The sequence below is a fragment of the Amycolatopsis sp. La24 genome (assembly GCF_029087445.1).
GTDB classification, from domain to species: domain Bacteria; phylum Actinomycetota; class Actinomycetes; order Mycobacteriales; family Pseudonocardiaceae; genus Amycolatopsis; species Amycolatopsis nivea.
The window spans coordinates 1-55,412 of record NZ_JARACH010000048.1 but is presented as its reverse complement, the minus strand read 5'-3'; the positions used below and the strand labels follow the sequence as shown (position 1 = coordinate 55,412).

General features: G+C 70.3%; 62 protein-coding genes (1 of these 62 running past the window's edge). 45 read left to right on the top strand and 17 right to left on the bottom strand.

The features are described 5' to 3' along the window. The 8 genes from PUT80_RS33510 to PUT80_RS33475 form a co-directional block, all read right to left on the bottom strand. A protein-coding gene (locus PUT80_RS33510) for a serine protease (RefSeq protein WP_101436315.1) crosses the window boundary here: on the bottom strand, positions 1-431 show its 5' end (the start). 457 nt of this gene lie to the left of the window's left edge; 431 of the gene's 888 nt are visible here — the first part of the coding sequence; its start codon is at positions 429-431; its stop codon lies beyond the left edge, outside the window. A 135-nt stretch (positions 432-566) separates the two neighbouring features. Further along, complete coding sequence (locus PUT80_RS33505; RefSeq protein WP_101436314.1) at positions 567-1,136, bottom strand: hypothetical protein; 570 nt, start codon at positions 1,134-1,136, stop codon at positions 567-569. A 562-nt stretch (positions 1,137-1,698) separates the two neighbouring features. Beyond that, positions 1,699-2,709, bottom strand: coding sequence for an SAM-dependent methyltransferase (locus PUT80_RS33500; RefSeq protein WP_101436313.1), 1,011 nt, complete (start codon positions 2,707-2,709; stop codon positions 1,699-1,701). Then, positions 2,706-3,356, bottom strand: coding sequence for an HAD family hydrolase (locus PUT80_RS33495; protein WP_101436312.1), 651 nt, complete (start codon positions 3,354-3,356; stop codon positions 2,706-2,708). The genes PUT80_RS33500 and PUT80_RS33495 overlap by 4 nt, the downstream gene beginning before the upstream one ends. Continuing rightward, positions 3,350-3,916, bottom strand: a complete 567-nt coding sequence (locus PUT80_RS33490; protein WP_275294526.1) for a hypothetical protein — start codon at positions 3,914-3,916, stop codon at positions 3,350-3,352. Before PUT80_RS33490 ends, PUT80_RS33495 begins: the two co-directional genes overlap by 7 nt. Positions 3,917-3,957: 41 nt before the next feature. Beyond that, positions 3,958-4,206 carry a hypothetical protein gene (locus tag PUT80_RS33485; protein WP_101436310.1) on the bottom strand — a complete coding sequence of 83 codons (249 nt, stop codon included), beginning with the start codon at positions 4,204-4,206 and terminating at the stop codon, positions 3,958-3,960. Positions 4,207-4,264: 58 nt separating this feature from the next. Further along, positions 4,265-5,278: a hypothetical protein gene (locus PUT80_RS33480; protein ID WP_143271391.1), complete on the bottom strand. Its 1,014-nt coding sequence runs from the start codon at positions 5,276-5,278 to the stop codon at positions 4,265-4,267. Between the two features lie 1,488 nt (positions 5,279-6,766). Beyond that, on the bottom strand, positions 6,767-7,966 hold the full coding sequence (locus tag PUT80_RS33475) for a helix-turn-helix transcriptional regulator (protein ID WP_101436308.1): 1,200 nt from the start codon (positions 7,964-7,966) through the stop codon (positions 6,767-6,769). A gap of 89 nt (positions 7,967-8,055) precedes the next feature. Between PUT80_RS33475 and PUT80_RS33470 the strand changes: the two genes are divergently transcribed. Continuing rightward, complete coding sequence (locus PUT80_RS33470; protein ID WP_101436307.1) at positions 8,056-8,757, top strand: haloacid dehalogenase-like hydrolase; 702 nt, start codon at positions 8,056-8,058, stop codon at positions 8,755-8,757. A gap of 63 nt (positions 8,758-8,820) precedes the next feature. On the opposite strand, the gene PUT80_RS33465 is transcribed toward PUT80_RS33470, so the two are convergent. Both PUT80_RS33465 and PUT80_RS33460 read right to left on the bottom strand, forming a co-directional pair. After that, positions 8,821-9,051 carry a DUF397 domain-containing protein gene (locus PUT80_RS33465; protein ID WP_043835490.1) on the bottom strand — a complete coding sequence of 77 codons (231 nt, stop codon included), beginning with the start codon at positions 9,049-9,051 and terminating at the stop codon, positions 8,821-8,823. Positions 9,052-9,085: 34 nt separating this feature from the next. After that, positions 9,086-9,940, bottom strand: coding sequence for a helix-turn-helix transcriptional regulator (locus PUT80_RS33460; protein ID WP_244194628.1), 855 nt, complete (start codon positions 9,938-9,940; stop codon positions 9,086-9,088). Between the two features lie 505 nt (positions 9,941-10,445). Here PUT80_RS33460 and PUT80_RS46345 point away from each other — a divergent pair. The 7 genes from PUT80_RS46345 (at position 10,446) to PUT80_RS33425 (ending at position 17,721) form a co-directional block, all read left to right on the top strand. Next, on the top strand, positions 10,446-10,898 hold the full coding sequence (locus tag PUT80_RS46345) for a hypothetical protein (protein ID WP_308431755.1): 453 nt from the start codon (positions 10,446-10,448) through the stop codon (positions 10,896-10,898). Positions 10,899-12,185: 1,287 nt separating this feature from the next. Then, on the top strand, positions 12,186-12,674 hold the full coding sequence (locus PUT80_RS33450) for a hypothetical protein (RefSeq protein WP_275294525.1): 489 nt from the start codon (positions 12,186-12,188) through the stop codon (positions 12,672-12,674). Then, complete coding sequence (locus PUT80_RS33445) at positions 12,671-12,961, top strand: hypothetical protein (RefSeq protein WP_143271389.1); 291 nt, start codon at positions 12,671-12,673, stop codon at positions 12,959-12,961. Before PUT80_RS33450 ends, PUT80_RS33445 begins: the two co-directional genes overlap by 4 nt. Next, positions 12,958-13,524, top strand: coding sequence for a DUF6624 domain-containing protein (locus PUT80_RS33440; protein ID WP_101436302.1), 567 nt, complete (start codon positions 12,958-12,960; stop codon positions 13,522-13,524). Before PUT80_RS33445 ends, PUT80_RS33440 begins: the two co-directional genes overlap by 4 nt. Continuing rightward, positions 13,521-13,763, top strand: a complete 243-nt coding sequence (locus PUT80_RS33435) for a hypothetical protein (protein WP_101436301.1) — start codon at positions 13,521-13,523, stop codon at positions 13,761-13,763. The genes PUT80_RS33440 and PUT80_RS33435 overlap by 4 nt, the downstream gene beginning before the upstream one ends. 475 nt (positions 13,764-14,238) lie before the next feature. Then, a complete protein-coding gene (locus tag PUT80_RS33430; protein WP_101436300.1) occupies positions 14,239-16,542 on the top strand; it encodes a tetratricopeptide repeat protein in 2,304 nt (767 codons plus the stop codon). A gap of 771 nt (positions 16,543-17,313) precedes the next feature. After that, complete coding sequence (locus PUT80_RS33425; protein ID WP_101436299.1) at positions 17,314-17,721, top strand: hypothetical protein; 408 nt, start codon at positions 17,314-17,316, stop codon at positions 17,719-17,721. A 44-nt stretch (positions 17,722-17,765) separates the two neighbouring features. Here PUT80_RS33425 and PUT80_RS33420 read toward each other — a convergent pair whose 3' ends face one another. Then, positions 17,766-18,416, bottom strand: a complete 651-nt coding sequence (locus PUT80_RS33420; protein ID WP_101436298.1) for a prepilin peptidase — start codon at positions 18,414-18,416, stop codon at positions 17,766-17,768. 219 nt (positions 18,417-18,635) lie between these two features. Between PUT80_RS33420 and PUT80_RS33415 the strand changes: the two genes are divergently transcribed. The 12 genes from PUT80_RS33415 to PUT80_RS33360 all read left to right on the top strand — a co-directional run bounded on the left by PUT80_RS33415 (position 18,636) and on the right by PUT80_RS33360 (position 27,343). Continuing rightward, complete coding sequence (locus tag PUT80_RS33415) at positions 18,636-19,205, top strand: hypothetical protein (RefSeq protein WP_101436297.1); 570 nt, start codon at positions 18,636-18,638, stop codon at positions 19,203-19,205. Continuing rightward, a complete protein-coding gene (locus tag PUT80_RS33410) occupies positions 19,199-20,218 on the top strand; it encodes a hypothetical protein (protein ID WP_167441928.1) in 1,020 nt (339 codons plus the stop codon). The genes PUT80_RS33415 and PUT80_RS33410 overlap by 7 nt, the downstream gene beginning before the upstream one ends. A gap of 127 nt (positions 20,219-20,345) precedes the next feature. Next, positions 20,346-21,065, top strand: coding sequence for an SAF domain-containing protein (locus tag PUT80_RS33405; protein WP_229857923.1), 720 nt, complete (start codon positions 20,346-20,348; stop codon positions 21,063-21,065). Continuing rightward, positions 21,065-21,997: a carbon monoxide dehydrogenase maturation protein gene (locus PUT80_RS33400; protein WP_101436296.1), complete on the top strand. Its 933-nt coding sequence runs from the start codon at positions 21,065-21,067 to the stop codon at positions 21,995-21,997. Before PUT80_RS33405 ends, PUT80_RS33400 begins: the two co-directional genes overlap by 1 nt. After that, the gene (locus tag PUT80_RS33395) at positions 21,994-23,373 is read left to right on the top strand and encodes an ATPase, T2SS/T4P/T4SS family (protein WP_101436295.1); all 1,380 of its coding nucleotides are present in this window, start codon (positions 21,994-21,996) and stop codon (positions 23,371-23,373) included. Before PUT80_RS33400 ends, PUT80_RS33395 begins: the two co-directional genes overlap by 4 nt. After that, positions 23,370-23,501, top strand: a complete 132-nt coding sequence (locus tag PUT80_RS33390) for a hypothetical protein (RefSeq protein ID WP_275294524.1) — start codon at positions 23,370-23,372, stop codon at positions 23,499-23,501. Before PUT80_RS33395 ends, PUT80_RS33390 begins: the two co-directional genes overlap by 4 nt. Before the next feature lie 2 nt (positions 23,502-23,503). After that, positions 23,504-24,253 carry a type II secretion system F family protein gene (locus PUT80_RS33385; protein WP_275294523.1) on the top strand — a complete coding sequence of 250 codons (750 nt, stop codon included), beginning with the start codon at positions 23,504-23,506 and terminating at the stop codon, positions 24,251-24,253. Then, positions 24,250-25,143, top strand: a complete 894-nt coding sequence (locus PUT80_RS33380) for a type II secretion system F family protein (protein WP_101436294.1) — start codon at positions 24,250-24,252, stop codon at positions 25,141-25,143. Before PUT80_RS33385 ends, PUT80_RS33380 begins: the two co-directional genes overlap by 4 nt. Before the next feature lie 65 nt (positions 25,144-25,208). Further along, positions 25,209-25,403: a hypothetical protein gene (locus tag PUT80_RS33375; protein WP_101436293.1), complete on the top strand. Its 195-nt coding sequence runs from the start codon at positions 25,209-25,211 to the stop codon at positions 25,401-25,403. 2 nt (positions 25,404-25,405) lie between these two features. Then, the gene (locus PUT80_RS33370) at positions 25,406-25,846 is read left to right on the top strand and encodes a TadE/TadG family type IV pilus assembly protein (protein ID WP_101436292.1); all 441 of its coding nucleotides are present in this window, start codon (positions 25,406-25,408) and stop codon (positions 25,844-25,846) included. Positions 25,847-25,895: 49 nt separating this feature from the next. Continuing rightward, the gene (locus PUT80_RS33365; RefSeq protein WP_183126913.1) at positions 25,896-26,876 is read left to right on the top strand and encodes a hypothetical protein; all 981 of its coding nucleotides are present in this window, start codon (positions 25,896-25,898) and stop codon (positions 26,874-26,876) included. After that, positions 26,873-27,343: a TadE/TadG family type IV pilus assembly protein gene (locus PUT80_RS33360; protein WP_101436291.1), complete on the top strand. Its 471-nt coding sequence runs from the start codon at positions 26,873-26,875 to the stop codon at positions 27,341-27,343. The genes PUT80_RS33365 and PUT80_RS33360 overlap by 4 nt, the downstream gene beginning before the upstream one ends. Before the next feature lie 8 nt (positions 27,344-27,351). Here the strand turns inward: PUT80_RS33360 and PUT80_RS33355 are convergent, their stop codons facing one another. Continuing rightward, complete coding sequence (locus PUT80_RS33355) at positions 27,352-27,882, bottom strand: hypothetical protein (RefSeq protein ID WP_143271387.1); 531 nt, start codon at positions 27,880-27,882, stop codon at positions 27,352-27,354. A gap of 75 nt (positions 27,883-27,957) precedes the next feature. Here PUT80_RS33355 and PUT80_RS33350 point away from each other — a divergent pair, with 75 nt between their 5' ends. The 22 genes from PUT80_RS33350 (at position 27,958) to PUT80_RS33245 (ending at position 45,820) form a co-directional block, all read left to right on the top strand. Next, positions 27,958-28,347: a hypothetical protein gene (locus tag PUT80_RS33350; protein WP_101436289.1), complete on the top strand. Its 390-nt coding sequence runs from the start codon at positions 27,958-27,960 to the stop codon at positions 28,345-28,347. Positions 28,348-28,380: 33 nt separating this feature from the next. Further along, positions 28,381-28,815 carry a hypothetical protein gene (locus PUT80_RS33345; protein ID WP_101436288.1) on the top strand — a complete coding sequence of 145 codons (435 nt, stop codon included), beginning with the start codon at positions 28,381-28,383 and terminating at the stop codon, positions 28,813-28,815. After that, the gene (locus PUT80_RS33340) at positions 28,815-31,835 is read left to right on the top strand and encodes a BTAD domain-containing putative transcriptional regulator (RefSeq protein ID WP_101436287.1); all 3,021 of its coding nucleotides are present in this window, start codon (positions 28,815-28,817) and stop codon (positions 31,833-31,835) included. The genes PUT80_RS33345 and PUT80_RS33340 overlap by 1 nt, the downstream gene beginning before the upstream one ends. Positions 31,836-32,774: 939 nt before the next feature. Next, positions 32,775-32,939, top strand: a complete 165-nt coding sequence (locus tag PUT80_RS33335) for a hypothetical protein (protein WP_167441927.1) — start codon at positions 32,775-32,777, stop codon at positions 32,937-32,939. 43 nt (positions 32,940-32,982) lie between these two features. After that, positions 32,983-33,306 carry a hypothetical protein gene (locus tag PUT80_RS33330; RefSeq protein WP_275294522.1) on the top strand — a complete coding sequence of 108 codons (324 nt, stop codon included), beginning with the start codon at positions 32,983-32,985 and terminating at the stop codon, positions 33,304-33,306. Positions 33,307-33,600: 294 nt separating this feature from the next. Further along, positions 33,601-34,764 (top strand): AAA family ATPase, encoded by a 1,164-nt coding sequence (locus PUT80_RS33325; RefSeq protein ID WP_101436285.1) that lies wholly within the window; start codon positions 33,601-33,603, stop codon positions 34,762-34,764. Between the two features lie 47 nt (positions 34,765-34,811). Further along, positions 34,812-36,578: a VWA domain-containing protein gene (locus PUT80_RS33320; protein ID WP_101436284.1), complete on the top strand. Its 1,767-nt coding sequence runs from the start codon at positions 34,812-34,814 to the stop codon at positions 36,576-36,578. An 81-nt stretch (positions 36,579-36,659) separates the two neighbouring features. Then, positions 36,660-36,977, top strand: a complete 318-nt coding sequence (locus tag PUT80_RS33315) for a hypothetical protein (protein WP_101436283.1) — start codon at positions 36,660-36,662, stop codon at positions 36,975-36,977. A 56-nt stretch (positions 36,978-37,033) separates the two neighbouring features. After that, positions 37,034-37,273 carry a hypothetical protein gene (locus tag PUT80_RS33310; protein WP_101436282.1) on the top strand — a complete coding sequence of 80 codons (240 nt, stop codon included), beginning with the start codon at positions 37,034-37,036 and terminating at the stop codon, positions 37,271-37,273. A gap of 46 nt (positions 37,274-37,319) precedes the next feature. Next, the gene (locus PUT80_RS33305; RefSeq protein ID WP_101436281.1) at positions 37,320-38,123 is read left to right on the top strand and encodes a hypothetical protein; all 804 of its coding nucleotides are present in this window, start codon (positions 37,320-37,322) and stop codon (positions 38,121-38,123) included. A 42-nt stretch (positions 38,124-38,165) separates the two neighbouring features. Then, positions 38,166-38,678, top strand: a complete 513-nt coding sequence (locus PUT80_RS33300; RefSeq protein WP_101436280.1) for a hypothetical protein — start codon at positions 38,166-38,168, stop codon at positions 38,676-38,678. 42 nt (positions 38,679-38,720) lie between these two features. Beyond that, the gene (locus PUT80_RS33295; protein WP_101436279.1) at positions 38,721-38,966 is read left to right on the top strand and encodes a hypothetical protein; all 246 of its coding nucleotides are present in this window, start codon (positions 38,721-38,723) and stop codon (positions 38,964-38,966) included. A gap of 11 nt (positions 38,967-38,977) precedes the next feature. After that, positions 38,978-39,694 carry a hypothetical protein gene (locus tag PUT80_RS33290; RefSeq protein ID WP_101436278.1) on the top strand — a complete coding sequence of 239 codons (717 nt, stop codon included), beginning with the start codon at positions 38,978-38,980 and terminating at the stop codon, positions 39,692-39,694. Continuing rightward, on the top strand, positions 39,691-40,158 hold the full coding sequence (locus PUT80_RS33285) for a hypothetical protein (protein WP_101436277.1): 468 nt from the start codon (positions 39,691-39,693) through the stop codon (positions 40,156-40,158). Before PUT80_RS33290 ends, PUT80_RS33285 begins: the two co-directional genes overlap by 4 nt. Positions 40,159-40,197: 39 nt before the next feature. Further along, positions 40,198-40,785, top strand: coding sequence for a hypothetical protein (locus PUT80_RS33280; RefSeq protein ID WP_186383562.1), 588 nt, complete (start codon positions 40,198-40,200; stop codon positions 40,783-40,785). Positions 40,786-40,945: 160 nt separating this feature from the next. Further along, a complete protein-coding gene (locus tag PUT80_RS33275; RefSeq protein ID WP_101436276.1) occupies positions 40,946-41,434 on the top strand; it encodes a hypothetical protein in 489 nt (162 codons plus the stop codon). After that, positions 41,431-42,246 (top strand): hypothetical protein, encoded by an 816-nt coding sequence (locus PUT80_RS33270; protein ID WP_101436275.1) that lies wholly within the window; start codon positions 41,431-41,433, stop codon positions 42,244-42,246. Before PUT80_RS33275 ends, PUT80_RS33270 begins: the two co-directional genes overlap by 4 nt. 37 nt (positions 42,247-42,283) lie before the next feature. After that, on the top strand, positions 42,284-42,643 hold the full coding sequence (locus PUT80_RS33265; protein ID WP_101436274.1) for a hypothetical protein: 360 nt from the start codon (positions 42,284-42,286) through the stop codon (positions 42,641-42,643). Continuing rightward, entirely contained in the window at positions 42,640-42,981 is a 342-nt protein-coding gene (locus tag PUT80_RS33260) for a hypothetical protein (RefSeq protein WP_101436273.1), read from the top strand. The genes PUT80_RS33265 and PUT80_RS33260 overlap by 4 nt, the downstream gene beginning before the upstream one ends. Further along, a complete protein-coding gene (locus PUT80_RS33255; protein WP_101436272.1) occupies positions 42,978-43,814 on the top strand; it encodes a hypothetical protein in 837 nt (278 codons plus the stop codon). Before PUT80_RS33260 ends, PUT80_RS33255 begins: the two co-directional genes overlap by 4 nt. Next, positions 43,811-44,506, top strand: coding sequence for a hypothetical protein (locus PUT80_RS33250; protein WP_101436271.1), 696 nt, complete (start codon positions 43,811-43,813; stop codon positions 44,504-44,506). The genes PUT80_RS33255 and PUT80_RS33250 overlap by 4 nt, the downstream gene beginning before the upstream one ends. A 51-nt stretch (positions 44,507-44,557) precedes the next feature. After that, a complete protein-coding gene (locus PUT80_RS33245; protein ID WP_101436270.1) occupies positions 44,558-45,820 on the top strand; it encodes a DUF2075 domain-containing protein in 1,263 nt (420 codons plus the stop codon). 291 nt (positions 45,821-46,111) lie between these two features. Here PUT80_RS33245 and PUT80_RS33240 read toward each other — a convergent pair whose 3' ends face one another. Then, complete coding sequence (locus PUT80_RS33240) at positions 46,112-47,059, bottom strand: hypothetical protein (RefSeq protein WP_101436269.1); 948 nt, start codon at positions 47,057-47,059, stop codon at positions 46,112-46,114. A gap of 306 nt (positions 47,060-47,365) precedes the next feature. On the opposite strand from PUT80_RS33240, the gene PUT80_RS33235 reads away from it, so the two are divergent. From PUT80_RS33235 to PUT80_RS33225, 3 genes are all read left to right on the top strand, one after another. Next, complete coding sequence (locus PUT80_RS33235; protein WP_101436268.1) at positions 47,366-47,950, top strand: hypothetical protein; 585 nt, start codon at positions 47,366-47,368, stop codon at positions 47,948-47,950. Between the two features lie 122 nt (positions 47,951-48,072). Continuing rightward, a complete protein-coding gene (locus PUT80_RS33230) occupies positions 48,073-49,188 on the top strand; it encodes a hypothetical protein (RefSeq protein WP_233921961.1) in 1,116 nt (371 codons plus the stop codon). Positions 49,189-49,215: 27 nt separating this feature from the next. After that, positions 49,216-50,070 carry a hypothetical protein gene (locus PUT80_RS33225; RefSeq protein WP_101436266.1) on the top strand — a complete coding sequence of 285 codons (855 nt, stop codon included), beginning with the start codon at positions 49,216-49,218 and terminating at the stop codon, positions 50,068-50,070. 77 nt (positions 50,071-50,147) lie between these two features. On the opposite strand, the gene PUT80_RS33220 is transcribed toward PUT80_RS33225, so the two are convergent. The 4 genes from PUT80_RS33220 to PUT80_RS33205 form a co-directional block, all read right to left on the bottom strand. Beyond that, positions 50,148-51,128, bottom strand: coding sequence for a C40 family peptidase (locus PUT80_RS33220; protein ID WP_101436265.1), 981 nt, complete (start codon positions 51,126-51,128; stop codon positions 50,148-50,150). A gap of 84 nt (positions 51,129-51,212) precedes the next feature. Next, positions 51,213-52,313 (bottom strand): replication-relaxation family protein, encoded by a 1,101-nt coding sequence (locus PUT80_RS33215; protein ID WP_101440870.1) that lies wholly within the window; start codon positions 52,311-52,313, stop codon positions 51,213-51,215. Between the two features lie 133 nt (positions 52,314-52,446). After that, positions 52,447-55,044, bottom strand: a complete 2,598-nt coding sequence (locus tag PUT80_RS33210) for a DUF87 domain-containing protein (RefSeq protein ID WP_101436264.1) — start codon at positions 55,042-55,044, stop codon at positions 52,447-52,449. Positions 55,045-55,108: 64 nt separating this feature from the next. After that, on the bottom strand, positions 55,109-55,384 hold the full coding sequence (locus tag PUT80_RS33205) for a hypothetical protein (RefSeq protein ID WP_143271385.1): 276 nt from the start codon (positions 55,382-55,384) through the stop codon (positions 55,109-55,111). Between the last annotated feature and the right edge of the window lie 28 nt (positions 55,385-55,412).

Genomic DNA, 55,412 nt, shown 5'->3' with positions numbered 1-55,412 from the left:
GCCCAGTTCCAGCCGGGGTGGACCACGATCTTGGTCACCGTCGCGGTTTCCCCGCCGGAGAGCCGATCGAGACTGCCGACCCGGACGTGAAACGCCTTGTCCGCGGTCGGGATCGGCGCCGCGTCGGCTGCGAATCGCCGGGCCGTGGACCCGTTGGCCGCACCTGTTGGCGGGTCGGTGACGCAGTGTGCGGCGGTGACCACCCAGCCTCGGAACACCAAGGCCGCGCCGCAGGTGTGGTAGTCGATGTACTTGGCGCCGTGCGCGGGCGCGTCGTACTGCAGCGAGGTGATACCGGCAGGAGCGCTCGTGGCCGGGTGCCCGCCGACGATCATCGGTTCGACCGGAGGCGGGGTGTCGGCGACCGCTGTGGTCACCGGGGCGGTCAGCGCGGCGGCGATGCTCACCGTGACGGCTGCTGTGAACGACATGATCTTTCTGTTCACGAAGGTTGTCTTCCCATCTGAAAGAAAAGCGACAATTTGTCCACAATGGATTCGTTGCGGTCCGGGCAGATCGGTGGCCCGCGGCCTGGATGGCTGAACGGCATCGGCGGCTGACCCCGGCTATTCGACGACGTCTTCGCGTTCGGTCACGGCGTGCAGGGCGGGTTTGTCGTGTCCCGGCGCGCCGGTTCGGCAGGGCTCGCTGGGATTGTCGTTGCTGCCGCACGAGCCGAAGATCAGGCAACGGGAGATCTCGTTGGGGTGGAGCGTGCGCGCATGGTGTTCCAGTCGGACGAGCACGGCGGGAAAGACACCGGTGTGCAGGCCGATGCTGAGCGGTGTGCTGCGGTGACGAGCGCAGCCGATGATGGTGCCGCACGAGGTGAAGCGGGCGATCCAGTGCTCACCGTCGCGGTAGAGGTCGCATTCGAGTTCGTTCAAGCCGACATCGGCCGCGGGGTACCGGCGGTTGTCGTCGTCGAGCGCGTCACCGAAACTCGCGGGGTAGTAGAAGTTGGCGACGATGTCTGAGTCGCGATCGAGAATTGTCCAGCCGCGATAGGTAAACCAGGCGATCAGCGGGTCGACGGTTCCGTCGTCGGCGGGCGGGCGCCCGTGGCGGCCGGTCCCGACGAACGGGTCGAGTACGTCCCGGACACGGGTCAGCAGGGTGCCGAATAGGTGGAGCATTCCGGTGGTGGCCTTCCTTGGGGTGTCAGTGGGCGGTGTTGTGCGTGGCCCGCAAAGGGGCGATGGCCTTCGCGACTTCGGGCAGAGCGTCTGCGCTGTCGGCCGTACGGCAGCGGACGCGGTTCGTCGGGGAATGAAGCCGCGAGCCTCGACCGTCGTGGTGGCGCGGTTAGTGCGGTTCGGGCGGACGTGTCCTGGCTTCAGTGGTGTCGGCGTCGTTCGGTGGCGTGGGGCGCGAAGCGTGTCGTAGGTAGGGCCGGGGCCCGGTTCGTGGCCGTGCGGGTGGTGTGCGGACTGGGGGAAGCCGCAGCGTCGGCTGCTCGCGTTCCGGACGGGTAGCCCGGAGGTCGCGGTCGTGTACCGGCCAGGCCGGGGGTGGTGGCTGTTTCTGCTCGGCTTCGACGCGGGCGGCTATTGCCGCGACCGAGTCCGGGCGCTCGTTCCAGCGCCGTCGCCGACGGCGAGCGCGGGCTCGCACGGCGAGCACGGCGCCAGCCACCAGCAGCGCGGCCGAAAGGCCGACGAGGAGGATCGGGCTCATCGTCAGACCGGTCGTTGTGGATCATGGCGCGCCCGTCCGGCTGACGTCGGCGCGGCGTTCGGGAACACGTCCGACCGCGGCGAGGGTGTAGGGCGCGCGGGGGTGGCGGGTCTCCTCCGGCTCGGGCCAGCGCCGGGTCGTGGTGATGCCCGGGTCGAGCAGATCGAGATCAGTAAACAGCCGGGCGAACTCATCGACGCTGCAAGGCTGCGGGTGCGGCGGCACACAGCGTTGGTGTGCTCGGCACCAGCGGGCCGTGACCGCCCGCAAGGCCACGAGATCGCCGGGGTTCGCGGGCGCGAGCAACGGCTCGTCCGTCAGGTGCGTGATCGCGACAAGACTGCCCGGATGCAGACGTTGTGCTAGGCGTCGCGGCACGGAGCGGCCGTCGATTCCGGGTTCGGCGAAGTGCAAGAGGTCGACTGCCAGTACGCACACGCGTTGGGTGAGATCGAGCAATCCCTTCGTGGACAGGTGGGTGAGCATCGTGCCGACAGCGAAGAGGTTTCCCCGCACCATGTTCGATCGGTGCCGAGCGCGGGGGTCGTCCTCGAAGTCGCCCCGACCGTGGGCAAGGACGAGCGGGTCGTGGTCGACGAGCACGATCGTGGGATCCTGCTCAGCGTCCGCGCCGATCACCGCCGCGTGTGCCGCGCTGGTGTGCACGTGTCCTGACCCCAGTTCCACGAACTGGGTGATGCCTTCGTCCAGCGCGTACTCGATCACCCGGGACGTAAAGGCGCGCCGCATCCGCAGCGCCGTTTTCGCGTACGGGGCGATGCGTTTCATTTCCTCGGCGACTTTGTGATCGAGCAGCCATGCCCGGTCGCCGTTGGCGACGATCGCGTTCTCCACCCGCGAGATATGCGGATAACACAGGCATAAGCGCGGCAGTTCGCCCCAGTGGCGCTGTTGGCGAATCCGGTTGTGTGGCCAGGTAAAGGTCGCCCCGCATCCGCCGTGCGGATGAGAACACAACCCATTCCAGTAGCGCCCGCGTTCCTCGGGCATCGGCGAGATCGTCACGCTCATGCAGGTGCTCCTGCCAGTTTCGCGAGGTGTTCGGCGGCGCCGGCGAGATCGGGTACCACGGCGACACGCGGGTCGCGGTGAACGTCGTCCGGGATGTCGACGTCGCGGGTGTTGACGAGCACGGCGGCCCGGCACCCGGCGGCGAGCGCTCCCCGGATGTCTTCGGGCACGCGGTCCCCGAGGTGCACGATGTCGCTGACCGGCACCTGGTGCTCGGTGGCGATCGTGGTCCAGGACCGGGGCTGGGGTTTGCGTGCACGCAGCTGGTAGCTGGTGTACACCCCGGCGAGGTGCTGCCCGCACTGGTCAAGAAGGTCGCCCATCCTGGCGGGCCCGGCGATGCAGGAGACGTTCGACAGCGCCACCACCGGTGCCAGGGCCGCGAGGCGTTCCAGGGCGGCCAGCGTGCCGGGGTAGGCGGTGAACCCGCCGGTCGGCCAGATCTGCGGCCAGTCGGAGGTGTTGATGAGCAACCGCTCGCGCACCAGTTCGGCGACCTCGTCGGTGAGTTCGGGCACGACGTGCAGGATGTTGCGGTCGATCTCGGCCGCGTTGTCCGGCGCCAGCGCGATGTCCCGCAGCACGTCCGCCGTGCCGGGCCGATCGAACGAGCCGAGGGTGTCGCCCACGTCGGTGGTGATCAGCACGCGGTACCTCGCACTCGACGGCGCGCGGGAACGGCGAGGTGGGCCATCACCGCCGCCGCGATGACACCCAGAAGTTTGTGGAGCCCTTGGTCGAGGTCGGAGAGCGCCGTGCCCGGCCCGGACGTGTCCGGTTCGGTATCGGGCTTGCGCATCACGGTGGCGACCGCGATGAAGGTGTCCTTGTGGTTGACCCGCTTCGCCAGCCACAACAGGAAACGACGACGGTCGATGATCCAGTGCGTCCCGAAGTTGATCACCGCACCGGCCAGCTGGGCACGCCACGGCAGACGCAGGCCGAGGATGCGCGCGACGGCCTCGGTGACGATCAGTTGCCCGGCGGCGTAGGTCAACACGTGAGCTGTGGCCGCGCGGCGCCCGACGACGCAGGCCGGCACCGGGGTCTCATTCTCACGCGAGACCTCGGCTGCGGATTTGCCGTCGCTGGGGTATACCAGCTCGTCGCCGTGTAGTCCTTTGAGGACAGCGTCTTTCGGACGCTGGAGCCAGCGGTCAGCCCATAGATGCGACCCGTGGAACGCGCTGGCGAGTGCCCCGAACAACGCGATTCGTTCCACAGCGCGGTCTGGGAAGTTGGCCGTGGTCATTCGCCGTGCTCTTCGGTGCTGCGGCCGTCGTCGGAGCGCTTGTAGAACAGCTCGAGGTAGACGTCCGCGTCGGATTCGCGATCGGCGCGGCGGGGCTGGTCGAGGTCGATGCCCCAGACCTGGACTTCGGCCTGTGCTGGGTCGGCCAGCCACTCGGCTGCGGCGGCGAACACCTCGGCGCAGTCTCGGCCGCTGACCGTCGTGCAGTCCACGGCGTCGTCCGGTGCGAATTGTCGGCGTGGCATACGAACCTTTCTCTTCGAGATACTTCGCGGGAACGTGACCGGCGAGCGTTGACTGTGCTCAGCCGGTGCCGGGAAGCGACGAGGCGATGTGCTCACCGCCGAAGTCCTCAGCGGTCTGGTCGGCCACGACCGGTGTTCCGGTGGCCAGCAAGAACTGGCGTGCCGCCGCGACCACTGAATAACGGGCGGGCGCGGTGTAGCCACCGGCGCTGGCGCCGAAGCGCAGCCACGGCCCGAGCCGCGCCAGGTACGTCAGCCACAACCGTTCGGCGATCGCGGGAATATCGGCTCGCAGCGCCCGGGCGGCATGCCAGGAGTTCAGCAGCGGCTCGGGCCAGCCCGCGGCAACGCCCGGTCGCGAAGCCACTACCTGGGCCGCCCGCGAGCACTGCGTCAGCATCTCCGGCGGCGGAAGGTGTCCCTGGACCAACCCGAGATCGGCCACCCACGGCACTACCGGCGCCGGGTCGCGCTCCGAGGGGCCGACCGACGCCATCCGCAACGCGATCGGCAGCAGTGCGGACGCTTCGCCACGATCCACCGGATCCCGGTTCATCGACCGGGCGAACGCCTCGGAGTGCGGAATGCGTGGCAAGGTCTGCCCGACATCCAGACCGGCCTCGCGAACGGCTGCCAACAGGCCCAGGCCGTGCCCGTGCTCCCAGCCCATGCGCATCAAACCCCAGGACGGTGAGAGCGCGTGGGGTACGGCGTCGCCGGAGAGCACCAGCGTGCGGACCTGCGGGTCCACCAGCGTCAAGCCCAGCGCTGGCGCGCATAAGGGCCGCAGCACGTGAATGGCGAGCAATCGCTGCCACCACGGCGCGGCCAACGGGGTGCACACCGCTCCCGGTCGGTCCTGCTCGCGCAGTCGGCGCAACGCCGACGCGAGCCGTGACTCCGCAGCTGGCGCTTCAAGATCCGCAGGCACGTCTGGATCTGCCAGCACCACCTCCTCTGCGCCGACCTGCGCGGCGTGGCGCAGGCCGCGCCCCACCGCCGCGCCCCAGCTCGCGCCCGGCAAGGTCAGCACCACGTGCGTCGCGCGCAAACCGCTGGAGGCGAACCTCATTTGGGTCGACGGGTCCTTCCGGTCGCTGGTATCAACCAGCACCGTGCACACCGGCCGACCGCGCGCTCCGGCTAGCACCGCATCCTCGACGTGGCGCGCGACCATGCCGATGGTCGCCGTGTGTGCGTGAGCAGGGAGCACGATCACCGCCGGCATCGACCTGCCCTCGTCCGAGTCGGTGCGGGGTGGGGCGGCGAAACCACGAGCAGGAGGGGGAATCGTCGAATTGCTCTGTGGTTCCGCCGCCCCAGTCCTCGCAGCAACGCCCGGAACCCCTGGGGGAAGGGCCTTAGCGGGCTGCGGCGAGGACATCGGGGGCACGGTCTTACTCGCCACCATCGGCGTGCACTCCCAGCTGGCGACGACTTGAGTGAGTGCCCCGTGGGGGCTTCCTGCCGACGTCCGGAGTTGTGGCGTCGGCGCGGATGCCCAAGCGGCGTTCGGCCTCCTCCGCGATCACGCGCAGCGGTCGATCCCGCTCGCGCAGCACTACCGGTGCCAGGTGTGGCGTCATGAGCAGTCGCGCCTTGTCCGCAGTGCCAGGTGTGGTTTTCACTGGCGATGAAAGGAAAAGATCTCGATGTGTCACCAATGGTCGCATCTGCCGCGCCTCACTGCTGTGCATTTTGACAGCTAGACGATCGTCGGTCATGGAATTCATCCCCCAAAAGAATGGCCGGTAAGCTACGGCGGATTCAATGACGAAACGGCGCGCCGGGTGTCCACAATTGCGGGGCGCTCGCGATTACTAAGCGGGGTGTCGCACGCGCATCGGCAGCTGGCAAGTCCAGCAAATCCGCGACGCACGAGAACAAGTCGCCGTCGCGCTCCCACGTCACTCCGCCACCTGCGCGCGGATTTCCAACTATCCGCCGTGCCAAGCAATCCTCCGGGCTGCGCATGCGAATCGTGTCCACCACATCGGAGTCCGGGTGCGCATACGATCCAGCAAGCTCAACCAGCTCACCGGCGTGATCGGTCACCGACATGAAATGCCACCCGCGCCTTGTCAACTCACCCAGTGACTGCTCAACTTGCGCCGCCTCGGCGTAAGAATCAGGTGTTGGCACGCCCACCATCTCCCAATGAGCTGCGGCGCGAAAATGCCCGCCCCCCGCCCATGTCGCGACAATTCGCCCGCAGTGAGCGAAAACGACCCACGAAACATTCGAGACGAGGCGACCGACGGGCATGACTGCCCGCCGATGCCCGCGAATCTCGGCATTCGCGAAAACGAATCGTCATAGTCACCCCTTTCGCGCGTCGTTGCTGAGCGTGAGACGGGCGAGACTATGAGCGAACGCAGCGGGCGAAGTGCCACCAAAGTGCCACAATCGATCATCAGAGCATTGTTCGGCCAGAAGCCGATCCCTGCCTACCCGTCCCTCCTGCGTAGGTCCAGTGTCCAAGCGCCAGAAGCACGGTACTGCGGTTACCGGCGGGTAACCCGAACTGTCAGTTCGGGTGCCTTGAGCGACGTGCTTGGTGTCAGAACGGAAGGCCAATTTGGCCGGCGAGGCGGGAGGCTTCGGCCGATACCGATCGTTGGCCGCGCTCGATCGTCGTGCGCAGCAACTTGTGCGCCGTTGGCCGGAACTGCATGTCTTCCGCAGCTTCCGACGCGGCCGTTTCCAGCAGTCGGAGGCTTCGGGCGTAGTCCCGGCGTTGCTGGTAGCCCTTGGCCTGGTCGAGCAGGAACGCGACCCGCCGTTCGATCGAGGGTGAGTGTTGGGGTTCGATGCGTTCCGCGAGACGCAGCCCTTCGGCAGCCTCGCCTGACTCGAGTTCGATGCTGACGGCGTACATGGCCACGTTCGTCGGGCCGAAGGCCGTCCAGCAGGTGTTGCGCTCGCCTGTCTTCTCGGCGAGCGGGCTGGCCAGCCGGAGCCGGTCGCGAGCGCCCCAGGCGTCTCCGTTGCGCACAGCGGCGATAGCCGCGATGAGTAGCAGAGCCCCGGACACGGCCAAGGCATCGAGGTTACCGTTCGCGCGGAACGGGCGGAGCTCGTCGACGGCATGCATGGCGACTGCTTCGGCTCCCTCGGTTTGCCCGTCGGCCAACAAGACCTGGGTCAGGTTCCAGCGAACCCCGGCCAAGCGGACCGGGTCGTCGGCCTCTTCCGCAGCCCGGACTGCGCGATCGGCGACCAGCAATGACAGGTCACCGCGGCCAACTCGCTTGGTGACGGTGCGGACCAAGCAGTAGAGATCCGCTGCCGACCTGTGCGCGGCGCGGCTTCCCGCCGCGTCGGCGCCGCGAAGAGCTGCTTCTGTCTCGCCGATGAGGGTGGGCAGTTGGGCGGTCAGCGCGGTGTAGCGGTGCGGCGATGTTTGCCAGGTTCTCCACGCGTCGAGTACCGCACGGCGCACTTCGTCATTCCCGCGGAAACCCGGTACGGGTGTTGCCGGGCTTACAAGGGCGCGATAGAGGGCGTCCGCAGCGGCGCTGTCAGTGTGCTGCCGAGGTGGCGGCGGCACCACGCCGAGCAGCTCGCCGAGATCGACGTGGAGGACGGTTGCCAGCTCGGCCAGCACGGCGAGCGTTGGGACTTTCTGGCCACGCTCGATTTGGTAGAGGTAGTCCGGTGTGATGCCAGCCAGCCCGGCGACGACCGCCTTGGTTCGGCGAGCAGTGGTCCGGTAGAACCGGATCCGCTCGCCCACCACATGCGCCAGATGATCGCTCATTGCGAAGTTCCCGACCGCCCTCCAGGGTCGCGACCAGGGTAAACGATACTGTCCCGGGCTCGGCCGGTTGGTGGTGAAAGACTTTCTGCATGAGCGCGCCTGAACCGCCCCGAACGCTGGTGCTGTGGGATGTCGACCACACGCTAATCGAGACCCGCGGTGTGGGACGTGCGGTGTACGACCGTGCATTCCGCGTTGCGACGGGCAAACCGCTGGCCAGGCTCGCGGCGATCGCGGGCCGGACCGAGCTCGGCATCATGACCGAGTCCCTGCGCATCAACGGTGTTGACCCCACCAGCGAAGCCGTTGAGCGGCTCACGGCAGCCCTTGTGGCGGGCTACAACGAGATGGCCGACGAACTCGCCACGACCGGTCGAGCGCTGCCTGGTGCTCGGCAGACGCTCGCCGCGCTGGCGACCGATCCCCGCGCCCACCAAGGTGTGCTGACCGGCAATCTCCGGGAGGTTGCCCGGATCAAACTCGAGGTCTTCGGGCTGGCGCGATACCTCGACCTGGAAACCAGTGCTTTCGGTGACGATGACGCCAGCCGCCCACGTCTCGTGCAGATCGCCCAACGCCGCGCCTTCGAACGCCTCGGTGTGCCGTTCGACAACAGCCGCACCGTGCTGATCGGCGACACGCCCCACGACATCCAGGCAGCGCTGACCGCCGGTGTACGCGCGATCGCGGTAGCGACCGGCAAGAGCACCGAAGACGAACTACGCGCGGCCGGCGCGGTCGAGGTCGTTCCGGCACTGACCCCAGACATGATCGAGCGGCTGGTGGCCTGAACACGCCCGGCGCAACGCCGCCGACACGCCTTGCGGAACACCCGGTCGAAGGATCGCGGCCCCTCAGCGATGCTGGAAGAACCCGGACTCGACCGCGCCCACGAAGGCGTTCCACTCGTCATTGTCGAACACGAGTACCGCACCGTCCGGGTTCTGGCTGTCGCGCATGCCGACCGCGTTGCTGGTGAAGGAAAGTTCGACGCATTGGTTGCCGTTGGGATTACTCAGGGGCGACTTGACCCACTCGCGGAAGTCCGTGTCGAGGTGCGCCTTGTTGCCGTTCTGGATATCCATGGCTGGGGAGATGCCTTCCGGTGGTCTTGCGCGGCTACAAGCTGGCAGCGAAGTCGAGCAGGAAGCGCCGCGCCCGCTCCTGCCCGATGGCCGCGGCTTTCTGCTGGTCGAACAGGTCGAGGTAGCGGGCGGTCTTCTTAGCTCCTTCGACGTACTCGCCGCCGTCATGCTTCTCAAGGTAGACGATGCTGACCTGCGGATCCGCCTCATATTGGAACACGGTGTAGTCGTGACTCTGCCCCATGTAGTAACCGATGTCGAACGGGACGATCTGCAGCTCGACGTTGGGCCGGTCGATCACCTCGACCAGGTGCGTGATCTGGGGTTTCATCGCCTCGGGGCCGATGGGTGTCCGCCGTAGCGCCGCCTCGTCGATGATGAACCAGAACTTCTGGCTGGTGTTGTCGAGCACCCGCTGCCGCCCGAGCCGGTTCGCGGTGTCGCGATCGATGTCGTCCTGGGTGGGCGAGGGGCGCCACGCGCGGAACTGCGCGCGCATGTACTCCTCGGTCTGAAGGAGGCCGGGGATCACCATGGCCTGATGTGACAAGAGTTCGTTGCAGCTGGGTTCCATGTCCACCAGCAGCCGCATCTGCTGCTTGAACCGGGTACTGAACGCGCCGCGCTTGGTGCGCCGGTTGCTCTCCGCCTGCAACGCCCGCGCATAGGCCGTGTCGTTGTCATCGGCGCCGTAGAGGTCGAGCAGCGCGTCGAGCTCCATCGCCTTGATGCCGCTGCCGCCCTCGATGTGGGCGATCTTGGACTGCCCGCAGCGCAATCGTTGCGCGGCCTGCTCTTGGGTGACCTCTGCTCGGAGACGCTGCCGTTCCAGTTCGGCGCCGAGCACGATCTTCATGACCGCGGGCGGCAGCTGCTGATGCTGAGTCACGCCATCTCCTTACCGGATCACACTCGCGGCCACCGAGGATGCCCGCCACGTCACCCAATTGGCGGACTATCTAACTTTCATATTCAAATTATAGTCGATGGGTGTCCCGGCAAACACCCAGGACAGAGGGAGCTTCCAGTGGCGACTATTAAAGTTAGCATCGCCGCCGAGGTGGCTATGTCCACCCCCGCACAGTTGAGCCTTGCTGACACTTCAGTGGGGCCGCCGATCGCCGGGATGGTCGTAGGGGCGCTCCTTCTCGTGGGCTGCGTGGCTGGAGCCGGTGCCGGGTGGTGGTATGCCGCCGAGCGGCGGCGCGTGCGCCGCTGCCGAGCGGAGCAACCACCGCTCCCGAACCCCGAGGCGCCGACGCCGACCGGGCTCCATCCTCCCGCCTCCCGGGATGTCGAGACCGTCGCCCAGCCACGCAGCCCCTTCCACCTCCGCACCCGCCGGAAACACGCCGTATGACGACACAAGCCGAGCAACCCCGAAAGGAGGCGCCATGAAACGACGAACGCGCGCAGTACCCCTGCTCACCCTGCTTGCGAGGTTGGGATGGCAGCGGGACCGGCAGGCATGGACGGTGCCGTGCCGGGACGAGCACGGCCGCCGCCGGCATGTCCGGGTGTCGGTCGACGAACGCGGCCCCCAGATCACGTTCGACCAGCCCGGCGCTGCGGTGTTCGATCCGCTGGCCAGCGGACGGCTGCGCGCGGCGCTGCGTGAGGCGATCGAAGTCCACGCGCGGCTTAGCGAGCCAGGCCGGGAGCGGGTGCCCGCACCTCGAAGTCATCCCGGAGCTGCGCCCACGCCGCATCGCGAGGTTCCAGATGGGCGGCACTCGGCGATGACTGCAGGTCGGGTTCGGGTCGTTCTCGGTGAAGACGATGAGGGCGAGCCCAGCGGTCGTCACGCGCTCACGTCGACACCCGTGGCCATATCCGAGGCTGCGTGATGGTCGGAGCCCGTGAAGTACTGGATCGGCGGCCTCACCGGGGATCGTCGCATGGCGCAGGGGGCCGTGCGGTGACCGTAGGGCAGGCCGTCGATGTCGTCGACGTACCGGTAGAGCTGGCGCGGCCCGTGGTGGCCGAACTGACGGCGGGCTGCCTTCGGGGCCCGGTCCTGCGGCGCGGGCCCGGACGGTGGGCAGTACTGACCGCACCGCATCGGCGGGGCGATTTCGCGTTGCCGGAATCGTTAGTGCGAGCCAACGTGCGGCTGCTGCCGGAAGGTTTCACAGCTCTCACTGCCGACGAAGATCTGCGGAGGAGCAAGGAAAGGACCAGGAGACGGCGACTGGGTGGTGCCACCCAGGCAGAACCAACTTCTGCCACCATGCAGCGCGGTCGTCGCGTTGCTGGCACGGGTCGCGCGGGGAAAGGCGCCCTCGTGAGCCGGCACGCCCTCGACGAAGCTCGCGTGCCCGAGCTTCTGCCCAACCTGGGCCCGTCAACCGAGTTCGGCGCCGAGCCCGCTCACTCACCGCCAGACGATGAGGTGTGCGAACGCGCCGTGTTGTTCGAGCAGGTGCTCGAAAGTCTCTATCGGTGGGACACCGACGGGCCACGCCGCACGCAGGCGGAGTTCCATGACTGGTTCACCCCCATGGTGGCGAGCGGTGGACCTTCGCCCGCGGACGAGGCGTCCGCCCCAGCGTCGGAGGCGGGTGATGCTCGGTGTTGAGCACGCATCCGTATCCAGCGGGCGAACTGACGGAGATGCGTTGCGCCGCGACCGACTACGCCGCGCACGGCTGGCTCATCTGCCCTGGTGCCCGGGTTCCGCACCCCAGGCCGGACACCTCCGACGGCCGACCTTCACCCGAGGAAGCCGACCTGGTGTGCCGGGGCGAGCCCCTCTCTAAGGACGAGGCGTTCGACGCGTGGACGGATCGGCCGTGGCCCATTCTCCTGCGCCCGGGCGCAGTGGGAGCGATCGATCTCGGTCCTGGCGATGGCCGGACCGAAGCGATCCTGCGGGACGCTGGGTGTCTCGGGCCGATCTTGGTTGGGCCGGGCCCGCGCTGGCACCTGATCGTCGAACACGCCCCCGACCAAGGGACTCGAGCGATTCAGCCTCCGCGATCGGTGCGAGAGGGATGCCTGCTGCTGCCGCCGAGCCGGGTGCCGTCGTGGATCTCGCGCTGGCGAATCAGCCCGGAGGAGACCGGCTGGTCCTTGCCCGACCACAGCAGCGCGCGGGCCGCGCTGAACGCCGGAACACGAAGGGACTGATGGGCATGTCTGTTGCATGCAGTGCACCCCCGGCATCGGCCGGGGACACCGCAGCGCGGTGGTGCGAGTACTACTGGGCCACGTGCGGGCTTCCTGCCCAGCTCTTGGACGGCAACCGAATCGCCCTGCGCCTCGGTGGGCTGCTCGGCGCAGTCACGATGCCCGCCACGCTGGGCCGGAAGGTCGCGCCCAGCCTGCATGTGCGGGCCATGCCCGCCCCGGCGCTGGTGCACCCCGGTGGAGAACGGTGGACGTTCCTGAGCGGCCCGGGCAGCGCGACGCTGGAGCACATGGCCGCGCTGGTGCCGATGGGCGTCAGCGTGGTCGGGGACGACGCCCTGGTGGTACTGCCGTCGCCGGAGACCGAAGCGCTGGATCTGTGGCGCTGGGTCGATTGGCCCACCCGGGCCGATCTGCCCGCGCAGGCCGCGCTGCTGGCCACCACCCGCGCACTGGCCGCTCCGGTGCCGACCGCTCGATCGGAGACGCCATGACGCCCGCAACCTCGTTCGATGCCGCCGAACCGACAACCGGGATGAGCTGCCGTATGGATGGCGCCGGGGTCGACGTCGCGTCCTGGTGGGCGCTGCGCCGGGCCGCGCGCGGAGCGCTGCGTCGCCACGACGGCGAGTTGTTCACCGACGGGGGCCGGGCGGTGCCGGAGTGGATCGCGCAGGCATGTGCCGAACTGCTCGCGTCCGGCCATCTCGCCGCCGATGCCGATCGGCCGCTCACGCTGACCGCGTCCGGATCGGCGGCGCTGGCAGGCGGACAGCCGTGAACAGGGCGAGCGTCGATCCGGAGCTGGCCGCGCTGCGTGGCGAGCTGATCGAGCGTGCAGCCGCCGATCAGCGCGCCCGCGCCGAGCTCGACCCAGCGGCTCCCACACCGGAGCAGTGGGAGACCGTTCACCTCGTCGACGAGGACAACGTGCGCTGGTTCGCGCCCATCGTGGCGGTGCACGGCTGGCCCGGCCGCCGCACCGTCGGTGTCGACGGCGCGCACGCCGCCTGGGTGCTCGCCCAGCACGCGCCCGCGCCGTACCGGGCCTGCTGGCTGCCGAAGCTGCGCGCCGCGGTCGCCAATCGCGACGCCGCACCCCGCGACCTGGCGTTTCTCTCCGATCGGGTCGCGACCGACCAGCAGCGTGCGCAGCGCTACGGCACCCAGTGGCTGCGGCTCGGCACCGAGGCGGCCGGCCGGCTCTACCCGCTGCACCGTCCGGCCGAGGTCAACCTCGCGCGCGCCGATGTCGGGCTCGCCCCGATCCCCGACGCCGAGATCGCGACCGCCTACCTCAGCTACGACGAGGTCGCCGCCGCAACCAGTGGAGGTTCTCGATGACCACCGTGCAATGGGGCGTCAGCCCATACCATCCCGGACGCGCGCACACCGCCCTGCCCGACACCGACGTCTCCGTGTGCACCCGGCACCTGCACGACGGCCAGCTCGTGCTCGGCTCCTTGAGCCCGCGCCGCCCTGCGAACCTGCGGATCTGCCCGGAATGCGCCGTGGAGACCGTGGCGCTGCTGTTTCCGATCCCGACTCCCTACCCGCGTACTTCCGTCGCGCAAGCGTCATAACACTCAGTAACCCATAAGTAGGACTACTCTGATGCGCTGAGTAGTGTCCCGTGTCACGATTAGCCCGAAAGGTGTAATCGGTTACCCGGTAGTTGCATCCGGCGGGAAGATCAAGGTATCCAGGAAAGATCGGGTGATCTCCCGCCGTCGGGGAGAGGTCTTGCAGTTCGGGACTGGATGAGCTGGGAAATCTCCCGAATGCTGTGAGTGGTGGCTGTCATGCGGGTCTGCAGCGTGACAGCGGCGAGACGCCCCCGGCGAGGGCGTTGGGTAGTGACGGCCTGTCACGGATGGGTCGGTCACTCCGCGTGTCGGCGCGGGACAAACGAATCTCGGCTGTCGCGGTCGTCGCTCCACTGGTGAAGCGGACGTCCGATCCGGTCCCCACAGCCTGCGGCCCCGTCCACGGATGGGACCGGGACGCTTCTACTCCGCCACGGCGGCGGGTCGGGCGTCATCGATCCAGGGGGAGATAGTGACATTGAGGTCCATCAACAGTTTTGCCGAGGCGGTGCATCGGTTGCGCCGTCGGCGGGGGATGACGATCGGGGATATCGCGGCGCGGACCAACTACAGCGCGAGCTACCTGTCGAAGATGCTGCACGGCGCGCGGCCCCTCGCGCCCGCGCTGGTCAGCGAGGTCGACCGCGCGCTACGCGCCGAAGGCGAACTGGAAAAGCTCGCGCGCGAACAGGACGAGGCTCGCCGCCCGCCTGCCCGGCCGATGCAGCTGCCGCCGGCCGCCGCGGACTTCGTCGGCCGCGAGACCTACCTGCACCAGCTCGACGCCGCACTGATCACGCAAACCCGGCCGGGAGCCGCCGTCACCGCCGTCATCGAGGGCGGATTCTGGGTCGGCAAGACCTCGCTGGCGCTGCACTGGGCCGCGCGGGTCCAGGAGCGCTTCAGCGGCGGCTGCCTGTTCGCCGACATGCGCGGGCTAGCTCCAGGCAGCGCCGTGGATCCTGGGGAAATCCTGGATGGCTTCCTGCACGCCCTCGGCGCCGGTATCGACGCGCAGCGGGGCACCATCGACGAACGCGCCGCGCGGTACCGCTCACTGCTGGCCCAGCGGCCCGCCGTGGTCGTACTGGACAACATCGCCAGCTACGACCAGGTACGGCACCTGCTACCCGGCGCGGGCAGCGTGGTGGTGCTGACCAGCCGCGAACACCAGCCCTCGCTGCTGCTGCACAGCGGCGGCCTGCACATCGACCTGCCACCGCTGACGACGGAGGAGGCCCTGACCCTGCTACGCGCGCGGATCGGCGAGGCCCGCGTCGGCGCCGAGCGCGAGGCGGCCGAGGCGATCGTGCGCCGCTGCGGGCGGCTGCCGATGGCCGTGCTCGTCGCCGCCGAGCGCATCCAGCAGCACCCGCACGACTCGCTGCAGGACCTGGCCGACCAGCTCGCGAGCGAGAACCGACGCCTGGACGTGTTCACCTCGTCGGATCCCACGGTGAACATCCACGGCGTCATCGACCTGTCCTACCTCGCGCTCTCGCCGCGCGAGCGGCGGGTGTTCCGGCTGGCCGGCATCATCCCCGCCTCGTTCATCAGCGCCGAGGCGGTCGCCGCCCAGTCCGGTCTCAGCCCCGACGGTGTTCGCGAAACCCTGGATGTCCTGCGCCACGCGCACCTACTCGAAGCGGCGCCGGTCGGCGCCGGGCGCATGCGGATGAACCACCTCCTGCGCGCCTACGCCTACCAGCGTGCCGTGGTCGAAGAGCCCCTCAACGAGCTGGAACGGGCCCACGACCGGCTCCTGCGCTGGTACGTGGCCACCGCGTGGACGGCGAGCAACGCGCTGGCCCCGAACTGGGCGGGCTCCGGGCTCACCCTCGATGTCGAACTCGACACCGCTTTCGGCGTCGCCGCGCCATTCCCAGCTGGCGACTACCACGGCGCGCTGGCCTGGTGCGAGACCGAAGCCGCCACCGCGATCGAACTCGCCCGCCACGCCCGATCCCGCGGTGCGGGAGACGCCGCGTGGATGCTGCCCGCCCTCTTCTTGCCCTACTTCTACCTGACCAAGAACTGGAGCGCCTGGCTCACCGCCAGCACCGAAGGGCTTGCCGCCGCGCACGCCCTGAAGAGCGTCCCTGGCGTCGCTCGCAGCACTCAGAGCGTTGGCTGGGTCCTGCACGAACTCGGACGTACCGAGGAAGCCATCGAGCACCTGCGTCGCGCGATCGAGCTGCAGGCCGAGCTGGGCGACGATCGCGCCCGCGCCTGGAGCGAGTTCGGCCTGGCCGCCGCCTACACCGCCTTCGACCGCCACGACGACGCCAAAGCCGCCTACGAACTGGCCGAGACGCTGTTCGCGCGCGTCGGACTCGACCTCGGCGTCGCCGTCGTCCGCGCCATGCTCTCCGGAACGCACCAGAACCTGGGCAACACCGACGACGCCCGCGCCCTCGCGGAGGACGCGCTCGCCCGAGCCCTCGCGATCGCGCCGAAGCAGCCCGTCGCCAGCCTGGCCCACCACCAGCTCGGCCTGGTCCTGCTCCAGCAGCACCACGCGCGCGCCGCGCTGACCCACTTCGACGCAGCCTTGGCCGTGCGCCGCATCGGCCGCGAACGCTGGGGCGAGGCCGAGACGCTTGTCGCCCGAGCCGAGGCGCTGGCCAAGCTCGGCGACGCCGACGGTGCGCGCGCCTCCTATCGCGCGGCGGGCGCGATTCTCGAATCACTGCAAGACCCGCGCGCGCTCGACATCCAGGCCCAGATCGCCACGATCAACGTCTGCCTGGGCGTCCGCGGCGAGCCCTGCGCCTAAACAAAAGCCGAGGGCGCCACGTTCTCTCGTCTCCGCGACGCCGGGCTCCGGTGTGACACACCCGGAGCCCACTGGAGCTATTCACGTGTATGCCGCTACGCTAAACCGCGCGCACGCCCGGAATAACAGGAAGTATCGAGGCGGACACCCTGCGCCGCCATTTCCTTCGCCAGATGACAATGGTTTTCATCTGGACAAAACGAGCACAAAACGAGCACAAAAAAAGCACAAGATTGTCCTCGGACAATCGAGCTCGACGGGCCCTCGTTGTTCCACTGTGGAGTCATGCGAGCCGAGCCACCTCCCGGAACCATCGGTCCAGTCGGGGGATCGATGGCGTCCCGCGCGGCTTCGCTGGCCGGGGTGACACTCCTCCCCCCAGGTGTCACCCCGGCGCCCGGCATCATGTCCGCGCACCTCATCGCAGGGGAAACATCGGCAGGCCGAAATCTTCCCTTCCGCAGCAGAGCCGTATTTGACTGCCTGAATAGGAATCTGCCCATAGTCGCATTCCGGCATGCGTTGTCTCGTCCGGAAAACCCTGGGGGTCTCTCAATTTCAGCGCCCGTCTCGCGGGCCGGTTCAACGATGGCCCGGACCGTCGGCTCGCTCTGCGGGCCATCGCCTGTAGACGGCCAGCAGCACCCGACTCCGGGAGCCCAGCCGCGCGCGGACCAGGCGGTGCGGGGGCTCGCCAGGAACCCAGCCTTTGCGTCCCCCGCACCTCCACTTCCGCCCTCCAGCCCCCACCGTCTCGGACGGAGCACGCCGATGGTGCACTTCCTCCTCCTTTGCTCCCACACGCGCTGCCTGGACGAGATCGGCGACGCTGAGATCGCCGAACTCGTCGAGAACCCGCAATCCATTCCCCGCTACGTCTGGTGCGACCACTGCGTCACGTGGCAGCCGGTCGCCGAACTCGTCACCGCTTCACCCGCGGCCGACAACGCCAGCGACTCGGGCGAATCGGCCGACACCGAACCCGTCGCCGACGTGAGCGCTGCGGAGGGAAACGCCCACACGGCCCTTCCCTGCCCACGCCTCGAACAGAACGCGGGAACCGCCGACGACGCCGAACCCAGGCCCGGTGCGGACAGCGCGGACTCGCCCGAGCCCTCCACACGACGCACCACCGGACGACACCGCAGGTTCTCCCGATCGGAGCAGTACGCGCGATGACTCCACTCCTCTACCGCACGCAGTCCGTCACGGCGAGCACAGCGCTATCCGCTGACCAGAACCATGACCAGCGCACCGGCCAGAAGGCACGGACCGAACGGCACCACCGTGGCGCCGTTGTCGGCACGCTGGCGGGCGCCGGGCACGGCGACCGCAACCAGGGCGAGCACCGAGGCCGCCAGCAGCGCCCCGGCGACCTGGGGCCATCCGCTCCACCCGGTCACCAGCCCGACCACGGCAGCGGCGCTGACGTCCCCGGCGCCGACACCCCCGCCCGTGGCCACAGCCAGGACCAGGAACAGCACGCCCGCCGCCGCCAGCGCGGCGAGCGCCCGAACACCCGGCGCGGGGTCGTGGCGTGCCAGGCACAGCACCCCGAATCCCACCAGGACGCCGGCCAGCTGCGGCCACATCAACGCCCGGGGCAGCCGATGCTCGCGCCAATCGATCACCGCCAAGGGGACCGCCAGCACGGCCACGAACCCGTAGACGGCGAGTTCGCCGCGGGCTCCGACGCGCCAGCCCAGCAACCCCAGGACAGCGGCGGTGAGCACGGCGCCGAGCCACCACGACCCGGCCAGCGCCCGCTCGCCTCGCAGGAACCGCCGGGTGAGCCCGCTGGCCGCCGCGCCGAGCACCAGCCCGACCGAGGCGGCGCCAGCGGTCCACCACCAGCTGCTGGTTGTCAGCTGCACGACCCCTCCGGCCCTCGCGTGATCACCCTGTACGCCATCCTGCCCGCCTGCTCCTGGGCCCCACCCGCACTCAACCCAACGGGTGAACTTCACCCCGGAGCGGCTGCCCGGAGCATCAACGCCACGAAAGTCGGTCTTGGGACGAGCCCACCACCGGGGTGTATCACGGTGTGGCCTGCCCACGCTGACCAGCGATCGTCGACGAAATGGGGGACCGTGATGACCCACCACCGCAGCACCCGCCTCGCCCTGGCCGCCCTCGCCACCGCGACCGGACTCGGACTAAGCGCCTGCAGCTCAGACAACGGCGCGGCCCCGGCCTCCTCAACGCCCACGCCGCCGCCCGCCCCCAGCACCACGGCCGCCTCGCCCGCCGACATCGCCAAGCAGAAGGCCACCGCCGCCTACTTGGGCTTGTGGGAGGACGTCGCCGCCGTGGCGACCACGTCCGATTGGCAGTCGCCCCGGCTGGCCGACCACGCCACCGGCGACGCGCTGTCGGTGCTGTCGCGCCAGATGTACGCCGATCACTACAACGGCCTGATCACCAAGGGAAAGCCCGTCAACACCCCGGTCGTGCAGTCCGTGGAGCCGCAGGACGCACCCAAGACCGTCATGATCCGCGACTGCTCGGACGCCACGAACTGGTTGAAATACCGCGCGGACAACGGACAACCCGCCGACAACGAGCCAGGTGGCAAGCACCTGATCAACGCCGAGGTGAAGCTCGCCGTCGACAGCTCCTGGCGGGTGACCCGGTTCGCTGTGGAAGGAACCGGAACATGCTGACCGCAAGACGACTGGGCACCCTGACGATCTTGACCTCCGCCGCGATACTCGTGAGCCTCACACCCGCGCTGGCCGGCGACTGGTACGGCGACGTCAACTGCGGCCAGAACTCCTACGCCGGATGCGAACTCGGCGCGGGACAACGCGGTGGCGGCAAGCCCGCACCGCGACCGGGACCGCGCCCCGGCGAACCGAAATCACAAGCCGGGAGCCCGGACACCCCAGCCCCTCCACCCGGCGACCGGATCGTCGGCGGCGACGACAACAAGGCCGATTGCTCGTATGTGCGCAGCGACTACCAGCCACCGGCCAACGGAATGCAGACGGTCAGCTACCACCCACGGCCCTCGCGCTCCGGCGGTGTGCAGTTCGTGTCGCTATCCCGTTCGCGACCCGAAGCCATAGTCCTGGCGCAAGCTCCAGAACAGGGCGGCGGGTGGTACGTCTACCAATGTTCCGGCCAGGGCATGCGCGACGCCCTCTACCGGGCACCGGTATGGATCCCCGACGGTCAGGCACCGGGTGCGGCGCCCTTGCCCTCGCCGGAGGAGCTGGCGGAGCAGGCGCGGTCGCAGCTGCGGTTACCGAGTCCGGCGATCGTGTCGAGTCCGGCCGGGACGCAGCTGGTGCGACTGCCGACCTGGTTGTGGTTGGACCGCGCGATGTGGCAACCGCAATCGGCGACAGCGTCCGTGCCAGCGATATCGGTTACTGCTACCGCGACCCCGACCTCGGTGTCCTGGGCGATGGGTGATGGCAGCACCGTGACCTGCATCGGGCCAGGCACCCCATTCCCCGCTCACGGTGATCCGCACGCGTCTTCGCCCGATTGCGGCCACACCTACCAACAATCCTCGGCCGGTGCCCCGGGCGAGCGGTTCCCGGGCACGGCGACGGTGTCGTGGCGGATCACCTGGTCCGGCGGCGGGGCCGCGGGGACCTTCCCGGACATGACCACCAGTGCCGCGGCGTCCTTCCGGGTCGCCGAAGCCCAGGCCCTGGGCACCGGATAGGCCGGAATGTCTTTTCCCAACTGAATTAGTCATTTTCGTTTCTTTCCTTTCCTGACCGCGTATTCGCGGCGGCATTTCTCGCCGGATGAATACGTGGTGCGGGCGAGCTATGCCTGGAGGACTTCTCGTGACCAGCACCGACACTCCCGCACGCGGCCACAACGCGACCGGTGAACCCCGGCCGGTGTCGTGGCTGGACCGTTCCGGCTCTCCCGCGACGTCAGCTCCGCGCCGCGGTCGCCGCAGGCGGCTGCCGCACCTGGTGACCGGGGTGCTCCTGGTCGTGCTGTGTGTCGGGGGCGCGGTGTGGTGGACCACCAGCACCCAGGACCGGACGCCGATGCTGGCGCTGGCGAAACCGGTCGCGCTCGGGCACGTGCTGACGCCCGCGGACCTGCGCAGCATCGACGTGTCCGCCGCACCGGGCGTGGCACTGATTCCGGCGGACCAAGCGGCCAGCGTGGTGGGGCGGCCGATGGCGACCAGCCTCGGGCCTGGAGCGCTGCTGACCCCGGACGCGGTGGGCGGTGCCGCGATCCCGGCGGCGGGCCGGGCCGTGGTCGCGGTCGGCGTGAAGCCCGGGCAGTTCCCGCCCGAACTCGCCGCCGGAACCCCGGTGACCGTCGTCGTCACCGCCGCCACCGCGGCGGGAACCTCGACCACCACCGCGCAAGGCCAAGGCCCGGGTACGTCCTGGCGGGCCACCGTCGTCGGCGTGTCCCCGGCGGGCACGGACCAGACGAGCGTGGTGTCGCTGGACCTCGACACCGGGAGCGCGTCGCAGCTGGCGCAGGTCCCGGCCGGTCAGCTCGCACTGGTGATGCAACCCGCGGGCGGTGGCCGCTGATGCTCATCGCGTTGTGTTCGGTGAAGGGCTCGCCGGGAGTGACCACCCTGGCCGTGGCCCTGGCCGTGAAGTGGCCGCAGACGGAGAACACCCGCCGTCTGGTCGCCGAGGTCGACCCGGCCGGCGGCGATCTGGCGATGCGCTTCGGCCTGCCCGCGAGCCCGGGGCTGGTCAGCCTCGCCGCCGCCGCGCGCCGCACCCGCGACCCCGCGGTGGTGTGGGAGCACACCCAGGCCCTGCCCAGCGGCGCCCGCGTGCTGCTGGCCCCGCCCGGCGGCGCGCACGCCCGCGCCGCGCTGTCCACCCTGGCCACCGCCCCGGACGGGCCGCTGCTGCCCACCGTCGCCCGCGAACCGGGCGTGGTGGTGCTCGCAGACTGCGGGCGCGTCGATCCGGGTTCCCCGGCCGAGGCAATCGCGCGCCGCGCCGACGCCCTCGTCCTGGTGACCGGCACCCAGGGCGACGACCTCGCCCACACCGCGGCGCGCCTGGGCGAACTGGCCCGCTGGACCCCGCGCCCGGGCCTCCTGCTCACCGGAGACGGCTACCCGACCGCCGATGTCGAGCGCGAGCTGGGTGTACCGGCGATCGGCCGCATCCCGCACGACCCGGCCGCTGCCGCCACCTTGACCGGGCACCGGCCACCACCGGCCCGCCGCCGCGGTAACGGCGGCCTCGCCCACCAGGCCGCAGCCCTCGCCCGCACCCTCGCCGGACCCGCCGCCCCAGCCGCCCCGCCGTCGGCGAACGCGCCGGGGGCCGTACCAGGCGTGCCCGCCCAGCAGGTGCGCCATCAGCCGGGCGGCGGCGTCATCACCCCGCCCGGACCGGCACCTCACCCGCCGCGCCTGGTGCCCACGCCACCGCAGGTCAGCGATCCGCATCGCAACGGCCATCAGCCCAGCACCGCAGGGAAGGAGCCACCCGCATGACCCGCACCGACTACCCAACAGCGCCCCCTACCGCGCCCGGCGGCCCGGAGGACGCCGAGCACAGGCTGCGCGCCTGGCTTCGGCAGGCGCTGACCACGGACCTGCCCGGCCGGGTCGAGGCCGCCACCCGCACCAACGATGGGCCGTTGCCCCTGGCGCGGCGCCGGGAGATCGGCCGCGAGGTCCTCGACACCGCGGTCGCCGCGCACAGCGAGGCCGAACTCCTCGCCGGGCGCGCCCTGGTCGATTCCGCGACCGAGCAGCGGGTCGTCGACCAAGTCCTCGACGAGGTCTTCGGCCTCGGCGGACTGCAACCGTTGCTGGCCGACCCGTCCGTGGAGACGATCGCGGTCAACCGCTACGACCGGGTCTTCGTCCAGTACAGCGACGGCCGCCGCGCCCAGGTCGCCCCCGTGGCCGCCTCGAACGAAGAACTCACCGACCTGATCCGCACGCTCGCGGCGCGCGCCTCGTCCGAGGAGCGCCGGTTCGACCGCGGCAGTCCCGCGCTGAACCTCCAACTGCCCGGCGGCGAACGGCTCTTCGCGGTGCTCGGCCTGACCGCGGGCGGGGTGACGGCGTGCACGATCCGCCGGCACGGCTACCTCACCGCCACCCTCGCCCAGCTCCGCCGCCGCGGCACCCTCGACGTCGGCCTGGAACGGTTCCTGCGCGCGGTCGTGCGGGCCCGCAAGAACGTGCTGAACACCGGCGGCACCGGCGCCGGCAAAACCACGTTGCTACGCGCGATGGCCGCCGAAATGGACCCCATGGAGCGCATCGTCACCGTGGAGGACGCATTCGAGCTCGGCCTCGGCCTCGACCCCGAGCTGCACGCCGACGTCACCGCCCTGCAAGCCCGCGAACCAAACGTCGAGGGTGAGGGCGCCATCGATCAGGCCGAACTCGTCCGCTGGGGGCTGCGCATGTCTCCGGACCGGGTGATCGTCGGCGAGATCCGCGGCGCCGAACTCATTCCCGCGTTCAACGCCATGAGCCAAGGTAACGACGGGTCCATGGCCACGTTGCACGCGTCCAGCTCGAAGATCGCGTTCACCCGGCTCGCCTCCTACGCCGCGCAGAGCCGCGAGCGACTACCGCTGGAAGCCACCGCCCTGCTCATCGCGTCTGCGGTGCACTTCGTGGTGCACCTCGACCGCGCGACCGACCGGACAACCCGGGTGATCGCCTCGATCCGCGAGGTTGTCGGCGCCGAAGACGGATCGGTGATCTCCAACGAGGTCTACCGGCCCGGCCCCGACGGCCGCGCGGTGCCCGTGGCGGGGGCGCTGCGCGCGGACACCCTCGACGACCTGGTCGCTGCCGGGTTCGACCCGGACCTGCTGAGCCGCCCGGAGGGGTGGTGGACGCCATGAGCCTCGACACCACCACCCTTCTCGCCGCCGTGCTCGGCTTGGGGGCCGCCGTCGGCGTGCTGCTGATCGTGGCCGCCGGGCGCCGGCCCGCGGCCAGGCAGGCGACCGGCGTGCGCTGCTGCGCCTGACCGTGGCCGTCGGTACGGGCGTGCTGACCGGAGCCGTCACCGGATGGATCGTCGGCGCGGTGCTGGCCGCCGCCGCGGTGTGGTTCCTGCCCCGGTTGGTCGGCCCGGATCGCGCCCACCGGCGGCGGGTCGCGCGGATCGAGGCGATCGCGTCGTGGACGGAGATGCTGCGCGACGTCCTGTCCGCCGCGGCGGGACTCGAGCAAGCCATCCTCGCCACCGCCCCGCTCGCGCCCGCGGCCATCCGCAGCGAGGTCGCCACGCTGGCCGCGAGGCTGGAAAGCGGCCAGCGCCTGGCGCCGGCGCTGCGAGCGTTGGCGCGCGAGCTGGACGACCCGACCGCGGACCTCGTTCTCGCCGCCCTGGTCCTCGCCGCCGAGCACCAGGCCCGCCAGCTCGGCGACCTGCTCGGCTCGCTGGCCACCACCGCCCGCGGACAGGCCGCGATGCGGATGCGCGTGGAGACCGGCCGGGCCCGGACGCGGACCTCGGTGCGGGTCATCGTCGCCACCACACTCGCCTTCGCCGCCGGGGTCGTGGTGTTCAACCGCGCCTACCTCGACGCCTACAACACCGCCACCGGCCAGATCGTGCTGCTGCTCATCGGTGCCCTGTTCGCCGCCGGGTTCGCCTGGCTCGCCCGGATCGCCGCCAGCGGCGGGCAAACCCGGGTGCTGGCGCTCGACGCCCCGGACGTGACCGGAGCGCCTGACGGCGACGAGGCGACGGTCAGCGGAGGTGAGCGCTCATGATCCCCGCTCTGCTGTTCGGCGCCGGGGCTGGTGCCGGTCTGTGGCTGCTGCTGACCTGGGCCCTGCCACCGGCCCCGGCACTGAGCGACCGGCTCGCCCAGGTCAGCGCGCGACCACCGGCCACACCGATCGTCCTCGCGGCGGACGCCGCCTGGGTGCGCAGCTGGGGCCGGGTCTTCGTCCCGGGCCTGCGCATGCTCGGGCTGCCCGGCACGAAGATCGAGGCCGATCTGCGGGTCACCGGCCGCGGCACCGATACCCACCTGGCGTCGAAAGCGCTGCTCGCCGTGGCCGGGCTGCTGGCGCCCTGGCTGCTGCAAGCACTGCTGGCCCTGGGCGGGCTGTCACTGGGGGTCGAGGTGCCGCTGCTGGCCGGGCTCGTGCTCGCCGCCCTCGGCTTCCTGACCCCGGATCTCGACGTCCGCGCCAAGGCCACCCGGCTGCGGCGAGAATTCCGCGACGCGCTGTCCGCGTTCCTGGACCTCGTCTGGATCACCCTCGCTGGAGGCGCCGGGGTCGAGGCCGCTCTCGGCGACGCCGCGGCCGTCGGAGCCGGGCCGGCGTTCGACAAGATCCGCCGCGCCCTGCACGCCGCCCAGCTGACCCGCACCACCCCGTGGAACACCCTGCGCCAGCTCGGCGAGGAACTCGACATCACCGAACTGTCCGAACTCGCCGCCTCGATCTCCCTGGCCGGGACCGAAGGCGCCCGCGTGCGCGCCTCGCTGGCCGCGAAAGCCCAGGCCCTGCGGACCCACCAGGTCACCGACGCCGAGTCCGACGCACAGGCCGCCACCGAACGCATGGCCCTGCCGGTCACGTTGCTGTTCCTCGGCTTCTTGGGATTCATCGCCTACCCCGCGGTAGTCCAAGTCCTCAATGGACTCTAGCCCACCCAGCATCCCTCCTCGCCACCGAGAAAGGCATTGCACCACAAGGGAAAGAAGGCGCCACCATGTTGCACTACATCCGTACCCTCTGGGAGCTGACGCGCACGCGTATCACTCTGTTGCGCGCTGACCCAGAGCGCGGGGAGATCACCACCACCGTCATCGTTACCGCCCTGATGGCCATCGCCGCGATCGCCATCATCGCGATCATCGTGGCGAAATTGACGCAAAAGGCGAACTCGATCAACCTCGGCGGCTGAGGATGCTCACCAGAGCCGCCCGTACTCGCGCCCGCGCGCTGGCCGAGCGTATCCGGCGCGCGCTGCGCGGCGACCGGGGCGAGGTCACCGTCGAACTGGTTATCGCGACCCCGCTGTTGCTGCTGGCGTTGCTGGCGATCATCCAGTTCGCGGTGTGGTCGCACGCCACCCACGTCGCTCAGGCCGCCGCCTCCCAGGCCCTGGCCGCCGCCCGGACCCAGGACGGCACCACCAGCTCCGGGCAGGCGGCCGGGCAGCGCCTGCTCGACGACCTCGCCGCCGGACCCCTGCGCGAGCCCCAGCTCGCGGTGTCCCGCGGTGCGGCCTCAGTGTCGGTGAGTATCCGTGGCGAGGCCGCCACGGTCTTGCCCGGTGTGCACCTGCACGTGCACGCCGAAGCCTCCGGCGAGATCGAGCGTTTCATGCCCGACACCGCGCCCTAGTTCCCTTGTCGCAGCAGCGATCTCGGCGACCGGCCGAAAGGAAAGCCTTATGAAACACCATAAACCGCCTGACGCGGTGATGCCGGTGCGCGCGGCGACGTTCCCCGACGGGCCGGATTCGGTGCTGCTCAACCCTGATATCCCGCAGGCGCGGTGGCGTGGTGAGCGTGTCCGTGCGGGACTGCGTCCGCGGATTGTCCTCACCGGACTGGCCGGGGCCGCCCTGGCGGCGCTTGCGGCGGCGTCCGGCAGCGGGTTCGCAGCGGTCTTCGCACTGGGTGCCGGAGGTCTCGCATTGGGCGTGAGCCTGTTCGCCGGCTGGTACAGCGCTGCCCGCGTGCTCGCCGACCACCGCCACGGCCGGGGCAGCCCGTGTCGGCTAGATCGCGTGCGGGGCGAGTTTTTCTTCCGCAGCCGCGATTTCACCGACCTCGGCACCGCCAGCTACGCGGTGCGGACCCTGATCGCAGGGGTGGGCGAACTGCACTGCGGCCCGGCCCGGGCGTGGATCGACCCGGGTGTGCCGCGTGAGGTGCATCGGGTGGCGTGGCAGGCGTTGTGCTGCCTGGACCGCACGCGCGCCGCCCGCGACCTGGCTCACGAACTCGCCGACGATCCCGATTCCGCGGTCGGCGAGCTGGCTGCCGCGGCACGCGAGGCGGTCACGGTGATCGACGACGCCCTGGACGAGATCGTCCGGCACGTGCACGGCTGCCTCGTGCTGACCCGCGCCTGGGAGGCGAAACTGCGGCACGGCGAACTCGCGGTCCGCACCGACCACATCCTCGCCGCTTTGCCCGGCGACGCCGAAGTCCGGCGGCTGTCCGAGGCCGCGGAAGCGTTGCCGCAGAACGTGTTCGCCTACATCACCGCCGCCCGCGACATCACCGGCACGGGAGCGTTCCCGTGGAAACGGCCGCCCTCGTCGTGGTCGCGACTGCTCCGCATCCTGCCCCGCGGGCTCAGCCGCGGCGCAGGATCCGGGACGGCACCGGCGCGGCGAGTCCAGTCAGGAGAGGGGCTGTCGTGACCGGGCGCGCGCCGAAGGCAACGACGGTCCGGTGGCGGCGGTGGTGGGCCGCTGAGCGCGGCTCGGTGACGGCCGAGGCCGTGCTGGTGACACCGCTGCTGGTGATGCTGCTGGTGTTCCTGGCCGTGGTGGTGCATCGCGGCGTTGACGCCCGGTTGCGGCTCGACGACGCCGCACACCAGGCCGCTCGCGCGGCCACCCTGCAACGCAGCCCCACGGCCGCCACCACCGCGGCCCGCGACACCGCCAGCGCCGCGCTCGCGCAGGCCGGGCTGGTCTGCCGGGGCGTCACCACCACGATGTCCGGCTCGCTTGTGCCCGCTGGGGCGGTGACCGTGCGGGTGCGGTGCACCGTCGACTTCGGTCAGGCGCTGCTGCTCGGCGTGCCCGGCGGGAAAACCCTGGAATCGACCGCCAGCGAGGTCGTCGACACCTACCGGTCCTGGCGCCAGCCGGGGGGTGCTTGATGGTCGGCTCAGCGCGCGAGCCAGTGCCCCGGGACGCAGGCGCGGAGCTGGGCACCGGTCAACGTCCGATGCTCGAGCAACCCCGTGGCGACGCGGCCGATCTCGGTCCAGTGCCGGTCGATCAGGTCCCCCGCGATGCCCGCCCACAAGTCAGGTCGCCGAGCGGCGAGTCCGTAGGCGCGGCGGGCTTCGGCGATCACGGCGAGGTCGTCGTGCCCGCCGTGCAGGTAGGCGTCGAGGCGGACGTCGTCGTCGGTCACGTCGTCCTCGCGGAGTCGTTCGGCCGCGCCGGTGGTGTCGAGGACATAGCGTGCCTGGGCGAGCGGTCCAGCGTGGGCGACGACCGCCAGCGCGGACAGATCGACCCGACGAGGCCGGACCGCGGTGAACCCGGCCCGTCCGGCGGTGCGGGGCCGCAGCGTGACGTAGCGCAGCGACCGGCCCTGCAACAGGTAGACGACCGCGTGTCCGGCCTCGTGCCAGGCGGTCAGGCAGTCCTCACTCGCACAGGGCGATTCCTGCGTCTCGGGCGCGGTCACGCGGCCCATTCTGCTCACCCCGTCGGCCCGTCGCGCACCGGCGTTCCCCGGTGGTGGCGTGCTGAGGAAGGCCGGGTGACCGCCTTCGTGCTCGCGCTGCTGCTCGGGCTGCTCGCCCTGACCGGCCTGAGCCTGGACGGCGGCCTCGCCCTGGCGAGCAAGGTCCGCTCCGGCGGGCAGGCCGAGTCCGCCGCCCGCGCCGGCGCTCAAGCGCTCGACCTCGCCGCATACCGCGCCAGCGGCGTGGTTCGGCTCGATTCGGCGCGGGCCCGGGACCTGGCGCAGCGGTACCTGGCCAGCGTCGGTGCCACCGGCACGGTGCAGGTGGCCGGGGACACGGTGACGGTCGAGGTCACCGCCACGTATCGACCCCAGCTGCTGTCGCTGGTCGGGATCGACGACATCCATACCCACGGGCGGGGTGCCGCCCACCCGCAGCGCGGTGTCAGCGGCATCGAGCCCTGACCACGGCTGCGCCATCACGGAAGGAGAAACGGCATGGTCACCTCGGAAGAAGAGATCGCCCGCCGACTTCAGGAACGAGACTCCGAACGCAGCGCGCGCCGCGCCCAGGTGGCCACCACCGTGGGCGAGCTGGCCCGCCGGCACGCCGAGCTCGCCGGGCAGCTCGCCGACCTCGAACGCGAGCTCGGCGAGGTCCTGACCGCGGCGGGCGAGGTAATCGACGTGCCCGAGCTGGCCCAGGTCACCGACGTCCCAGTCGACGACCTCACCCGCTGGCGCGACCAGGCCGCCAAGCCCGCCCGCGGCGGCAAGCGCAAGCGCCCGAGCGCGAAGAAGAACGACGCTCCCGGCAAGGGCACTCAGGCCGCCACCGCGACGCGTGCCACACGTCCCGTGGCACCGGCATCGGCGGCACCTGCACCTGAGTCCGTGGCCGACGGGGTAGCGGTCGGCGCGGCGAGCAGCTGATGGTGCCGTTGCCCCGGGCGAGGATTGCGCGCGTCGTGCGGCTGCTGGGCCGTGTGGCGCGCGGCCTGCTCGCGGTCATCCTGCTGGCCGCGCTCGTGGCTGGTCTTCCCGTAGCGCTGATCTGCGGCGTGGGATGGCCCTTGCCCGACCATTTGCCGAACCTGGACGAGATCGGGTCGGTGTTGATGGCGCCGATGTCGACACGTTTTCTGCTCGACGTGCTCGCCTGCCTGGCCTGGCTGATCTGGCTCGTGTTCGTCCTCGACGTCGTGGCCTGTGCGGTCGAGGTCGCCCGGGGTGCCCGGTGGCCGGAACTGCGACGGCAGACGGGTCCGGTGCGGCGCGTCGCGGCCGTGCTCGTCGGCGCCCTGCTGGTCGCCGTCCTGGGCCGCACCGCCACCGCCGCACCCGCTGCCCCCGCCGAGGCCGGGCGGCCCGTCGGCCACGCCCCGGTAGTCGCGACCGCGCCCGCCTGGACGACGGCGGTCGCCAGCGAGCACACCGGCACCCCGCAGTCCCGAACCCAGCCCGCGGCCGAGCCCGGAACCGAGCGGGTCCGGCCACCGGAGGGTGGAGTGCACGACTCGCTGTGGCGGATCGCGCAACGCTGTCTGGGCGACGGGGACCGGTGGCCGGAGATCTGGGCGCTCAACGAGGGCAGCCCCCAGCCCGGCGGACGCGTGCTGACCAACCCGCACCTGATTCACCCCGGCGACACCCTCCGCCTCCCCGCGACCAGCCCACCGCCTACCCCGCCTGCTTCACCACCGGCACCCCCGGAACCGACGCCCACGAGCCCAGCTCCTGCCGCCGAACCAGCACCGCCGGCGCCGAGCACGACCACGCCACCTCCCTTCACGCCACCTTTCTCGGAGCCCGCCCCGGCCACTGCGGATCCCGCCGCCGATACGGCGGCCGACGAACCCGCTGGGGGCGCGGTGACCTGGGGCAGTGGCGAGGTGTTCGTCAGCCTGGGCCTGGCGGCGGCGGTCAGTGCCCTGCTTGTGCTCGCGCGACGGCGACGCCACGCGCGCTACCGGCCCGGCAGCGGCCAGCGTGACGACGACCTGCCCGTCGCGCCCGTGGTGTACCAGCTGCGCCTGGCCCATCTACGCGCCCAGCATCACGACGAAGACATCGAACTGGAGGCCGAGACCGACGAGCCGGGCGACACCGCGGCCGACGACCCGGCCACGCACGAGGACCAGTCTGAACCCGTCCGCTCCGGCGCGGCATCGCGATCGAGGCGCGCGGAAACCGGGACCGAGGGCCAGGTGCGGGTGCTCACGCCGCGCGTCCGGCGAGTGATCGGCGCCGCCACGACCCCCGGCACCGACGGCGGACCGGCGGAGCCGCCGTCAGTCGTGGATATCGCTCTCGACCCGACCGCGCCCGGTGCTGGCGGCGAGACCGTCAACGCCGACGCGGGCAAAGGGACGCAGGTCGCGTTCGACCAGGCTCGCGTGCATGGCCTCGGCCTGGTTGGGCCTGGCGGCTACGCCGCGGCCCGCGCCCTGCTGCTCACTCTCCTTACCGCCACGCCCGACGGCGGATCGGTGCCGAGGGTGTTCGTGCCCGCTGCCGATCTGGCCCGGCTGCTCGGCGTGCCAGGGCCCGTCACGGGCCTGCCGGACACGGTCACCGTCGTGGCCGACCTGGACACCGCACTGACCGCCCTCGACGCCCCGCAACCGTCCCGGCCCGCCGTCCTGATCGCGACGCCGCCCCGCGAGCCGGACCAGCAGGCGCGGTTGCAGCAGCTGCTCGACAACAACGGTCAGCACGGCCTCACCGCGCTGCTGCTCGGCCAATGGCGTCCCGGGGTGACCGCCTACGTCACCGCCGGCGGGATCATCTCCGCGACCGACCCCGGCCTCGGCGAACCCCTGCGCGGCACCTGCGCCTTCACCCTGCCCGAGACCGCCACCCGCGACCTGCTGGCCTTCTTGCGCACCGCGCAGCCCCGCGACGACACCAGTGGCGTCAGCGACGCCGCCGAACCTCAAGGCCACGCCCCTGCGCCGCGCCAAGCGCCGACGCCACCAGAGGAGGGTGCTCCTTCCCCTCTGGAGCACACCGGAGACGGCCCTGATCGTCTGGAAATCACTTCGGGTCCACCCATACCGGAACCGGCTCCCGCCGAGGCCAGCGGCGAACCCGACAGCGAACCGCGCCCGCTGCCGCCACGGACGGCAGATACGGGCCTGGGGAAGCCCGCACCGCTGGTGTTGACGGTGTTCGGCGCCCCAGCTCTGCACTGGCGGCCCGATCCCGCCCGATCCGAGGACACCCGCGACCTGTCCGGCGAATTGAGCAGCCGCCCGGTCGAACTGCTGGTGTATCTCGCGGTCCATCCCGGAGGGGTGTCCCGGGACGGGATCGTCGACGCCCTGTGGCCCGACGAGCCGCCCCGCAATCCCGCCAGCGTGCTGCGCACCGTGCTCTCCCGGATTCGCCGCGCCCTTGACAGCGCCACCGGCCGCGCCGTCGGCGAGCTGGTGGTGGCCGAGCACGGCCAGTACCGGCTCGACCCCGCGGTGGTGGAGGTGGACTACTGGGGCTTCGCCGAGGCGGTTACCGCACGCCGCACCGCCACCACGTCCGAGCGGCGGACCGACGCCTACGAGGCGATCGTGACGCACTATGGCGGACCGCTGGCCGAGGGCCTGGAGGCGGAGTGGCTCGTCGCCGCCCGGGAAGCGACCCGCCGCGACGCCCTCGACGCCGTGGCCGCGCTCGCCCGCGCCCGGGTCGCCGACGACCCCGACTACACCCTGGACCTGCTGGAGACCGCGCGGGCATTCGATCCGCACAACGAGTTGCTCTACCGCGACATCATGCGCCTGCAGCACGCCCTCGGCCGGCACGACGCGATCTCCCGCACCCTGACCCTCCTGCGGACCCGGCTGGGCGAAGTCGACGCCAAGCCCACCGCAGACACCGTCGACCTCGCCCAGCGGCTACGCGCCCGCGACACCGGCATACCGGTCGGCGACTTCTCGCGATCCACGGCGCCATGAATGAGCGCACCGACGGTTCTCGATAACACCTCGCCGAAACGGAAATCGAGGCACGATTCTCGTGCGATCGAGGCAATTGCGCGGAACAGCGAAATACCTCGATTTCGCGCCGCGATCCCGTTCGCGCCGATGCTAGCGTCGACCGTAGTAGCACCATCGTCGAGGCCGAAGAAAAAGAATCCCGTGGACGCGACTCTGTATTCCACGACAATGCCGACACTGTTACTCGTCGAGTGTTGTGCGCGGCTGCCGCGTACCGCGAATACGGTCCGGCGCCCCATGCGTGGCCAGGATGTGCAGTGCGATTCCAGCACCCCTGGCGCCGAGCGCCACGTCCTCGCCCGGCTAGCCGGTGCCACACTCGCAGACCGAGGCGACGCGGACGGTGATTGCCAACCGTGGGGCCGCCGACCCGGCCTATCAGCCTCGTCCTCCGGTATCCGACTAAGGTGGATCCCCCCGTGTCAAGCGTTCTCGCAGCTCACACCCCCTGCAAGGGGATCCACCGGTGTCCCAGACTCGCTTGACACCAAGCAGGTAAGCACATCAGGCCCGGCGGCGGTGTCACGCACCTTCGTCGTCGTTCCGCCTGTGCTCACCACTGCACTTCACTCACCTTATCCACTTCTCACTTCTCTTTTTCATTTCTTTAAAAGAACTGCTTTTGTCCGCGGCCTTATCTGTGGCCGGCGCGCCCATTCTGAACCGACCGGAAGTGACCTGACCTGCACAAACATTTACGGGAAATGCGCGCCGCTCGCGTCGAAAGATAGCCAAAATTCCCCGAAATTGACCCGGAAAAACTATTGCGTGGCGTCCGGGGTCGAGTTACGTTTGTTGTGTCACCGGGAAAACCGGAAACCACAACAAACCACCGCCCCGGGTGCGAACCATTCCCCGGGAAGCCGGAAAATCAGCAATTCACGAACGGGGACCGCTATGTGCTACGCCGACACCGCCACCAACGCCGACGGCACCGCCACCGCGTTTTGCTACTGCGGGTGGCAGCAAGAACACGCAACCCCCGACGCCGCCGACCACGCCGCCGAAACCCACCAGCGCGACGCCGACGCCGCCGAAGCCGAATTCGCGGCCACCCACTGACCCCGCAAACCACGCACAACCCAACCAACCGAAAGGGCACACCGTGAACCACAACGCCAACGACCCGCGCACCGTGTACGTAATCGACCCCACCGCCGACCCCGGGCCACTGCCGGAAATCGTGGTGCGCCGTTTCGTGGAAAACGGGTGCACGGTCACGGGTGTGGTGATCGACCCCGCCGACGCGCAACAAATGTTGTACGGCGTGGTCACCCGCCCCGACGGAACACTCGCCGGAACCTACTACCCCGCCGACACCGTGCGCGGCGACCGCTGGCGAGTCGTGACCGCCGACGGCACGCACTACCACGCCGCCAGCGAATACAACGCGGTCGACGCACTGATCAACGGGCTCGCCAGCAACTGAAAATCACGCGACGGCAGGGAAAACCGCCATGGCACGCACGGACACGGCACGCGCCAACGGGAACGACCACCACGAAACCGGAACCGTGGAATGCGGTAGCTGTTCCCGCCCGCTGGAAATCACTCGCCAGCAATGGGAACGGTGGGCGTGCCTGCCGTGCCCGTGCGGTTCCGCCGCCGACCTTGAATTCGCCCGCCGCCACTGCGAATGGGACGACACCACCCGGTAACGGGATCACCGTGCCCGCACCGGTCCCACCCCGCCCGACCGAACCACGCGAAAGGACCCGACACCATGACCACGCCAGCCACGACTCCGGCCACGGGCAGCACGCCCGCCGCCCCGGGCGCGGCCAACCGACTGCGCAACGGCGAACTCCGCCGCATGGTGGCCGAACAACTCGCCCACGACCCCACCACCGCACTCACCCCCGGCGCCATCGCGACCAAACTCGGCGGGAAGTCCTCCGGCGCGGTCGGGAACGCACTGGCGACACTGGAATCACGAGGGGAAGCCGAAAAGATCGGCACCAACCCGGTCACCTACCGCGCGACCGACAAAACCGCCGACGCCGCCAAAGCCGCTACCGTCACACCGCGCGGGACCACCGCCACCCCCGCGCCGTCGAAACCCGCCACGCCCCCCGCCACGCCCGCCCTGGTGACCGGTCCCGTACGCCGCCCGAACGGGCAGATGTACCACCCGCGCAAGCTGTCCGGGCTGTCCGACGTGACCGCGCTACGGCGGTTGCGCGAGGCGAACGTGTCCGCGCTCATGTACGGCCCGCCCGGTACCGGGAAAACCTCGGTGGTGGAGGCAGCGTTCGACGACCTCGTGACCATTCAGGGCGATAGCGACACCGTGACCGATGATTTCGTGGGGTCCTACACCCAAACCCCGGACGGCCGTTACGAATTCGCCTACGGCCCGCTGGTGACCGCGATGCGCGAAGGGCGCGCGTTGTTCATTGACGACGCCACGCTCATACCGCCGACCGTGCTCGCGGTGGTGTACCCCGCGATGGACGGACGCCGCCAAATCATCATCAAAACCCACAAAAACGAGGTAGTCGACGCCGAGGACGGGTTCTACGTCGTGGCCGGACACAACCCCGGGGTTCACGGCGCCGTGCTGACCGACGCGCTCTCGTCGCGGTTTTCCGCACAGATTCACGTGTCCACCGACTACGACCTCGCCACCCAGCTCAAGATCGACGAGAAAGCGGTGCGCGTGGCGCGGAATTTGTCCGCACGGCAGGAAAAGGGAGAGATCGGGTGGGCGCCGCAGTTGCGTGAGCTGATCGCGTTCAACCGGATCGCCGACGTACTCGGCACCACCGCCGCCGCTGGAAACCTGGTCGGCATCGCACCGGAGGAGGACCGGGACGTGGTCGCCGACGTGGTGCGCAACGTGTTCGGCGCCAACGTCGCCCCGCTGTCCCTCGGGTCACAGTTCTAACGCGACCCCCACCGCATCCGCGCGACTGTCCGGAAAGGACACACCCCATGAGCACCCATGTAGCAGCACCCGCCGCCACACCCACCGCCATTTTCCCCACCACCCCCGGGTGGCTGACCCTGTCCGCCGCATTCGGCGACGAGGTCCCCGCAATCGCCGACCGTGACGACCTCGTGGTGACCGTCGCGCCCGGGGCGGGGCACGGTGCCCCCGCGTGCTTTTTCCCCGACCTGTACACCATCGAGGTCGACGGGTCCCACGTGGACAGCGGGGTCGACCCCGCCACCGTCGCCCCGCACCGGGTCGGGGACCGCAAGCGCTACCGCACCGCGTGGGGACTGCTCACCCACGAATGCGCGCATGCCAAACACTCGGTCTGGCGTGCACCCGACGACGCACCGCCCGGGGCAGCAGCGGCGGCGACCCTGCTGGAAGAGTCCCGCATCGAAGCGGCACACATCCGACGCCGCCCGGGTGACCGGTACTGGCTGCGCGCCAGCGCCACCAACCTCATTCTCGCCGACACGCAAGCGAACAACCCCGCCACCGCCCCGAAAATGACCACCCACGACGCCGCCCGGTCCGCCGCGCTGCTGCTGGCACGGGTGGACGGGGGAATCCTCAACCGCCGCGAAACCACCCCGGTCGCCCGCGTCGTCAAACAACTCCTCGACGCCGACACCCTCGACACTCTGCGCGAGATCTGGCGCGAGGCACACCGCACCGCCGACGACGACGCCGACGCGATGATCGACCTCGGGCGCCGCTGGTGCGAGGCGCTGGGAACCGACCCGAACGAACCGCCCCCCGAACCCGGGGACGACGACGGCGACGACGGCGACGACGGGCAGAACGGCAACGGCACCCCGTCACCACTGGCGAAAGCGGTCGCCAGCGCGGCGGCGGCGGTCAGCCGCGCCGTAGCCGCCGACCCCGCACCCACCGACCCCGTGACCCAGAAACTCAACGCCGCCGCCGACGAGGACGAGGCACAGCAGAACGCGCAACGCAACGCGCGCGCCGTCTTCAACGGTGGCCCCGGAAAGCCGCCCCCCTACGGCACCACCACCCGGGGCACCCGGGCGCCGCGCCCGTCCGAACGCACCGCCGCGCGCCAACTAGCCCGCTCCCTCACGACCGCCGGAGTCCGTGACCGCACGGTCACGAAAACCCGTTCGGTAGTGCCCCCGGGGCGGTTGCGGATGCGGGGAGCGATGACCGCCGACGCGCAACGCGCGGCGGGCGCGATCCCCACCGCCGAACCGTTCACCCGCACCACCCGCGCGACCGTGCCCGCCCCGCCACTACGGATCGGCATCGCGTGCGACGTGTCCGGGTCCATGGACGCCTTCGCCGCACCGGTCGCCTCGGCGGCATGGATCCTCGCCGACGCCGCCCGCCACACCGCCGTACCCGCCACCACCGCCACCGTGATCTTCGGCTACCACGTGCGCCCGATCACCCACCCCGGTGTCACCCCGGCACGGGTGACCGAATTCGACACCAACGACGGCGAGCACCACATCGACACCGCGATCGGCGCACTCGACGGCGCGCTTAACCTGTCCCGCCCCGACGCCGCCCGCCTGCTGGTGATCATTTCCGACGGATGCTTCGAAGACGACACGAAGATCCCGGGGCAGAAGATGCTCGACCGGTTGCGCGCCAGCGGTTGCGCCGTGCTGTGGCTGGAACCCAACGACTTCGGCAACGAACCGATGAACGGCGCCACCGTGCACACCCTGACCGACCCCACCACCACCGCCCGCGCCATCGGGCAGGCAGCCACCGCCGCCCTGCGCGCCACCCGCTGAACCATCCCACCGCCCGGGGGCGGGCACCCCCGCCCCCGGGCGAACAAAACCGACGACCACAACGGAAAGAAGCGCCGAACCATGACAACCACGCACACCACGCCGCCCGCTTCCGCAGAGCCCATCGTCAATCAGCACGGCGACACGATCGCGCTGCTGCACTGGCGAGACAACGGCGACGGCACCGACTACGCGCCCATCGACAACGGCACGATCGTCCGCCACCGCGACGGCACCGTAACCGTGCGATGCCAGGACCCCATCGGAACCGTGCGGCGCTACCCGATGCCGGACACGGTAACCGCGTTCTACGCGCTCGGACTGTCCGCGCACCGGTGCAACGGAATCAACTTATGGAACGAACTCGCGAACATGCCGGGCCTCGCTGGTCGCGACTAAAACACGGCCCACCACCAAAGAGCGACCAAGCATCACCGACCCGGAAGGCCAATCCCATGCAGTTCTTCTTTCGCGATGACGCTCCCGAGGACGCCAGGAAATACCAAGAATTCTTCAAAAACATCACCTGGGCTTGCGACCTGTTTCGGTGTCCAACCCCCGAAGACACCGTCGAGACGGACGAACTTGTGCCCAGCGGGGTGCACTACAAGGTGCGCTGCGCTTCCGGACACGTCACCAACGGCATCCCACCCGCACGGTTCCGCAACACCACGGCCACGCCATGGCTCGACTAGCAGGAATGCCCAAACCCCACCGCCGCAACGGAAAGAAGCGCCGACCATGACCGCCACGCACACCACGCCAACCGACCCGACCGTGCCACCCGACGCGGTGACCTTCGTGCCCGCATCACCGGGAACGGTGCCACTACGCAACCCCGCCGGTGCGTGGGCGCTCGTGGTCACGAGCGTGCGGCTCGGCCTTCCTGACCACGACTACCCGACCGATCCCGCGCACACCGACACCGCCGAAATGTTCGCCGGAGTGTGGCTGCCCGCACCGCCGCCCGCCCACGTGCACCGAGGCGACGTCGTGGTGCGACTGACTCCGCCCGCCGACAACGACCCCGCACGGGTGGACGTCGAGGTACTCGCCGCCGCCCCAGGCGAATGGCACACGGTCGCCACGTTCGCCGCGCTGGACACACGGTGGCCGCACCACGTCGCCACCACGGTGACCACGTGGATGCGGGCCCTCGCCGACCGCGCGGAACAGGAGCTGGCCGTGTGGGTGTTCGCCTCGTCGATCTTCGGAAAGAACTCGCCTCCGCGGGGCCCTCGCCCGCCCGGACTCGCCGATGCAGCACAGGTAGACCCGGACGCACCCGACGCGCTCGCCGACCTAATCCGCGCGGGCGAGCTCGCCATCGGCGACGAGCTGGTGTGGAACGACCACACCGCAACCATCGGCCCGCACGGGGAGCTGGTGCACCACACCGGACCGGAGGAGCTTCGCATCTCCACCGTTTCCGCGCTGGCGACCAGCCTCGCCACCCCCACCACCGTCAACGGCTGGCACCTGTGGCGCCGCGCCCGCGACGGACGCCCGCTCGCGCGGCTGCGCGCGGACCTCGCCACCGCGTGAGCACGCGCACCCGAACCCGCACCGGAGGAGGAACCGTTCACCATGACCACGACGACACCCACCGACGCGCCCGCGTCGTTGACCGCCCGCGCGATCACCACCGCCCGCCGCCACCGCGACACCGCCCCGCGCGAATTCGCCGACCGCCACACCTTCCGGCTGCAATGGGACCGCCGCGCGATCACCGCCGCCCACATCGCCGCCGCCCTCGACGTCGGCATCGACACGGTGATCGTGCGCGATGACCCCGACCGCCACCACGGCATCGGAACCCATATCACTCCGGGCGACCTCATCGAGGTCACCAACGAGGGCAGCAGCTGGTACTTCATCCAGGACCTGACCGGGTTCGACCCGTTATGGGGCTGGCTGCTGCTCGGCCCGTGCCCGCACTGCGAGGCACCCCGGGTCCCGGTCGCGCGAGTCGCCGGCCTCGCCGACCTCGGCGCGCACCTCGACCCCGAGTCCGAACACCACGGCACCGACGACGCGCCCGTGGAATTCCACGGCGACCCCGGCCACCACCCGCACTGCCCGCACGCGACGGACGCCTAGCGGGTCCGACCGTCCACACGGGACGACGAAAGGGGACATCCCGTGACCGCCATGCCCGATTACCACCGTGGCCGCAGGTGTGGCTGGGACGACTACCGCGCGGGCCTCGACTACGCGCCGGAACCCGCCTCCCCGCACTGGAGCTCCGGTTACGCCGACGGATGGTTCGACGCCGCCGACGCCGCGACCGCCACCCACGGCCACGCCCTGGCCTGCCAGCTCGCCTGGAACGACGGCGTCGCCGCCCACGAGCGCCGCCAACCCTCAACCAACCCTACGAGCGACTAGGAAGCCCCATCATGGCAACGAAAACGACCACAACGGCACCCGACACCGCCCACGACACCGAACCCAATGCGGCGCCGCCGCGCGTCACGAAGTACGACCGGGTCGCCCTCGACGCGATCCACATCGCCGCCGCGCTACCGGGCAAGTGGACCGTCGGGCGTGGCCGCAATCCCGGCGAGGTCGCGGATCTTCTGTGCCTGAGCACCGGGATCCGCATCGGTTTGCACCCGTGGGATCGGCGCGCGTGGGGGTATCACCTGGTACCAGGCGACGTGCCGCGACGGCTCTGGGACGTGTTCGTGTGGCCACGCGAACACGACGAGGACGCCCATCCCGGCTTCGCCGTCGGCACCGCGCCCGCCGAGGTCGCCACCTACATCCACGAGCACCTCATCCCGCGCTACCACCAGGCACTCGCGCGCGCCGAAACCGACAAACGCGAGCGCGACCAAGCGCGCGCACGCGGGCACGCCGCCCGCGACGAGCTCGCGTCCCAGCTGTTCCACGAACTCACCTCCACATTCCGCCGCGAGGAGCCGCGCAGGATCGCGCCCGTGTCGGTCACGTACATGGAGTTCAGCGACGTCATGCGCATCGAGCTGACCCTGCCGGTCGAGGAGGCGATCGCCCGCGCACCCGCCCTCGCCCGCGCCCTCGGTGCACGGGTCGACCACACCACCGCACCGCCCACCGCCGACGACACCCGTGTGAAGGAGCGCCCCCGATGAACACCGCCGCCGAGACTCTCTCCGGACGCGCCGCTGATGCGTTCGACCGGGCCCGCCGTCAGGATCCCGGCTTCGACACTCGCCCGTGCGACGTCCAGCGCGCCATCACCCGCCGTCGGCTGGTCCGGGATGTGACCGACGTGTTCGGGGTCCCGTGCGCGGCGGTGACGGTCACCGACGACCCGGACCGGGAACACGGCGGGTGGCGCTGGTATCGCGTGACCATCACCGATCACGGCACCGAGTACCGGTTCACCTCCTTCGGCGGCACGGTCGACGACCTGCGGGCCCTCGCGCCGTGCCCGGAGTGCGCCGGCGAGGTGCCGCGGGCCGAGGTCACCGATCTCGCCTCCCTCGGCCGCCTCCTCGACGCGCGCACCAGCGGTCACCCCGTGCCTGTGCCGCTGGGTTTCGGATCCGACGTCGGACACCAGCCTCACTGCCCGAACTCCGAGGGCACCTGACCGCCCAACCCACAGACCCCACAAGGAAAGGGGCACAAGATGACCACCCGCACCGACTTCTACCTCGGCGCACAGTGGATCGGCTCCCTGCAGTTCGCCTGCCACCCCGACAACCTCCTCAAACATCCCTACGGCCGTGCCGCGCTGACCGCGAGGCTCCCCTCGACCTACGTCTCGGCGGTGAAGGACCTGCTGCTGATGTGGGCGGTCGAGGGACTCGGCGCCGCGCACGACCCCCGCAACGGGTGGCCGTGGGACTGGGAAACCAGCCACTGCAACGACTGGATCATCACCTACGACCATGGCGTGCGCATGACGGCGGGCGGCGGCGACCGGTGGCACCAACTCGACCCCGACAACCCGCGCCCGCCGCTGCGGTGCGGCCCGCCGGACTTCGCGAGATGGCTGCGCGACCCCAGCGGGCCGCCAGCGGTCCGGCTCCCGCCACAACGCACTCCCGGCGTGCCCCGTGACCGATCCCGGGCACCTGTGGAGACGCCCTTGACCAAGTCGCCCGGACAGGGCTCCGTCCCGCCGCATTCGAGGAGAAACCCATGCAGGACAGGAAGAAACGGCTCCTGTGGACCGTGCTCGCCGTCATGTTGCCGGGACCATGGACCCCGGTGATCGTGCTGGCCTACATCCTCGGCCGCGCTGCCGAGCGCGATCAGGACACGGCTGACCACAACGAACCCCCGCCGTATTCGCCGCCCGATCCCTACGCCTGCGTCCCGGCACCAACCAGCCGGAAGCCCTACGTGCCATCACGGTAAAGGAGTGACAGCTCATGTCGAGCTACACCGACTTCTACTTCGGGCGTGGCGAGCACGCCGAGTGGATCGGCTCCCTGCGCGGGGAGTGCTACCCCGACAACTTTCTCGCCGTCCCGCCCGTGCTGCTGGCCTTGACCGCGACGGACGAGGACACCTTCCGCGCGGCGGTCGCCGATGCCCTCGTCGTGTGGGAGGACGAACGCCTCGGCCAGGGCTACCAGCCTGAACTCGGCTGGCCCTGGTTGTGGTTCAGCAGCCACAACAGCAGCTGGATCATCACCTTCGATCCCGAAGACGTGGCGGTGTTCGTCACCGTGGGCGGCGGGGTCCGCTGGCACCGCATCGATCCGCACGACCCGCGATTCCCCGAAGGCGACGATCCGCTCGGCCCGCCCGACATCGACACGTGGCTGCGTGATCCCGCCGCCCCGCCGTCGGTACCGATGCCGCTGATGCGCGAGAAACCCGCCGACATGCCCACCCTCGGCGGTGACGCCCGATGAGCACATCGACGACACACGACTTCTACCTCGGGCGCGGCCCGGACGCCGAATGGCTCGGGTCGGCCCACCTCAACAGCTGTGCCTGCAACGGCCTCGACGAGATCGAGCAGGCCCGGTCGGAGGGCGGGTTCACCACCCTCGTCGACTTCTTCCTGCACGCCGCCGAAATCGACAAGGCAGGCGAGGTCACCCATCCAGGGCGCGAGTGGCCGTGGCCCTGGCCCACCAGCCACGGCACCGACTACGTCCACGCCTTCGACACAGGCGTGGTGTGGACCGCGATTCGGGGAGACCGCTGGTCGATGCGCGCGGGCGAGTACATCCCACCCGGACCGGAGGAAAATCCGCTGGTGTTCCCGCACGGGCGCGACACGTGTGGCTACACCGGGATCGACGCCGCCGACACCACCGCCCGCCGCTACGGCCCGCTGCTCGGCGACACGCACCGCCACGACCTGTACCAGCTCGGGCTGCGGATCTTGGCCGACCTCACCGGGCCGCCGGGACCTGGTGCTCCCGACGCCCTCGACGAGCTGCGGGCCCAGCTGTCACCGCACCTGCGCTACGCGATCGCCGCCGATGAGTCGGCGGTGGAGCTGGAGTTCGAAGTGTTCGGCTACCGCGACGGCGATCCCGCCGCCGAGGCCACCGCGCACGCGCTCGCGATGCTGCCCGCCCTCTACGGCTGGACCGACCCCTCCGGCGGCCCGCCCCGTTTCGATGTGCGCGCACACATCGCCGACGACAACCGCCACACCACGCACCCGGTTCTGGCCGACGCCCGCGCCCGCGCGGTGCTCACCGCCTACTGACCCCAAACTCCAGCCCACAACCACCAGAGAGGACACCATGCCGCCGAACACCGCACCCGCCACGCCGCCCGCCGCAGACGAGACGGGGACGGCAGAGCCACGTAGCGCCGCCGAGCACTGCGCCGCCGCCGAGGCCCTGTTCGCCCGCGCCCGCGAGATCTACCCGACGCTGAGCAGCCGCGCCGTCGACCAGGACGAGTACCGACGCTGCTTCGACTGGGCACGTATGCACCTGCGTCTCGCCGAGAGCATCACCGCCGGAGCCGGACTGGTGCTCGCGCACCGCCAACTCCTCGCAGGCGACGTACGACTGCACAACACCTACGTCAGCTACGAAACCCAGGAGTGGACCGAGTTCCTCGGAGACCGTCACGACACGACCAGGAGGTCGGCATGACCACCCGCCCCACCGACACCGACGCCACGCCGCTGGAATCGGCCTGCCCGGACTGCCACGTCGGGATCGGCCAGGCCCACATCGAGGGCTGCGATGTGGCCCGCTGCCTCGCCACCGGGCTGCAGCGCCTCGGCCACGCCACGTCGTGCCGCTGCCCCCAGGACATCTGGACCGGACGCTGGCCTGGGGAAGCCGAGTGCCTGGAGTTCGGCTGGATGCTCGGCCCCGGCCTGCCCGACCTCAACCGCCTCCTGACCACGGCCACCTGGGATCCGGTCGCGCACCGCTGGACCCGCCCCGGCAACCACGCCACCACCACCGAAGGAGATTCCCGATGAACACGCCCACCACCCAGGACCCGTCCGCGGGCACCGACCTCGCCGCCGGCGAGCATTGGATCGAACTCGTGCCCGCCGCCCACGCCGAGCCGCACCAGGTCAGCTTCCCCGCCGTCGTCGAACCCCGCCGCCACCATGGCCTGTGGGTGCGGCCCCGGTTACGCCGCGAGGTCGCCGAGGCGGTGTGCGAATGGCTCAACGTGGTCTACCCGGTCGACCCGGACTGGTACCCGCTGGCCCGCTTCGAGGACGACCTCCTCGTGGTTTTCACCGGGGACGCCGACCACCAGCGCCACGAGATCGCCCTGGGCGAGGATGGCCGCTACCCGTTGGGCGAGCTGGGCCGCTGGTTCCTGTCCGCCCCGACCCGCACCCGCGCCCGGTTCTACCGCCAGCTCGAAGTACTGCGCGACGCCGAGCGGCACTTCCCGCGCCCCGGTGAAACCGTGGTCACCTGCGATCCCGACAACCTGCCCGTGAGTGGGTTTCCTGCCCGGATCGACACCAAGCCAGCAGCGCCGTGGGTCCCGGTGTTCCGGCCGGACATCGCCGAGGCCGTGGCGGCGTGGTGTACGACGAACCACCACAAGGTCCCCGACGACCACCCGCTGGTGTACTTCGACGGCGACACCCTCGTCCACGTTCACCAGCACCTGCGGTCCCTCGACGGTTACCTGCCCTGGCGCATCGACCCCGACGCGGACGGAAACTATCGGATCGACGGGGACGAGTGGACCTTCCAGGCAGTCTCGGTGAAATCCGAGGGGGGCGTGCACCCACCCGAGACGGCGCCGGAGGACGGGCGCCGAGCCCGGTCGGGGAGTCCAGCGTGACCGCGCCCCGCTTGGTTAACGAGCGGGTCGCCACCAACGGCGAATACCACCTGCTCGAACGCATTTACCACCACGGCCCCGACATGCTGCGCGTCCGCGTAGTACGCAACTTGCACTCGGCGACCCGTTCCCGCGCGGTCACCGAACGCCTCACCGCCAATCACAGCAGCTGGGCCGTGCTGGCCGAGGTGCCCGCCCACGACTGGTACGACGCCACCTCCGGCTGCACCCTGGCCACCACGGCGCGCGTCCTGGGCCGCGTCGCGGGCACCGTGCTGGGGCAGGCCGTGCGGGAGCACCCCACGGGCACGGTGTTCGGCGAACGATACGACGACACCGCCGCGCTCGAGCTACCGCAGCTGGCGATCTGGCTGACCGCCGAGGTCACCACGCTGCTGCGCGCCCACTCGGACCCGGCGTGGCGGGCCGTGCGGTGCGCCACCGTCGCCCGGCCCGCGTCGCGGGGAATCCAGCTGAACCTCTACGGCCTGAGCGAGCCCGCCGAACGGTGGGAACCCGACATCGACGACCAGCGGGTGCTCGACGACCTCCGGCGGCTGGCCGACCACCACAACTGGCACCGTGGCCACGAGCACCGCTTCATCCTGATCCTGCACGTAGTCGCCGACCACTCCGCCCCAACGTTGCTCGCCCGGGGCGAAGCGCCAGGCACCATCACCGTCGAGTCCTGAGACCCTGGTGCCCTGACCCCCGTGGTCTCACAGCGAGGAGGGAACGTACTCATGCCGACCGCCGGATCACCCTCGCGCTCAGCGGCGCCCTCGCTGTTCGACGTCGCGGCCCGCTCGCTCACACACTCCGATGCGTTCACCTTGTCCGAGGATCAGCAGGCCGTCCTCGGCCACGTTCACCGGCTCCTCGCCGCCGATGATGACGGTCAGGCGGCCGTCGTGGTCACCGGCGCCGCGGGCTCGGGCAAGAGCGCCCTCGCGCTGACCCTGCTCGGCGAGGCCCTGCGCGCCGGCTACCGGGCTCGCCACGCCACCGGCTCGCAGGCGTTCACCACCGCGCTGCGCAAGACCGCCGGACACGGCTCACGCCAGACCCAGCAGCTGTTCCAGTACTTCGGCACCGCCGCCGCCGACACCGAGCTGGGCGGCCTGGATCTGCTGGTGTGCGACGACGCGCACCAGCTGCGCGCGACCTCGAACACCCGCTACACCCCGGCCTCGCGCCGCAGCGACCGCACCCAAGCCGCGGAGCTGCTCGACGCCGCCCGGGTCGTGGTGTTCCTGCTCGACGAGGACCAGGCAGTCCGTCCCGGGCAGATCGGCACCCACGCCCACATCGAGACGGCCGTACGAGCCTCCGGTGCCGCCGTGCACACTGCCCAGCTGGCGAGCCAGCACCGCCACCGGAGCCCATGCTACGAGGGCTGGGTCCGTCGCCTGCTCGGCCTCGACGACGCACCGCTCCCTCCTGCCCCGTGGAATGCGGCGACCGGACCGGGGGCGGGGTTCGAGCTGCGGGTGGCCGAGAGCCCCCACGAGCTGGAGCAGCTGCTGCGCGCGAAGGCCGAGCTCGGTGCGAGCACCCGGATGACGGCCGGGTACTGCTGGCCATGGAGCGAAGCGAGGCCAGGAAATCCGCTGGTCGAGGACATCGTGATCGGCGACTGGCACCGCCCGTGGAGCGTGAAAGGCAACCGCGCGGTCAACGGGCTGCCGCCCTCGCCGCTCTGGGCGATCGAACCTGCCGGTGCCGGCCAGGTCGGCTGCATCTACACCGCGCAAGGCTTCGAGTACGACTACGGCGGCGTCATCCTCGGCCCCGACCTGCTCTGGCGGGACGGCCGCTGGGTCACCGACACCGCCGCCACCCGGGACGACGCCCTCACCCGCGCCTCAGCGGCCGACTTCGACCTGTGGGCGCGCCGCACCTACCGCGTGCTGCTCACCCGAGCCCGCGCGGGCACCATCCTGTACTCCACCGACCCCGAAACCCGCGCCCTCCTGCGCGACATCATCGAACACATAACCCAATAGGCCGCCCGCGTCGGGGGCTTCCGGCGTGGCTTCTCGTCGCCGACAGGGCAGCGACGGAACGTCACCGTGCCCCGGCCAATCAGTGGGCGGCCGGGGCACGGTGACGTGGGGAACAGGTTCAGGCGGTCGGGGTGGTGGCGGAGGAGGTGGTGCCGTCGTCGTCCGGGACGGCGGTGATGGTCCAAACGCCCGTCGACGATGCGGGACCGGTGTTCGCACGAACCCGCCCGCGCGCAGGGCCGTGCCATCGGAAGTGAATGGCGACGGCCCCGCGCGGGTAGGCGGCGGCTGTCAGGCGTCCGGGGCGGCGGGTTCCCCGGAGCCGTCGGTCGTCTCCGGGACGTCGGTCTTGTCCGGGTTGATGGCGAACCGTTTCGGTGCCTCGCAGGTTTTGATCGCGTACCCGTCGGTGACGAGCTTCTCCAAGGCGTTGTTGACCGCGCCACCTGAGCGGCCGAGTTCCTTGCCGATCTTGGCAGGCCCAAAGGTCTCGCCCGGGTGCTCGGTCAGGTACTCCTCCACCAAGGCCCGCAGCCCGCCCTTGGGCAGTCGGTCCTTGTCCGTGGCGGCCGTGTCGGCGGATTCGGAGACCACCGGAGCTGCTGCCGAAGACGGCTCGGGCTCGGCCGCGCCATCCACCGGATCCACCTGTGCCGTGTCAGGCGGAGGGATAGTGCCGTCGCCGTCGGTGGGCGGGGCAGGCGTGGTGTCGGCGGCGACGTTGGTGTCGTCGGCATCCGATCCGGCCTCTGGCCCCGGCACCGCCGCAGTGGTGTCCTCGGCAGTGGAGCCGTCAGCGTCGGTGGCGGCCTCGGTCGCGCCCGGGTCCTCGACCGTGCCGTCGATGTCGGTGTCGTCGGTCGGCTGGTCGGTGCTGGGCGGCGCCGTCGTGTCCGTCTGTGCCTCGTCGATGTCGGGTGCGGCGGTGTCGCTGGTTGACGGTGCGAGTGTCCAGGTGTCGGGGTTGCGCGGACCGTCGCCTGCGGTGCGGATCGCGGTGCCGTCGCGGTCCCAGCGGGCCAGGATCTTCGCGGCGGTCGAACGGCCGACTCCGCCCGCCATCGCCAGTTTGGCGGTCGTGGAGCCAGGATTGTCGGTCAGCGCTGCCCGCACTTTGTCCTCTGTGGTCGGTGCGTTCTGCTGGCCGAGGTCGTCGGCCACGGCGTGCAGGTGGCGGTCGTCGGTAGCGGCGGTGGTTGCGGCGTTTGCGGTGCGGGTTTTGCGGTTCTTACGGGACATGACGAACTCCCTGTGTTTTTGGTGCGGAATGGGATGGTCATGCCCCGGCCGGGGCGTTGGCCCGCCGGTGCGCATCCGGTTGTTCGGGCTACACGACTATGGAACGCTTCGTCACCGCCTCCATGTCAAGCGATTCGTCAAACAAGACATGTGTCTCGTGTGGACACACCTCTGTGCCGGACGTCGCGATACGGCTAGGTCGGTGAAAACGTATATGTGGCTTGACATTTGGGCGTGCACGGAGCGTCCATGGACCCGTCATAGCACGAACCCGCACCATCGGATTTCGAGAAGGACGTGTCCGCTATGGACCCACGCTCCACGCACCGCGGCTCCACCGGCCTCGGCCCGCCCCCGTTCGTACGCGGTGAGGTACTGGTCGCGTTGCCCTACAAACCTGCCTTCCCCGGCATCATCGCCGATGGCGAAACACCATCGCTAGAAATCGAAAGCCTGGAAAAGTTTCCGGATTTGGAGGGGCAGGGCTCCCTCGGTGACATCGGGCTGCGCTGCCGCCGATCGGTCGCCCAATGGATCGGTGTCTACCTGGAATCGTTCTACGGCAACGCCCAGGTCCGTTTCGAGTGGCACGGCGACACCCTGGAGATCTACGACGATCCCTGGGGGCTGTCCCTGGACTCTGAGCCCCGGACCATCCACCCGGACTCCGAGGGCCGCTACGAGATCCGTGACGTGTGGTTGCCTATCGCCGCGCCGCTGGCAGCCGACTTGCACCATCGCCACGGCCCCGCCCTGACCGTTCTCGCGGGCGACGCCCCGCCACATCCGGCCCCGGAAATGCTGGCCTACCTTTCTGACCATCCTGGCGCCCCCACGAGGATGCCTAGCCACATCGAACGCGCCCTGGACGCGATCACCGCACCTCGGTAACACCTCTGAATTCACCGGACAGCTGCTCCGGCCCTATCCGTCACGCCGACATCAGCCGCACGGGGACGCGCTAATCCTCTGCCTTTTCTGGCGTTCTTTCCTATTCCGAAAGGGGCTTCGCCATGCCTATTTCCGTGACAGCACGAGACGTACCCGAGATCCGCGCGCGCATGACGGCGTGGACACGAGATCCCGGGCCCGACGGGGCGGCGAACTGGTTGCAGTTCTTCCTCGGCCCGCAACCGGACAAGGCCACCGAATCGCGGGTGTTCGGCCGCTCCGACGACGTGGCCGCCACCATCGCGGGCACACTGGCCGCCCAGTTCCCGGTCGCCGAACTGTTCTACGTCTCCAGCGACATGACCGAACTCGCCCGCACCGCCGCCACCACGCTGACCGACTACCGGTTGCACCCCGAGGACCTGCCCGCCCCGGTCGGCATGATGGTTTACGCCGAGCCGCCCGTGGCCAACCCGGCCGATCACCACGACGGCGTCAGCATCGTGTCCTGGGGGCCGGGACGCGGCGGCCTGTGGGTCCACCGATGGCAACGCCCCGCCGCCAATGACGTCGCCCGTCTTGGACGGTTCCTGGCGACGCTGCCACGCGACGAGGCGATCCGGTGCGGTGAACGTGCGGCGACGCGACCGGAGCCGCATCCCGACGCCCCGCCGACGCCCGAGGAAGGGTTCGACTTCTTCGCGTCCGGTTTGCTGCCCAACCTGCGTCGCGCCCCGGTTCCACCGTCGTTCACCCCGCCGCATGGCTACGACTGGCAAGGGCTGACCCCGATGGAATACACCGACATGGATGGCTGGCCCGGTGAGGTCACTGCGGCGACATTGGGCGACGAGGCGCGACAGCTCGCGGAAGCCAGTCTGACATTGGACCGCACGATCCTGGCCACGTGGCTGTTGATGGGGCAGACCATCGTCCGGTCCGAGGACATCACCGCGCCGCGCGGAGCGCGTCGTCGCATGGCCCGTGACACTCCCGATGTCGACCCGACCGTCCGCTACATCGACCTGCGTCGCGCTCGCACCGAACCGTCCGACCACAGCGACACCACCACATCGACTCGCGAGTACCGGCACCGCTGGGTCGTGCGAGGGCATTGGCGCAATCAGTGGTACGCCAGCCGTAACGACCACCGTCCTATTTGGATTGAACCTCATCTCGCGGGCCCGGAGGACGCGCCGCTGCTCGGCGGTGACCGGGTGAACGTGTTGCGCCGATAACAATCGACAGGAAAGGAACCACCCGATATGACACGGGACTCGTTTGTCGCCTTGGCCGTTTCCCTGCTGGACGGTGTCGTCGCGCACGGTGTCTTCGGCACCCGCGCGGACGCGCGATTATGCGCGGATTGGCGCGGTATCAACGATCCGGACGTCACCGCGACCCGAACCGTGGCCCTGTTCCCGCCCGACGCGGAACCGGTGCTGACACACAACACGACCCGGGGCGAGGTGTTCCCGCTGCCCGACGAGGTCATGGCGGTCCTGACGAACGAAACCCCGGAGGCCACCGCGCACGACGAGTGCGTCATCGCGTTGGTCGTGGTGCCGACCGAACCACGCGCCGCCTTCGCAGTGGGACCGTTCGACCGCGATCAGGCGCACCAATGGCTGACCGACGCGTCAACGCCGCGCGAGGGCCGCTCGGTCGAGTGCTGCCTTCTGCCAGTCCGTGCCAGCACTCTCGGCACCAGCAGCGCACCCGCCACAACCACGGACACCCCGGTTCCGTCCATCGTCCTGCTCGACACCTCGAACGGCCCGGTCTGCTACGGGCCGTTCGACAGCGCGCTGGACGGCGCCCTGTTCTGGCACGACATCACCCGCACCCTGGACCTGACCAACGTGCACGGAACCCACGTGTGCGAACTCATCACACCCGCCCCGGACGCGGCCCTCGCAACCGCATCCGAGGAGACTCCTGGTGCTGATCGGGTGCGAGGTTGGGTGGTACGCCTCGATCCGAGCGGGTGTGACCGGGACGGCGACCCACGCGTCGTCGGCCTGTTCGCCGACCAATCCAGCGCACGCGATTGGCGGCCAGCCTTGTCGTCATCGGAGGCAACGTCACCCGCAGCCATTCTCCCGGTCTATCAACCGTGATCCGCACACGGCGTACCGGGCGCGGTCACTGTATGGTTGTTGTTTACTCGCGCAATATTGCGTAAATATTCGATTGATTAGTGCGCGGGTCGGGTGGCGCCCGCGTAATCGTCTCCGGGGTAGCGGTAGTTGTCGATTTGTACGGATTGGCCAAAGTCGGGGGCGTTCAGCATTTTTCCGTTTCCTATATAGAGTCCCACGTGTCGGATGTTCGAGGTCGGGCCGTAGTAGACGAGGTCGCCCGGTAGGAGGGGTTGCCCGTCGGGCACGCGATTCCCGGCACTGTACTGGGCGTCAGCTGTACGCGGAAGCGAAATCCCGGCCGCCTCGTAGGCGGCCTTGGTCAGCCCCGAGCAGTCGAATCCGTTGTCCCCATTCTGCGGGCCGTTACCGCCCCACACATATGGCAGCCCCCTCTGTCCGCACGCGTAATTGATCGCGGTCATCGCGGCGGCGGTCGCGGCCTGGATATTGTTGCAATCACCGGTTCCGGTCGTCGCGGGTGCCGGTTGACAGCGCACGCCGGACACGGCGGCGACAATCGCGCGCGCCTTCTCTTCGTGCTGAGCATAGGCATTCGGAAACCCCGAACCCTGGACCGTCTGCGCGGCGTCGTTGACACTCATCTTCTGCCAGTTCGGTGTGGCCGTGAGGTGTTCGAAGAATTTCGTTGCCGCGTAGGTTGGTGTGGTGACCTGTTGCGGGGTGCCCCAGCCCATCGAGGGCCGCTGCTGGAAGAGTCCGAGGGAATCCCTGTCGCCGTAGGGCAGGTTCTGCAGCTTGGATTCCTGCATCGCGGCGGCGATAGCGACGACCCAGCCCGGCTCGGGCACACCCATCTGCTTGCCGACCGCGACGATGGTGGCCGCGTTGCCCATCTGCTCGGCGGTCAAGCCCGGCACCGTGCCGGTAGGCGCACCGTCGGGCGTGCAGGTCAGCGAACCCGACGACCCGCTGCTGCCGAAGAGCGTGCTGATGATCCCGGCGATCCCGGCGCCGATGAGCAGTGGAATGGCGAGGACCAAGGCGGCGACGCAGACCGCGATTTTGCTTCCCATAGTTGGATCGCTCTCCTTTCCGTGGTGCGCTAAGCGACCGGCCGGGGACCGAATTGCCGCGGGGTTGAGGCAGGGCGCCTTGTGTCAGTGCTCGCCGCGAGCGACACGGTTCGGCGTGGCCGGCGGCGGAACCGAACTCGGCGGCGGCAGCCGATACGGCGAGGCCGCGGCGACATCGCCGACCTCGCCGACCTCGCCGTCGCCGTCCTCGGTGGCGAGCCCGGCCGGCGGCGCCAGGCCGGGCCAGGCGTCGGCGAGGTCGGCGAGGCTGTACCGCGGGCCGGCGCGGTCGACACGCGCCGAGGTCAGCGGCAGCCACACCGCCTCAGCCGGGCTCGGATGCGGCGCGGTGGGATCGAGCAGGTCGGCCGCCGCGGTGGCCACCGGCACTGCGCGGGGGTCGTCGAGGTCGGCGTGCACACGCGCGAGGGCGGTGCGGGCCCCGGCTTCGCGGCGGGTGGTGGGCAGCCACACCAGCACCGGCGTGGCGATGCCCGTGGACTCGGCCAGCCGCGCGTATCCGGCCAGCTTCCGGCCGACCTTGGTCAGGGACTCGGTTCCGGTGTCGAACTCGAGGAACCACTCCACCTCCCGGGCGGCGGTGCCGACGCGGGTGCGCCAGCGGCCGTAGCCATCGGGGATGACGAGGTCGCCGAAATGCCTCGCACAGCGGGATTCCGACCACCACGCCACTACTGCCTCCGCGCGGGCCGCCGGGGTGTGGCGGGTGCGGGCGATCAGTGAAGTGAAGAAGTCGTTCACGCCGACGGTGTGCGCGAGCCGCTGGTTATGGGCGATACCCATGGCGCGGTCGTGCCGGTAGCCGAGTTCTTTGACTTCCAGGCCGTGTTCGGCGGCGAGCACAGCGGCCCCGGCCGGGCCGAGGACGTAGTGCATGGGGGCGGAGCCGAGTTGCTGAAACGGCTGGAAACGCGACACAGCGCGCCAGAGGTAGAGATCGCGCAGCCGCTGGCGCGCCGAGCGGCCCGACGGGAAGGCGGCGTCCTGGATTTGGCTGGTGGTCAGGACTCGGTGCTCGTGCAGCAGGGCGAGGAGCCATTTGTCCCGGGTGGTCAGGCGCGAGGCGAGCATGGCCTGGTGTTCGACCGAGCTGGCGGCGCGGGCGGTGTGGCGGCCTGGTAGGTGGCCGCGCAAGGTGTGCTGACGACGGGTGGTGGTGGTGATCACGAGCGCTCCTTCGCGGAGTTGTGAACAGGGTGTGGACAAGTGCTGTGGGCAGCCCGAACTGAGCCCCGGGCGTGGCCGATGGCGGTGGCTATTTCTTTTGTGGGTGCGGCGAAGTCGCCGCGTGCGGGAGTTAGGGGCGGGTGCGGCGCGGGTCGGTCTTGGGCGGCCGGGTCGGCGGAACCCGCCGACCGGTCGGCGGAACCCGCCGCCCGGTCGGCCCGGACCGCGTCTTGGTCGCGGTGGCGGGAGTACTGGCGCGGGTGGTCGTGGCGCCGTCGCTGGTCGCGGTGCCGTGCGCTCGGCGCTGGGCGCGGAGTACGGCACGGATTTCGCGTGCCCGCCCGGGAATGGGGTCGGGCAAAGGCGTGGTGGTCATGGTGAAGGGCTCGGTCTCCTCGCCGCGCACCACTAGCCGCGTCGCCGTGTGGTAGACGCCGAGGTGGGACAGGTCGTGATCGGACAGCCGGGGCGCGGTGTGCCGGGCGAGTTCGCGGGCGTCTTCGGGGCTGGCGGAGAAGAAGACTTTGCTACGGGCGTTGGTGGAGATGCCTTCCTTCAATTCGCGGGAGAGCTGCCCGAGGTGCTGGTGGGCCAAGGTCATCGAGACACGAAATCCGCGCGCTTCGGCGAGCATGTCTTCCAGCGGATAGGGAAGATTCAGAAAGTTGTGGCATTCATCGACCACGAGGCTCGCGTCCGGGCGCAGGCGCTGCGGAACGCGGGCACGGGCGGTGGTCGCCTGCCACGTGCGGGCCACCACCAGCGACCCGACCAGCCGCGTGGTCTCCTCACCGAGCGAGCCTTTCGGGATACGCACCAGGCAGATCCCGCCCTCGTCGAGCACCTCGGCCATGTCCACAGTGGAGCGTCCTCCGGCGATGGCCTCTTTCACGAAGGGCCGCAACAGAAACGCCCGCAGCTTGTTCATCAGCGGCGAGATCACTTGGCTGCGGGAGCTGTCGGTGAGGTCGTCGTACCACTCCCAGAATCCGGTCAGCACCGGATCGGTGAGCCCGGCGGTGATGCGGGACCGGAACGCTTCACTGGCCAGGAGTTTCGGTAGATCGGCCAGGGTGGGCACGCCTTCCTGGGCGCGCAGGGTGAGGCAGGCGGCGCGCATCAGGTCGTCGGTGCGCGGCCCCCAGAACGCGGAATACACCCGGCGGAACACCGACACGAGGTTGTCGACTTCGCGGTCGGTTTCCCCGCCCTCCAACGGGTTGAGGATGGGTGGGCGGTGCAGGGAGTCGGCGTCGAAGAGCACCACTCGCTCCGCTGCCGAGCGCGGCAGGCGGTTGAGGACGTCGGTGACCAAGTCGCCCTTCGGGTCGATCAGGACGACACCGCGATGGTTGTCCGCGTCGTCGAGGATCATGTTGCCCAGCAAGGTCGACTTCCCGCTGCCGGTGGCGCCGAGCACGTGGAGGTGGTGGCGTGCGTCGGCGACCCGCAGCCCGACCGGACGGGCGTGCCCGGTATCGGACTGCCCCAGCGGTTTGACCTCCGGCCCCGGTGTGGCGACCCCGGGCGGCGGGGCGACGGCCTTGGCGCCCGCCCGTTCGACACCGGGGATCTCGGCGTCGGTGGGCAGGTGCGCGAGCGCCGCCAGCTCCGGCACCGACAGCAGGTCACCGCGGTCGAGGCGCCGTTCGGCGAGCGCGTGCGCGGGGTGGCGCAGGCGGGTGCGGGTGTAGTGGTTGTGCTCGGTGTAGGCGGCGAACGCGGCGGCCAGCGCGTGCGCCCGCCCGCGCGCGGTGTCGCGGGCCTGGCGCGCCAGCTCGTCGGTGGCCTCGGCAGGCAGGTCGGCGGCGACGGCGTAGCGGATCACGGTCTCGTACTGGGAGCCGCGCTGTTTGCCCACGATGGCCTTGTTCTGGGCGGAATATTCCAGCGACAGCTGCGGGTCCTGGCTGATGCGCCGCGAGTCCGAGGTCCGGCCGCCGCGGGTGGCCTTCGCGCCCGGCGTGATCGCGTCGAGGATCCGGCCGCCGAGGCGACCCGACGAGCCCTGGTGCACTCGGCGGGCGGCGCGGCGGGCCTGGGCGACGCGGCGGCCGGTGACCGGGCGGGCGAGGATCTGCACGCAGGCGTGCTCGTCGCGGCCGAGCCCGACCGGGGCGCCCAGGAGCCCGCGGATCGGATCGGCGTCAAACGCCGTACGGATGGGCAGTGCTTCGGAGCGGGCGAGGCGCAGTTGCCCGCCGACGGTGATCCGCCGCCGCCCGGTCTCCAGGGCGGGGAACGGGGAGGTGGCGGCGCTGGTGCGGGTGTGCGACCCGGGCCAGGCGGCCTCGACCGCCCGCTCGACCAGGGACGGCGGGATGACGCCGGGGACCCAGAACTGCACGGTGACGCCGTGCTCGCCGAACACGTACTCCATCGCGAGGTGCGGTTGGCCGGCCCACAGCCGCCGCCAGGCCGGGCGCAAGAGCCCGACGAGGTTGGACCACACCGCGGCCCCGCCGGCGGGATCCACGGTGGGCGGGGCGAGCACGGTGATCCGGCGAGCATCGACCTGCAGGGCGGTGTGACGGCGAGCGCGCCACCAGCGCCGGGCGGCGATCCAGCCCGCCAGGGCCACGGCCAGGGCCGGGACGGCGACCGGTCCCCACACCAGCGCCCAATCGCGCAGGGCGGCGAGCAGATCGCCGGTGGTGCCGCCCGGGTCGCGCAGGTAGTCACCTACCCAGTTCGCCGTCACCGGCGATGCCGCAGCGCGCGTAGCCATAGCGGGTACTCCCTTCCGGGAACTCGTGCGAGACAAGGAAAATCGAGATCGGCTCGGGGCCGGGTCACGCGGGGTCGAGGTCGACCTGCGCCGCGTCGTCGAACCCGGTGTCGTCGGGGTCCGGGGCGTCGTCCATGGCGAGGGAGTCGGCGGGCCCGAGGTCGACGTAGGCGTCGGCGAGACCGCTGTCGGTGGCGTCCGGATCGTGTTCGGCGAACCGGGCGAGTTCGGCGGGGTCGGTTACCGGAACTTCCCGGTGTTCGTCGGTGCTGGCTGTTCTTTGTCGACGCTGGGGCGCTGGCCAGCGCGCTCTCACTCGATGGTGTGGACTCTCTGACATGACGTCAGGATTTCCGACAGGCTGCCGA

Excerpts from the sequence above, each read along its gene's own strand:
- PUT80_RS33305 (WP_101436281.1), top strand. The coding sequence starts at position 37,320 with ATGACCGCCACGCACACCACGCCAACCGACCCGACCGTGCCACCCGAC.
- PUT80_RS33245 (WP_101436270.1), top strand. The coding sequence starts at position 44,558 with ATGCCGACCGCCGGATCACCCTCGCGCTCAGCGGCGCCCTCGCTGTTC.
- PUT80_RS46345 (WP_308431755.1), top strand. The coding sequence starts at position 10,446 with ATGAAACGACGAACGCGCGCAGTACCCCTGCTCACCCTGCTTGCGAGG.
- PUT80_RS33365 (WP_183126913.1), top strand. The coding sequence starts at position 25,896 with ATGAAACACCATAAACCGCCTGACGCGGTGATGCCGGTGCGCGCGGCG.
- PUT80_RS33415 (WP_101436297.1), top strand. The coding sequence starts at position 18,636 with ATGACCCACCACCGCAGCACCCGCCTCGCCCTGGCCGCCCTCGCCACC.
- PUT80_RS33445 (WP_143271389.1), top strand. The coding sequence starts at position 12,671 with ATGACGCCCGCAACCTCGTTCGATGCCGCCGAACCGACAACCGGGATG.
- PUT80_RS33310 (WP_101436282.1), top strand. The coding sequence starts at position 37,034 with ATGCAGTTCTTCTTTCGCGATGACGCTCCCGAGGACGCCAGGAAATAC.
- PUT80_RS33300 (WP_101436280.1), top strand. The coding sequence starts at position 38,166 with ATGACCACGACGACACCCACCGACGCGCCCGCGTCGTTGACCGCCCGC.
- PUT80_RS33320 (WP_101436284.1), top strand. The coding sequence starts at position 34,812 with ATGAGCACCCATGTAGCAGCACCCGCCGCCACACCCACCGCCATTTTC.
- PUT80_RS33325 (WP_101436285.1), top strand. The coding sequence starts at position 33,601 with ATGACCACGCCAGCCACGACTCCGGCCACGGGCAGCACGCCCGCCGCC.
- PUT80_RS33315 (WP_101436283.1), top strand. The coding sequence starts at position 36,660 with ATGACAACCACGCACACCACGCCGCCCGCTTCCGCAGAGCCCATCGTC.
- PUT80_RS33380 (WP_101436294.1), top strand. The coding sequence starts at position 24,250 with ATGATCCCCGCTCTGCTGTTCGGCGCCGGGGCTGGTGCCGGTCTGTGG.
- PUT80_RS33290 (WP_101436278.1), top strand. The coding sequence starts at position 38,978 with ATGGCAACGAAAACGACCACAACGGCACCCGACACCGCCCACGACACC.
- PUT80_RS33235 (WP_101436268.1), top strand. The coding sequence starts at position 47,366 with ATGGACCCACGCTCCACGCACCGCGGCTCCACCGGCCTCGGCCCGCCC.
- PUT80_RS33255 (WP_101436272.1), top strand. The coding sequence starts at position 42,978 with ATGAACACGCCCACCACCCAGGACCCGTCCGCGGGCACCGACCTCGCC.
- PUT80_RS33230 (WP_233921961.1), top strand. The coding sequence starts at position 48,073 with ATGCCTATTTCCGTGACAGCACGAGACGTACCCGAGATCCGCGCGCGC.
- PUT80_RS33395 (WP_101436295.1), top strand. The coding sequence starts at position 21,994 with ATGACCCGCACCGACTACCCAACAGCGCCCCCTACCGCGCCCGGCGGC.
- PUT80_RS33505 (WP_101436314.1), bottom strand. The coding sequence starts at position 1,136 with ATGCTCCACCTATTCGGCACCCTGCTGACCCGTGTCCGGGACGTACTC.
- PUT80_RS33465 (WP_043835490.1), bottom strand. The coding sequence starts at position 9,051 with ATGGATATCCAGAACGGCAACAAGGCGCACCTCGACACGGACTTCCGC.
- PUT80_RS33425 (WP_101436299.1), top strand. The coding sequence starts at position 17,314 with ATGGTGCACTTCCTCCTCCTTTGCTCCCACACGCGCTGCCTGGACGAG.
- PUT80_RS33435 (WP_101436301.1), top strand. The coding sequence starts at position 13,521 with ATGACCACCGTGCAATGGGGCGTCAGCCCATACCATCCCGGACGCGCG.
- PUT80_RS33280 (WP_186383562.1), top strand. The coding sequence starts at position 40,198 with ATGACCACCCGCACCGACTTCTACCTCGGCGCACAGTGGATCGGCTCC.
- PUT80_RS33500 (WP_101436313.1), bottom strand. The coding sequence starts at position 2,709 with ATGAGCGTGACGATCTCGCCGATGCCCGAGGAACGCGGGCGCTACTGG.
- PUT80_RS33450 (WP_275294525.1), top strand. The coding sequence starts at position 12,186 with ATGTCTGTTGCATGCAGTGCACCCCCGGCATCGGCCGGGGACACCGCA.
- PUT80_RS33220 (WP_101436265.1), bottom strand. The coding sequence starts at position 51,128 with ATGGGAAGCAAAATCGCGGTCTGCGTCGCCGCCTTGGTCCTCGCCATT.
- PUT80_RS33470 (WP_101436307.1), top strand. The coding sequence starts at position 8,056 with ATGAGCGCGCCTGAACCGCCCCGAACGCTGGTGCTGTGGGATGTCGAC.
- PUT80_RS33225 (WP_101436266.1), top strand. The coding sequence starts at position 49,216 with ATGACACGGGACTCGTTTGTCGCCTTGGCCGTTTCCCTGCTGGACGGT.
- PUT80_RS33240 (WP_101436269.1), bottom strand. The coding sequence starts at position 47,059 with ATGTCCCGTAAGAACCGCAAAACCCGCACCGCAAACGCCGCAACCACC.
- PUT80_RS33340 (WP_101436287.1), top strand. The coding sequence starts at position 28,815 with ATGGTGCCGTTGCCCCGGGCGAGGATTGCGCGCGTCGTGCGGCTGCTG.
- PUT80_RS33345 (WP_101436288.1), top strand. The coding sequence starts at position 28,381 with ATGGTCACCTCGGAAGAAGAGATCGCCCGCCGACTTCAGGAACGAGAC.
- PUT80_RS33285 (WP_101436277.1), top strand. The coding sequence starts at position 39,691 with ATGAACACCGCCGCCGAGACTCTCTCCGGACGCGCCGCTGATGCGTTC.
- PUT80_RS33475 (WP_101436308.1), bottom strand. The coding sequence starts at position 7,966 with ATGAGCGATCATCTGGCGCATGTGGTGGGCGAGCGGATCCGGTTCTAC.
- PUT80_RS33485 (WP_101436310.1), bottom strand. The coding sequence starts at position 4,206 with ATGCCACGCCGACAATTCGCACCGGACGACGCCGTGGACTGCACGACG.
- PUT80_RS33390 (WP_275294524.1), top strand. The coding sequence starts at position 23,370 with ATGAGCCTCGACACCACCACCCTTCTCGCCGCCGTGCTCGGCTTGGGG.
- PUT80_RS33370 (WP_101436292.1), top strand. The coding sequence starts at position 25,406 with ATGCTCACCAGAGCCGCCCGTACTCGCGCCCGCGCGCTGGCCGAGCGT.
- PUT80_RS33205 (WP_143271385.1), bottom strand. The coding sequence starts at position 55,384 with ATGTCAGAGAGTCCACACCATCGAGTGAGAGCGCGCTGGCCAGCGCCC.
- PUT80_RS33275 (WP_101436276.1), top strand. The coding sequence starts at position 40,946 with ATGTCGAGCTACACCGACTTCTACTTCGGGCGTGGCGAGCACGCCGAG.
- PUT80_RS33480 (WP_143271391.1), bottom strand. The coding sequence starts at position 5,278 with ATGAGGTTCGCCTCCAGCGGTTTGCGCGCGACGCACGTGGTGCTGACC.
- PUT80_RS33335 (WP_167441927.1), top strand. The coding sequence starts at position 32,775 with ATGTGCTACGCCGACACCGCCACCAACGCCGACGGCACCGCCACCGCG.
- PUT80_RS33375 (WP_101436293.1), top strand. The coding sequence starts at position 25,209 with ATGTTGCACTACATCCGTACCCTCTGGGAGCTGACGCGCACGCGTATC.
- PUT80_RS33210 (WP_101436264.1), bottom strand. The coding sequence starts at position 55,044 with ATGGCTACGCGCGCTGCGGCATCGCCGGTGACGGCGAACTGGGTAGGT.
- PUT80_RS33410 (WP_167441928.1), top strand. The coding sequence starts at position 19,199 with ATGCTGACCGCAAGACGACTGGGCACCCTGACGATCTTGACCTCCGCC.
- PUT80_RS33260 (WP_101436273.1), top strand. The coding sequence starts at position 42,640 with ATGACCACCCGCCCCACCGACACCGACGCCACGCCGCTGGAATCGGCC.
- PUT80_RS33265 (WP_101436274.1), top strand. The coding sequence starts at position 42,284 with ATGCCGCCGAACACCGCACCCGCCACGCCGCCCGCCGCAGACGAGACG.
- PUT80_RS33270 (WP_101436275.1), top strand. The coding sequence starts at position 41,431 with ATGAGCACATCGACGACACACGACTTCTACCTCGGGCGCGGCCCGGAC.
- PUT80_RS33400 (WP_101436296.1), top strand. The coding sequence starts at position 21,065 with ATGCTCATCGCGTTGTGTTCGGTGAAGGGCTCGCCGGGAGTGACCACC.